Consider the following 57,671-nt stretch of genomic DNA (forward strand, 5'->3'; position numbering starts at 1 on the left):
GACGCCCTACCGCAACGCCGCGCTGCTCGGCGCGCTGCTGGAGACGCTGGCACCGGCCACCCGGCTCGCGGTCGCCTGCGCGCTGACGCTGCCGCAAGGCTGGGTGCGCAGCGCCACGGTGGAGCGCTGGTGCCGCGAACGCCCGGCGCTGCCGGCGGACCTGCCCGCGGTCTTCATGCTGCTGGCCTGACGCGGCCCGGCTTCACGAGCCGCCCAGCAGCGACGCGACCTTCTTCTTCGTCTTGATGTACTTCGAGCGCAGCGAGCCGGTCGCGCTCGGCGTCGCCGCGGCCTTCTCCCAGGCCGGCTCCGCATCGCTCTGCGCTTCGTACGGCTGGCTGAAGAAGGGATCGGCCGGCGGCGCCGGCGCGCGGCGGGCGAAGGAGGGCCGCTCCTCGCGCGCCGCGGTCTCGCGCGGCGCAGCATCGCGTTCCTCGCGGCGCGGCGCAAAGCGGCGCGGCCGCTCGTCCTCGACCTCGAAGGGCTCGATGTCGAGCTTCTTCTTGATGAGCTTTTCGATCTCGGCGGTCAGCCGCGCGTCGTCGCGCGCCACCAGCGTGATCGCCAGGCCCGACGCGCCCGCCCGGCCGGTGCGGCCGATGCGGTGCACGTAGTCCTCGGCGTTGAAGGGCACGTCGAAATTGAAGACGGCCGGCAGGTCGGCGATGTCGAGCCCGCGCGCGGCGACGTCGGTCGCGACCAGAAGGTCGACCTCGCCGGCCTTGAACGCGGCCAGCGCCTTCAGGCGCTCGTCCTGGCTCTTGTCGCCGTGCAGCGCCTGCGTCTTCAGGCCATCGCGCTCGAAGGCGCGCGCGAGCCGCGCGGCGCCGAGCTTGCTGTTGACGAAGACGATGCTCTGCGTGATCGCGCGGTCGCGCAGCAGCTGGCGCACGGCGGCGCGCTTGTCGTCTTCCTCGACGCGGTAGAAGCGCTGCTCGACGGTCGAGGCCGTCGCGTTCGGCCGTGCGGTCTCGACCAGGATCGGATCCTGCAGATAGCTCTGCGCCAGCTTCTTGATCTCGGGCGAGAAGGTCGCGGAGAACAGGAGCGTCTGCCGCTGCTTCGGCAGGTAGCTGAGGATGCGCTGCAGGTCCGGCAGGAAGCCGATGTCGAGCATGCGATCGGCCTCGTCGAGCACCACGTACTCGACCTGCCCCAGCGAGCAGTTCTTCGCCTCGATGTGATCCAGCAGCCGGCCGGGCGTCGCGATCAGCACCTCGACGCCCTTCTTCAACTCGAGCGTCTGCGGCTTCATGTCGATGCCGCCGAAGACCACCGTCGCGCGCAGCATCGTGTGCTTCGAGTAGGCCTTGACGCTGTTCGCGACCTGGTCGGCCAGCTCGCGCGTGGGTGCCAGCACCAGCGCGCGCACCGGGTGGCGCGCCGGCGAAACGCTGGTGGTCTCGTGGCGCAGCATCTTCTGCAGCAGCGGCAGCGAGAACGCGGCGGTCTTGCCGGTGCCGGTCTGGGCGGCGCCCATCACGTCGCGGCCGGCCAGCACCAGCGGGATCGCCTTGGCCTGGATCGGCGTCATCGTCTGGTAGCCGGAATCGGCGACCGCGCGCAGCAGCTTGGGGTCGAGGGCCAGCGTGTCGAAGCGCGCGGGTTCGGGGTTCGTCGGCGCGCTCGCCGCGATGTCGGCCGCCGCAGCGGAGTCGGTGTGAAGCATCGCGGGATTATCCGCGTCGCTTCTCCCTGGCCCCGAACCGCCTTGCACAGCGCCGGGGTCGGACAAGTCCGGCCCCTAGAATCCGCCGCTTCCCGAACCGACCCGCGTCACCGTGGCCACATGCGAAGGCTCAGCCGTCGCGATGTGTCGAAGCCGGCGGACCGCCCCCACCTCGCCGATGAGTTCGATCACCTTTTTCGCCCGCGCCTGGGCCGCGCCGCTGGTCATCGCTTTCGCGACGGCCGGTTTCGGCGCCGGCGCCTGGGCGCAGCGCAGCTCGCAGGACACCGACCCAGACGCCGAGTCCGACCTCTACGGCCCGGTCCAGCTGCGTCAGCAGCCCGAGCCGAACCAGCGCAACGAGCGCCCCGGCGACCGCGGCAGCATCGACCTCAATGCGCCGACCGACCGCAACGACCGCAGCGACCGCCAGCAGCGCGAGCGTCGCGACCCCCGCACCGGCCAGCTGCTGCCGCCCGACGGCCTCGACGACGCCCGCCGCGACGGCACGCGCCGCACGATGCAGCCGCCGGCGCCGCGCGGCGAGTTCGAGCTGTTCGTGCAGCGGCTGGTCGGGCCGCGGCCGATCATCCGGCGCTTCGGCGCCGAGCTGGTCACCCAGACCGAGGAACGCGACGTCGCCGAGTTCAGCCCGCTGGTGCCGGCCGACTACGTCGTCAAGCCGGGCGACGAGATCCTGCTGACGCTGTGGGGCTCGGTCAACGGCGACCTGAAGCTGAAGGTCGATCGCACCGGGCGCGTGAGCATCCCGCGTGTCGGCTCGGTGCAGGCCGGCGGTGTGAAGTTCGGCGACCTGCCCGAGGTGATCGAGCGGCGCGTCGCGCAGGTGTTCAAGAACTTCCAGCTCAACCTGAGCCTGGGCCAGCTGCGCGGCGTGCGCGTCTACCTGACCGGCTTCGTCAACAAGCCGGGCGCCTACAGCGTCAGCAGCCTGTCGACGCTGACGCAGGCACTGCTGGCCGCCGGCGGTCCGGCGCCTTCGGGGAGCTTTCGCGACATCGAATTGCGCCGCGGCGGCAAGCTGGAATCGCGCTTCGACCTCTACGACTTCCTGCTGCGCGGCAACCGCGAGAGCGACCGCGTGGTGCAGCCCGACGACGTGATCCACGTCGGCCCGGTCGGCCCGCAGGTCGCTCTGATCGGCAGCGTCAACCGGCCGGCGGTGTTCGAGCTGAAGCCCGGCGAAACGGTGAGCGACGTGCTGGCGATGGCGGGCGGCCTGAACACCGTCGGCGATCCGCGGCGCCTGACGATCGAACGGCTCGAAGACCGCGGCGAGCGCCGCATCGTCGAGCTCAACCTGCCGGCGCAGGCGGGCGCGAAGCTGCTGGGCGGCGATGTGCTGCGCGCCTTCAGCGCGGTCGACGCGACGCTGTCGGTGCAGCGCCAGAACAAGCGGGTGCGCATCGAGGGCGAGGTCGCGCGGCCCGGCGACTACGTGCTGCCGCCCAACAGTTCGGTCAACGACGCGATCCAGGCGGCCGGCGGCCTGACGCCCGGCGCCTACGTCTTCGGCACCGAGTTCAAGCGCGAAAGCGTGCGCATCACGCAGCAGGAGAACTACGACCGCGCGCTGCGCGAACTGGAGGTCGCCTACACCAAGGCCGCGACCTCCCAGCGCATCGACTCGGCGGACCAAGCCGCGGCGCTCACCGCGCGCAGTACCGGCACCTCCGACCTCGTCGACAAGCTGCGCAAGCTCAAGCCGAACGGCCGCGTCGTGCTGCAGCTCCAGCCGAGCGCCACCGAGCTGCCGAACCTCGCGCTCGAAGACGCCGACAGCATCTACATCCCGCCGGTGTCGACCACCGTCGGCGTGTTCGGCAGCGTGTACAACGCGGGCAGCTTCCTGTGGTCCGACGGCCGTACCGCGAGCGACTTCCTGCAGCTGGCGGGCGGGCCGACCGACACCGCCGACGCCCGCGGCGTCTTCGTGATCCGCGCGAACGGCAGCGTCGTCAGCAGCCGGCAGCGCCGCACCTGGTTCGGCGGCGGCAGCATCGAAGGCGTACAGGCGCAGGCGGGCGACACGATCTTCGTGCCCGACGAGGTCAACCGCACGACCTGGGTCCAGGACCTGAAGGACCTGTCGCAGATCTTCTACCAGCTGGGCCTCGGCGCCGCCGCTGTGACGGCGATCCAGCGATGAGCGCCGTCACGCCCCGGGACACCGATCCCTACGAGGAAGACGAAGGCATCGGCCTGCTCGACCTGGCGGTGCCGCTGGCCGAACGGCGCTGGCTGCTGCTGGTCGCGCCGCTGCTCGTCGCGGCCGCGGCCTTCGGCCTCAGTCACCTGCTTCCGAAGACCTACACCGCGCGCGCGTCGATGCTGCCGCCGCAGCAGCAGCAGAGTTCGGCCGCGGCGGCGCTCGGCCAGCTGGGTGCGCTCGCCGGCCTGGCCGGCGGCCTCGGTGGCGGCAGCGCGCTGAAGAGCCCGGCCGACCAGTACGTCGCACTGATGCAGAGCACGCGGGTGGCCGACCGGCTGATCGACCGCTACGACCTGATGAAGGTCTACGACAACGAGTACCGCTTCCAGACGCGCAAGGAGCTCGGCTCGAACACGCGCATCACCGCGGGCAAGAAAGACGGCCTGATCACGATCGAGGTCGACGACGAAGACCCGCAACGCGCCGCGAAGATCGCCAACGACTACATCGAGGAATTGCGCGGCCTGAACAACCAGCTCGCGCTGAGCGAGGCGCAGCAGCGCCGGGTGTTCTTCGAGAGCGAGCTGAAGAGCACGCGCGACAAGCTCACCAACGCCCAGCAGGCGCTCGAGGCCAGCGGCTTCGCGCAAGGCGCGATCAAGGCCGAGCCGAAGGCCGCCGCGGAGGTCTACGCGCGCCTGCGCGCCGAGCTGACGGCGGCCGAGGTGAAGCTTCAGACCATGCGCCGCAACCTTGCCGACGCCACGCCCGAGGTCCAGCAGCAATCGACGCTGGTCGGCGCCTTGCGCGGCCAGGTCGCCGCGCTCGAGCGCAACAGCGAGACCGGCGGCGGCTCCGAATACATCAGCAAGTACCGCGAGTTCAAGTACCAGGAGACGCTGTTCGAACTGATCGCGCGGCAGTACGAGCTGGCGCGCGTGGACGAGAGCCGCGAGGGCGCGCTGATCCAGGTCGTCGATACCGCGGCGCCGCCCGAATACAAGAGCAAGCCCAAGCGCGCGCTGATCGCCGCCGGCGGCTATGCGGTGGCGCTGCTGGCGCTGATCGCCTGGGTGCTGACGCGGCACTTCTGGCGCCAGTCGGCCGGCGATCCGGAAACCGCTGCCAAGCTGGCCGACCTGCGCCGGGCGTTGGGCCGCCGCTAGCGGCGGCGTCGGCGCCATCCGTGAATTCGGGCGCTCCCGCAAACCGGGTGTCGCGCGAGCCGCGCGGCCGTCGCGGACGACACTTGCCACCAGCATCCAACCGCAAGGACAAGACGTGACCCTTCTCGTGACCGGCGGCGCCGGCTTCATCGGCAGCAACTTCGTGCTCGACTGGCTGGCCGATCCGGCGACGGCGAACGAGACCGTCGTCAACCTCGATGCGCTCACCTACGCGGGCAACCTGCGCAACCTGGCGAGCCTGCAGGGCCATCCCAAGCATGTCTTCGTGCACGGCGACATCACCGAGCGCGCGCTGGTCGACCGCCTGCTGGCCGAGCACCGGCCGCGCGCCGTCGTCCACTTCGCCGCCGAAAGCCACGTCGATCGATCGATCCACGGCCCCGGCGCGTTCATGAAGACCAACATCGACGGCACCTTCACGCTGCTCGAAGCGGCGCGCGGCTTCTGGAGCACGCTCGACGGCGACGCGAAGGCGGCGTTCCGCTTCCATCACGTCAGCACCGACGAGGTCTACGGCTCGCTGCAGCCCGGCGCGCCGGCGTTCACCGAGACGCATCCCTACGAGCCGAACAGCCCCTACTCGGCCAGCAAGGCGGCGAGCGACCATCTCGTGCGTGCCTGGCACCACACCTACGGGCTGCCGGTCGTCACGACCAACTGCTCGAACAACTACGGGCCCTGGCATTTCCCCGAGAAACTGATCCCGCTGATGATCGTCAACGCCCTCGCGGGCAAGCCGCTGCCGGTGTACGGCGACGGTCAGCAGATCCGGGACTGGCTCTATGTGAAGGACCACACGAGCGCGATCCGCGCGGTGCTCGCCAGGGGCCGGCTCGGCGAGACCTACAACATCGGCGGCTGGAACGAGCAGGCCAATATCGACATCGTCCGGCGCATCTGCGCGCTGCTCGACGAGCTGAAGCCCGATGCGGCCGGCAGCTACGCGCGGCTCATCACTTTCGTCGCCGACCGGCCGGGCCACGACCGCCGCTACGCGATCGACGCCCGCAAGATCGAGCGCGAACTCGGCTGGCGGCCTGCCGAGACCTTCGAGACCGGCATCCGCAAGACCGTCGAGTGGTACCTCGCGAACGGCGACTGGGTGCGCGAAGTGCAAAGCGGCGGCTACCGCGACTGGCTCGCGACCAACTACGCGGCGCGCGCCGCGAGTGCCGCATGAGGCTGCTGCTGCTCGGCAAGGGCGGCCAGGTCGGCTGGGAACTGCAGCGTGCGCTGGCGCCGCTCGGCGAGGTGGTCGCACTGGACTTCGACAGTCCCGCGCCGCTTGCCGCCGACTTCACGCAGCCGGAAACGCTTGCTGCGACCGTGCGGGCCGTGCGGCCCGACGTGATCGTCAATGCCGCCGCGCACACCGCGGTCGACAAGGCCGAGAGCGAGCCGGAGCTTGCCCGCACGATCAATGCGACGGCGCCCGGCGTGCTGGCGCGCGAAGCGGCGGCGCTCGGCGCGACGCTGGTGCACTACAGCACCGACTACGTCTTCGACGGCTCCGGCAGCGAGCCGCGCGACGAGAACGCGCCGACCGCGCCGCTGTCCGCCTATGGCCGCACCAAGCTCGAAGGCGAAGATGCGATCCGCGCGAGCGGCTGCACCCACCTGATCCTGCGCACCAGCTGGGTCTATGCGGCGCGCGGCGGCAACTTCGCGCGCACGATGCTCAAGCTGGCGGCCGAGCGCGACAAGCTCACCGTGATCGACGACCAGCACGGCGCGCCGACCGGCGCCGAGCTGCTGGCCGACGTCACCGCCTTGTGCCTGCAGAAGCTGCGCCTGCAGCCGGTGCTCGGCGGCACTTACCACGCGGTGGCGGCGGGCGAAACGACGTGGCACGGCTATGCGACGCACGTCATCGCATGGGCGCGCGAGCGGGGCCACCCGATCAAGGTGGCGGCCGACGCGATTGCTGCCGTGCCGACGTCGGCCTTCCCGACACCCGCACGGCGCCCGCTCAATTCCCGTCTCGACACCCGCAAGCTGCGCCAGACGTTCGGCCTGCACCTGCCCGACTGGCGCGTCGGCGTCGACCGGATGCTCGACGAAGTGCACAAGACCCCGGCTTAGCCCGACGCGGTCGATCGCGAACTGAAGAACTACCCCGGCCCCGTCCGCTACCTCGGAGCTTGACGATCCCATGCAACGCAAAGGCATCATCCTCGCCGGCGGCTCCGGCACGCGGCTCCACCCGGCGACGCTGGCCGTCAGCAAGCAGCTGCTGCCGGTCTATGACAAGCCGATGGTCTATTACCCGCTGGCCGCGCTGATGCTGGCCGGCATCCGCGACATCCTCGTCATCAGCACGCCGCAGGACACGCCGCGCTTCGAGGCGCTGCTCGGCAGCGGCGCGCAGTGGGGGCTGAACCTGAGCTACTGCGTGCAGCCTTCGCCCGACGGTCTGGCGCAGGCCTTCGTGCTCGGCCGCGATTTCGTCGGCAACGCGCCGAGCGCGCTGGTGCTCGGCGACAACATCTTCTACGGTCACGACTTCGCGACGCTGCTCGGCCGCGCGGCCGAGCGCGACGACGGCGCGACCGTCTTCGCCTACCACGTGCACGACCCGGAGCGCTACGGCGTCGTCGAGTTCGACGCGCGGCAGCAGGCGGTGAGCATCGAAGAGAAGCCCGCCAAGCCCAAGAGCAGCTACGCGGTCACCGGCCTGTACTTCTACGACCGGCAGGTCTGCGACATCGCCGCGGACATCAAGCCCTCCGCGCGCGGCGAGCTGGAAATCACCGAGGTCAACGCGCGCTACTTGAAGGCCGGCCAGCTCGGCGTCGAGATCATGGGCCGCGGCTACGCGTGGCTCGACACCGGCACGCACGACAGCCTGCTCGAGGCCGGTCAGTTCATCGCCACCCTCGAGAAGCGCCAGGGCCTGAAGGTGGCGTGCCCCGAGGAGATCGCCTTCCGCGCCGGCTGGATCGACGCGGCGCAGGTGCAGAAGCTGGCCGACCCCCTGAAGAAAAACGGCTACGGCCAGTACCTGCTCAAGCTGCTGAACGACCGGGTGTTCTAACGATGAAGCTCACACCGACCGAGATCCGCGACGTCGTCCTTATCGAACCGGGCGTCTTCGGCGACGACCGCGGCTGGTTCATGGAGAGCTTCAACGAGCCGCGCTTCCATGCCGAACTCGCGAAGCTGGGTCTGCCCGCACCACGCGCCTTCGTGCAGGACAACCATTCGTGCTCGAAGCGCGGCGTGCTGCGCGGCCTGCATTACCAGCTGCCGCCGCACGCGCAAGGCAAGCTGGTGCGCGTCGTGCGCGGCTCGGCCTGGGACGTGGCGGTCGACATCCGGCGTGCTTCGCCGACGTTCGGGCGCTGGGTCGGCGTCGAGCTGAGCGAGGCGAACCGCAAGCAGCTCTGGATTCCCGAGGGCTTCGCGCACGGCTTCATCGCGCTCGAGGACGACACCCATTTCCTCTACAAGACAACCGACGTGTACGCGAAAGACTGCGAGCGCAGCATCCGCTTCGACGATGCGACGCTCGGGATCGGCTGGCCGGCGCTCGGCGCCGAGCCGATCGTCGCTGCAAAAGACGCTGCCGCGCCGGGGTTCGATGCTGCGGACCTGCCCTGACCCGCGGGCCCGCTTTCAGGCGGGCCCATACGGGTGAGCGACTAAACTGCGCGCCGGCCGAACGGCACACCGTCGGCTCCGGCCGCGCCGGCCCGGGCCTTGGCCTGATGGTTGGGCGACACGACTTTCCGGCGACCGCGGTCCCGGACCTCCCAGGGACGATCTGCACCGCTCCATGAACACGCCGCTCTCCGTTCAACCCGTCGTCATGGCCGGCGGCAGCGGCACCCGACTGTGGCCGCTCTCGCGCGCGGGCTTCCCGAAGCAGTTCCTCGCCCTGACCGGCAAGCACACCCTCTTCCAGCAGGCGGTCCAGCGGCTGGCGGCGGTAGCGGCACCCGAGTTCAGCGTGGGCGCGCCGCTCGTGATCGGCAACGAGGACCATCGCTTCCTCGTGATGGAGCAGTTGCGCGAAGTGAAGCTCGATGCCGGCGCAAGCCTGGTACTCGAGCCGTCCGGCCGCAACACCGCACCTGCGCTCACTCTCGCCGCGCTGCAGGCAACCGACGACGGTGCCGATCCGGTGCTCGTGGTGACGCCCTCGGATCAGACCGTCGCCGACGGCGCCGCCTTCACCGCCGCGCTGCGCCAGGCGGTGCGCGTCGCGGCAGACGGCGCCATCTGCATCCTCGGCATCAAGCCGGTGCGGCCCGAGACGGGGTACGGCTACATCCACGCCAATGCCGCCTCGCACGCGGAAGTCAGCAACGTACGCGCCTTCGTCGAAAAGCCCGACGCCGCGACCGCGCAGCGCTACATCACCGACACGAGCGACGGCCACTACTTCTGGAACAGCGGCATGTTCGTGCTGCGCGCGTCCGTCTGGCTGGCGGCGCTGGAGCGCTACCGGCCGGACATCCTCGCCGCCACGCGCGCGGCCTGGGCTGGGCGCAAGAACGACGCGGCTTTCGTGCGCCCGGACGCAGCGGCATTCGCCGCCGTGCCGTCCGAATCGGTCGACTATGCGGTGATGGAGCCCTGCTCCCGAGGCAGCGCCTCCGACGCGACGAAGGTCCGCATGGTCGCCCTCGATGCCGGCTGGAACGACCTCGGCGCCTGGGACGCCGTCTGGCAGGCCACGCCGAAGGACGGCAACGGCAACGCGGTTGTCGGCGACGTGCTGCTGCACGACGCCCGCAACGTGCACGTGCATGCCACCAGCCGGCTCGTCGGCGTCGCGGGCGTCGAGGACGTGGTGGTGGTGGAGACGGCCGACGCCGTGCTCGTCACCCACCGCAACCGCAGCCAGGACGTCAAGCAGATCGTCGCCGCGCTGGGCCACACGGGCCGCGGCGAACAGAACCTGCACCGCAAGGTGCACCGGCCTTGGGGCTGGTACGACAGCGTCGACGCGGGCGCGCGCTTTCAAGTCAAGCGCATCATGGTCAAGCCCGGCGCCTCGTTGAGCCTGCAGATGCACCACCACCGGGCCGAGCACTGGATCGTCGTCAGTGGCACGGCCGAGGTGACGTGCGGGGAGAAAAAGATTCTTCTGAGCGAGAACCAGAGCACCTACATCCCGCTGGGAGAAACCCACCGCCTCGCGAATCCGGGCAAGACGCCGCTGGAGATCATTGAGGTGCAGTCGGGGAGTTATCTGGGGGAGGATGACATCGTGAGGTTTGAGGATACCTACGGCCGGCATTGATCCGATGACTCTGGTCAGTCCTTCTTCGGCTGTCAGACCAGGGCTTCCTTGAGGCGCTCGCCATGGGCACGAATCCATTTGATGCGAACCGGCCTATCGCTCGGGGCAATCGCGGCAATTCAGCTGGCCGCGAGTTTGGTCGGGCAGCTGATCGTCTTGCGCATCGTTGGCGTGGGCTTGAGCTCCGACGCCTACATCGCCGCTCAGTCGGTGCCGATGGTGCTGGGCGCCGTCATGACGGCCTCGTTCCAGAACGTCTGGCTTCCGCGCTTCGCGCGCGTTGCGCACGACACGGCGGACCTGCAGTCGGCCCAGGCAATTGCTCTAGGGCAGACGCTGCAGTTTCTTCTGGCGCTTTCGGTGATCCTCTGGCTGGCTTCGCCATGGTGGTCAAGGATCCTGTTTCCGGGTCTCAGCCCCGTTCAGCACGACCAGATCAGCCGGATGAGCGGGCCGCTGTTTCTTGCCGGCGTCTTCACCGCAATGTCCGGTCTGCTCACGGCCGCAATGCGCGCGACAGGTGCATTCATGAGAGCCGAAGTGGCGACGCTGGGCGGGGCCATAGCGGCCATCGTGCTGCTGCTCGCCGCAGTTCCGTACTACGGCGTCGAGGGTGCAGCTTGGATCACCCTGGCCCGTGCAGTATTCGTGTACGTGGTGCATCTCCGCCAGAGCGGTTCTCCGGGCGTGAACCTTCGCTCGACGCAGACGAGCCGCGAGGTGTGGCGCGAGCTGCGCGTTGTGATGGGTGGTGGCCTCTTGATCAAGACCGGGCCCCTGGTGGACCGTTACTGGAGTTCGAAGGCGGACGGCGGCGGCATGACGCTGTTCAACATCGCGCAAATGGGTATCAATGCGATGACAGTGGTTCTCGAGCGAGCGGTGTTGATTCCAGCGTCTCCCGAATTCACTCGGCAGATCGAGCGGGGCGACTTCGCGGCACTGAGGCGCAGCTACCGGCGGTGTCTGATTCGCGTTGTATTGGGCGTCGCCGCTGCCGGGCTTGCCCTGCTGGCGCTGCGCCCGATCTGGCGCGACCTACTTCTTTGGCTGCTGCGCATCGACCCGATCCCTGCAGACGTGATTTTCACGACCTGCCTGCTTCTCTTGCCTTCGGCGTTTGCCGCGGTGAGCGCATCCTGCGCGACGGCCGTGCTCTATGCGTTTCGGAGAACCCGCGTCGCCACCGGGATCGGAGTCACGGCCTTTTTCGCAAGCCTTGCGCTAAAAGGCGTCCTCTTCAGCCACTACGGCATCCCAGGTCTGGCCGCAGCCACGTCGATCTACGTGCTCGGCGTCTGGGCCTGCTATCACTTTGCCGTTGATCGGTACATCAGGCAGGCAGGCCGATGATCACAATCGGCAGCACGCACAGCTCCGAAATTCATTCCAACTAGAACGATGTTGAACCTTCAACAAGCCGAGTTCGCTTACGAACCGTATCCCATCGGATTGATCCGCCCGGCCTTCGAGGCCAATATCTATGAACGCCTTCGCAGCACGTATCCGGGCAAGGAACTGTTCGAGTTCAAGCCGGCGCTGGGCAACAAGTACTCGCTTTCGGAGGTCAACAACGCGAGTCTGTACGCGGACTTCATCCGGACGCACGCGGCATGGCGGGACTTCTACACACACGTCAAGAGCGACGAGTTCATCGAGCAGATCCTCGAGTTCATGAAGGGGCGTCACATTGACCTTGGCATCCGCCGATACCGGGCGGCATCGCGGAAGCCGATCGGCGCGCGTGCATCGTCGCTCAGCCGCCTCCTGCGCCGCGAGGAATTGAGCGCGCGCTTTGAGTTTTCGATGATGGAGGCCGACGGTGGGCACATCAAGCCCCACACCGATGCAGCGAACAAGCTGATTACGCTCGTGTTTTCAATGACGGCGCCCGGTGAGTGGGAGCCGTCGTGGGGCGGTGGGACCGACATCGTGCTGCCAACAGATCGGACACGCATTTACAACCATGTCAACCGTTCGATTGACTTCAGCGACGTCGAGGTATTGCGATCGCTTCCCTTCGATCCCAACCAATGCGTGATCTTTGTCAAGACCTTCAACTCTTGGCACTCGGTGTCACCGATGCGCGGTACCGGCCGGGCGGCGCTGCGAAAGACCTTGACCGTCAACATTGAAAGCAAGATTTAGCGATGTTTCGCTCTAATGGGTGTCGTTCGGTCACGTTGGCAGAAAGAATCCTTCTCAGGCTCGTTGCGCTCATCCGCAGACTTCTCGTTATAACGGTGCGCCTGGATGACCGTGGGCACAAAGTACTCTATCTTTGCGAAACCGGGATGGATGCGTGGCGACCGATTTCCCTTTGGATCAAGGAAGAGGGAACGATGGCATGGATCGAAGCCGAAGTAGGCACCGAGGATGTCTTCATGGACATCGGTGCGAATATTGGCATCTACACCATCGCGGCAGCGGTGCGGGTGGGCGAGAGGGGAGCGGTCTACGCCTTCGAGCCACACAAGGTGAATGCGCTTACGCTGATGGGCAATGTCCGCGCCAACGGACTCGGCAGCAAGGTGACCGTTTTTTCCTGTGCCCTGTCTGATCGCGAAGGCGTTTTAGCCTTCCATTATGCTTCGCTGGAGTCGGCCTCTACGGCCAGCCAACTCGGGCATCGACGCATTCCAGGATCCGATCGCGAATTTGACCCAGTCGCCTCGGAGATGGTTTTCTCGACCAGTGTCGATGCCCTATTGACGCAGGGCATGATCCGCGCGCCGCATTTGATCAAGATCGACGTGGACGGCAACGAGATCGCGATCCTCAGAGGGATGTCCGGACTGCTACGCGGTGCATCGCGCCCCCGCGCAGTCCAAGTCGAATTGAATGTCGGCGAACAGGATCAGATCACCGACTTCATGCGGCAATGCGGATACGACATCGCCTATCGGCACTTCACCCAGGCCGGAAAGCTTGCTCGATCGAAAGGTGCACCCATCGAAGACATTGCTCACAACGCGGTGTTCCGCCCGTCGGCCGGCTAGGGGTTCCGTCGAGTTGGCGCGTGCCGGGTTCGGGCTGGCGCTTTCATTTCAAGTGGTTTTTTCGAGTAACCAGGTTGAGAAGACATGATTTGGAAAAAGCTGCGCCAGCCAAGAATCTGGCGGCGCCTGTACTTGGAGCGGCTGGGCGAGCCGCTTCTCTACAACGTGGCTTCCTTGTTCGTCGCACTGTTCGGAAGCGTGCGCAAGAAGATCGAGTACGACCTCGTCGTCCGTCAGCCCTACGCTTATTGCGTGCAGCAAGCAGCGGATCTGGCGGTGAAGTACGGCGTGCCGAAGATCGCGATCCTTGAATTCGGCGTCGCCAACGGCGCCGGCCTGATGAACCTGTGCGCGATCGCTAACGAGATATCACGCGAAACCGGCATCCAGTTTGAGATCGTCGGCTTCGACTCCGGCGCCGGAATGCCGCCGCCCCGGGATTACCGCGATCATCCAGAAAAGTACTTCACCGGCGATTTTCCGCTCACCAATCGAGAGCGCCTGCTCGAACGCCTGCCGAAGAACGCGCGCATTCTTTTCGGAGAGCTGCCGGTCTCGATCGCCCGTTTCCGGCAGGAGTCCAGAGTGCCGATCGGCGCGGTTAGCATTGACGTCGACTATTACTGGAGCGCATGCGAAGCGCTCGATGTACTGCTCTTCGACGCGTCAAATTACCTGCCCTATGTGTTCACATATTTCGACGACGTGCACGCGATCGACCACAACGAGTTCTGCGGGGAGTTGCTCGCCATCAAGGAGTTCAACGCCGACGCGTCGCATCCCGCGCGCCGCATCGCGCCTGCAAACTTCCTGACCGAAAGCCGTCTTTTCAAACGACCGATTTGGCACCGGCAGATCTATCTGGCGCACGTTTTTGACCACGAGTTTCGTTCGATCGAATACGTACGGAATCGTCGCAAGTCGGTCGCTGTGCTGTCCAATCCCTACGACTGAGGCCCTGTCGATGTCCAACTCGCGGGCAGGGGCGTCTGCAGGCTCAGCGCCGACCCAGCGACTCGCCGACTGACCACTCGCCGGGCGGCCTGTTGGTGAGGCGCCGCTATGCCAGGCAAAGTCGACCGCACACTGATTGCCCATGAACCCTGCTTTGTCATCACGCCCCCAACTGGACTTCAAGCGACAGCCCTGCCTGCTATGCGGTGGATTCGAGTTCAAGGTCCTGGCCCGGCAGGACCGGCATCTCTTTGGGCTGCAGACCGTGGGGTGTGTTGGCTGCGGCCTGCTCCAGACGAACCCCCGGCCTGACGAGCGCCAGCTCGACGACTTCTACGCCCATCACTACCGGCGCTTCTACCAAGGCGTCGTCGACCCCGATGCCCGTTACGTGGCCAAGCTTCACAAGGACGTGAGGCTGCGCTACACCACGGGCTTCCTGATGCAGGCGCTGCGCCTCGGCTCTGAGACCCGGTTGCTCGACTACGGCTGTGGCGAGGGATCGCTCTTCGTCGCCTTACGCGAGGCGGGGTTCGAAGGCCAGCTCTACGGTGTTGAGCTCAACGAGCAATTCGCGCGGTTCGCGGCGGAGCAAGGTCGCGCAACGGTCGGGCCACGGCTGTCCGACTTCGGCGCGCTCGATGCCGTCGTCATCAACCACGTACTTGAGCATTTGCCGCAACCGGTGAAGCTGCTGGGCGAACTCCGCGCCGCCATGGCGCCCGGCGGCCTGATCTACGTGGATGTGCCGGATGCGCTCGAGTACACGACCGTCGGCGACCTGCACATCGCCCACATCATGCATTTCACCGAAAGCACGCTCGCCAGCCTGCTGCGGCGCGGCGGGTTCGAACCGACTTCGATCGAGCGCCATGCTCCGCCCCACCATCCCCGATCGATCCGGGTCGTGGCGCGTGTGGCGACGCAAGCGCTTGGCGACGCATCGACGACGAACCCGACATCGGAGGCGCCCGCGTGGCACCGGATGGAGATGGTTGCCGGTACCGCGTGGCGCTGGACCGTGCGTCGACGTTTGCAGTCAATTGCGGTTCTGAGACAACCCGTCGTTCGACTCCGCAGCTTGTGGCGTAAGGTCGCCAGCTAGTTGACGTATATGGGGGAACTCGCCAATCAATACGATGCGTCACTGGCGCATTTCGCGTTGCGACGTTCTCCGAAAAGAGGTTCTCGACGACAGATCGGCGAATTTCTCGCAAAGACCATCAGCGTACTCTTCCTTATTACGGCAGCGGAGCTCTTTGTTGGCGGCGGCGGACGCCTGTTGGACACTGGGGCGATAAGCCCCAGGATGATGTTGTTTGCAATCGCACTCGTCGCCTCCGCGGCTTATATCGTATTAGCAGACCGCATTGCGGGTGGGCTTGCTCTTGGTCTGGTGCTCTCTGCGCTTTTTGTCATAGTTCACTTTCCAGCGTTTGTCTTGGCCAGCGTCTCGTCAGTAACCGACGAAGATGTTTTTCTGGATTTATCTCCAATATCATACTGGCTCGCGGCACCGTTCATTGCGATCGCACTGATGAAGCACGATACAGTTGCGAAAGTGGCAACTGTAGTTCGCTGGTCCGCCGTGGCAATGGCGTGCGCATATTTGCTCACGTTGTTTGCAGTGTTTGTTGGGGCACTTAATTACGACACTTTGTATACCTCGCTGAACGAGAGCACAGAGTTTTTCTTTCGCGGCGGCGGCTTCTTGTTCTTCAAGGGATTTCTCTACCTCGGAATAGGCGCAATATTTATCTTGGCCTCTAACTCAAGATTTAAAGGAATCATGCTTGCAATCGTCTTGGCAGCACTAATAATGTCGCTGACACGCGGTCTCGTACTTGCAACGGCGTTATCTGCTGTCATGTTCCTCTTTGCGATGCGGAAATGGAAACTACTTATCATCCTGGGCTCATTCCTGGTCGTAGCGTCCGGTTTCTTGTTTGTTTACGCACCAGACGATGGCGGCGCAGAACTGTTAGAGCAGCGCGAGAGCTCTAACGCAGTCCGGACTGACGACATCAAGTACTTCAACGAGAACCTCGATGTCCAAACGCTTATCACCGGCCGTGGGTTTGGCGCCGCGCTGAACGGACGAACCAATGTTGAAATTAGCTATTTGATGATAGTATGGAAGTACGGATTAGCTGCAATGGTCTTTTGGTTCGCTCCAGTTCTGCTGGGACTCTACTATTACAGCAAAGTAAGGCGCAAAGACAAGAACTTCCCACTCGCAACCGCATTCATGTTTTCCACATTTCTTGTTTACATACAGACGGCGACAAATCCCTACCTAAACAACCCAATTGGACTGTCGTTTGTACTGATCGCAGTTTTCGCTCTGCGGACATTGGCCCTTAATACATTGCCCCCAATTAAGAGATTAAATTGATGCAATGTCAGCAGTTCTTGCCCGGCACCAGACTCGCACACTAGCGCGCATGAAACCTGGAAAAGTCCTGCTGGACAAACATCAGTACAAAAAGGTGCTGATACTCGGCAAAGGTCCTTCGTTGACGCGCGAAGCCTTCGATGCCGCCGTGCAGGGCCGTACCGTCGTCGGCATCAACCAAGTCGCCGCAAGCTTCCCGGTCGACATCGCCTTCTTCATCGACATCGAGCCCATGCTCGAGATCGCAGACAGCCTCATCGCCAGCACATGCAAGGTCGTGCTGCCCTGGCATCCGAACCGCCGGACATGGCGCAAGAGCCGCTCGGAGCCACTCCAGCAGAGCCTGCTGGAGCTGGCCTCGGAAGACGGGCCCCTTTCGGTCTTTGAACGGCAGCAACGGCTGTACTACTTTCATACCCGCGCACCAGCGTTCGGCGGTGAGCTCAATGTATTTCCGCCCAATCTCGTGTCGCTTTCGTCATTGCTCCAGCTGCTTGCCGAGGCCGGAGCCTCCGATATCACGACGCTGGGCGTCGACGGCGGCCGTGGCTACAGCAGCGCCATCGGCACTTCGCCCCTGGGCACCCAGCTGCACAACGGCTACGACAAGCAGTTCCCGATCCTTCGCAAGATCGCTTTAAGCAAAGGCCTCCGGATGGAACGCGCCAACGAAACACCCCTGAACATCTATGTCGGCTGCGAACCGCCCCAGGAACTGCCCGCGCGAGTGCTGGAGCACAGCATCCTGCGTCACACCAGCATGCCGGTGCGGGTCCATCGTCTCAACGAGTTGATCGAGCCGGGGCACGACGCCGGAGGGCGCACGGCGTTCTCGCTGCAACGCTTCATGATCCCCACGCTCAACCGGCATGAGGGCGTGGCGGTGTACCTCGACTCCGACATGCTCGTCTACCACGACGTTGCGGAGTTGCTCGCATTGCGCGATCCGCAGGTCGCAATCACTTCGGCGGAAGCGCCGCCCGCCAGCGGCCGCGCACCCCAGTGCAGCGTCATGGTGATCGACTGCGCGCGAGCGGCATGGGATTTCGATCGGATCGTCGATTTGTCGAAGAGCACCTACGAATCCGCGATGTTCGATCTGAGCTTCGAACCCTCGAAGCGCGCAGGCCTGCCCTACCAATGGAATTCGCTCGAACGGTTCGAGGAAGGCACCCGACTGCTGCACTTCACCGACATGGACCGGCAACCATGGATTTCTGCGGTCAATCCGCTGGCACCGATCTGGTTTGATGCGCTGTTCGCCGCCATGGCCGACCGCCAAATCTCCTTCGACGCGATCGTCCAGGATGTGAAGCGAGGTTGGGTCCGTCCGGGCCTGCTCTGGCAGACGGAGCATGGCGAACGCAATCCGCTCGCACTGCCGCGCGCCGAGCGTCTGAAGGACGAGCTGTACACACCCCCCCACACGGTGGCGAGATTCAGCAAGCACAACACACCGATGGTGCGTGCTTCGTTGGCGGTCGCTAAGCGGGCGCTTCACTGGGTGCGGGGGCAGCGCAATGCGTAGAGCTTTGCTGCTCGGTGGCGGCGGTTTCATCGGATCGAATTACTACGCAGGTCATGGTGAGACCTACGAGCAGGTCACCCTCGTCGACCGCTTCGACGGTCCGTCACACAGCAGCCTGTCGGAGCACGAACGGCTTTGCTCGAAGCTGCGGCATCCGGATCGGATCTTCACCGCCGACGCGGCCGAGATCGGCCGCTGGCCCGAGTTGCTGGCAGGTAGCACCGATGTCTTCATCTTGAACGCAGACACGGGCACCGGCAGTTCGTTCGCACGGCCGAGCTTCACGGTGGCCGAGAACCTTTCGAAACTGGCGGCCATCGTGGAAGCCATCCGAGCGCACGGAGCGCCTGAGCGCACCCGGGTGATCTTCACGTCGTCGCGGGCGGTCTACGGCGAGGGCCGGTGGCACTGCCCCGCCCACGGGACGCAGCCCGCAGATCGCAGCCGAGAGGCCCTTGACGCCGGACGTTTCGCGCCGATGTGCCCGCATTGCTCGGTCCCGCTGCAACTCGCGGGCAGCGTCGAGCACGATGCTCATCGCCCGCTTTCCGTCTACGGCCTGACGAAGTCATGTGGCGAAGATCTGCTGCGCCTGACCCTCTGCGCAGGTGGCTTCGACGTGCGCATCGCACGGTTCCAAAACGTGTACGGCATAGGGCAAGCGATCGACAACCCATACACCGGCGTGCTGAACTGGTTTTCGCAGGCGCTCCTCGAGGGCAGCACCGTCAGGGTCTTCGAGCGGGGCCTGATCGTGCGCGACTTCATCTTCGTGAGCGATGCCGTCGCACTGCTGCATGCGCTAGCCACCACCGAGCGCGCGCCGCAGGACATCGGCGCTCCGATGATCATGAACGGGGGAACCGGCCGTGCTGCGCGATTGATCGACGTGGCGCACATGCTGCGCAATCGTTACGGCTCAAGCTCCGAGATCATCGCGACCAACGACTTTCGGACAGGCGACGTGCTCGGCGCGGTCGCAGACACGTCCCGGGCTCATACGTGCCTTGGTCTGCAGCCTCGGGTGACCCTCGAGGAAGGCATTGCACGCTACGCCGCATGGTTCGCAGAGCGGAGCAAGGGTGCACGATGAGCGAGAAGCCTGTGCGCTTGGCTGTGTGCGTCGTCACGTACCAAGAGCCATTCGCTCATAGCGCAGTCTGCAAGTCGCTGGCCGGGTTGCCGCAGGAGCTACTCGCGCACCTGTCCGTCGTGTCGGTCTGCAATGCGGCGCACGGGACGATTGCCGACGATCCTGTCATCGAAGAACATCAGGCTGGCGCCTTGAGCTACCGGGAGGTGCTGCGCAGCGACAACCGTGGGCTTGCCGGCGGATACAACGCGGGGCTGCAGATCGCGCTGGATGAGGCGCCAGATGCAGCGCTCTTTCTTAATGCCGACGGCTGGGTCGAGGCGTGGTATCTGACCTGGCTGCTCGATGGCTTGAGGCGGCAGCCTGACAGGGAGGCCTTCGTACCGACGTTGATATCGGGGGCACGCTGCGTGTCGCCGTTCCGTAAGCGCGGCATTGCGCTTAACTTCTACATCATTGGCTGGCTTTGCCTGCGCGACGGGCCGTTCCTGCGGCAGTTGCGCTTTCCGGACGAGTTCTGGCTCGACGGGATCGACTACTGGCTTAGCGTGAAGATGGCCGAAGCCGGGCTGCGGATCGAGCGCACCGAACGATGCATCGCGCACAACCTGTCCGTGTCCGATCAGTTCGGTACTTTGCCGGGCTGGCGCTACCGCAATATTCTGGTCAGCGAACGACGCTTCCTGAGATGGCAGAAGCGCCCGTTCCGCGAAATCCTCGTCGTTCACGTACGAGCGCTCGCACGTTGCCTGCGCTACCGCCGATTCGATCTGGCGCAGGTCGTTGCCAAGGAGTTCGCCGTTGCATTGCATGAGTGAGGCAATCGCTGCAGTGTCGCGCGGGCTCGGCCGCACTCGGCCTACCGAGTGCGCTGCTGCATGCGACCGAGATCCAATGACGGTAGAGACCGAACGAAGCACGGAGCCAACACTCGGCGATCGCATCAGCGTCTGCATGGCAACCTACAACGGTGCGCCCTATTTGGCCAAGCAGATCGAAAGCATCATCGAGCAGCTCGAAGCCGGCGATGAACTCCTGGTCGCGGACGACGGTTCCGACGACACGACGCGGGAACTTCTTCGTCGCTATGAGCCCGCGCTGACGATCGTCGCCGTAGATCGCGTGGGCGGCGTTGTCCCGAACTTTTCCCGAGTGCTGTCGCATGCGCGAGGAGACTACGTACTTCTCGCCGACCAGGATGACGTCTGGCTGCCAGGTCGGGCCAGCCGGTTTCGAAACGAACTGAAGCACCACGAGCTCGTGTTCTGCAACGCGTGGGTGGTCGACGAACACCTACAGCCGACCGGCGTGTCGCTGTTTGACCAGATCTGCCCTGGGCCCGGGTTCTGGCGCAACCTCGTGAAGACCAGCTCTTTCGTCGGCTGCTGCATGGGCTTTCGCCGATCGTTGCTGAGAGGCGTGCTGCCCTTGCCGGTACAGACGCCATTGCATGACTGGCTCCTGGGGTTGAAGGCATCGCTGCGCGGGCGGGTGGCTCAAGTGGACACCCCACTCATGCTTTACCGGCGGCACGCCGGCAACGTGTCGAACACCGGCGAGGTCTCTCGCAACGGCCTCAGGCGCAAGATCGGCCTTCGGATAGATGTGTTGGGCGCTCTAGCGGTGTGCCTCTGGCGGTCCTGTGGACCGAATGGTGAACTTGGATGAACCGAAACGAAATTGCCGACCTGATGCTCCAGAGATTGGTCTCGCTGCAGGGGGTCATGACCGATCAGTGGCAGGGCTCGGGCCCTATCAATCACTGCTTCGTTGACGACCTCCTTCCAGTCGAACTGGTGAAGCGCATCCGGGCTGCCTACCCCGCGGGAAGCTCGATGAAAGTGAAGAGGAGCCTGCGTGAGTACAAGTACATCGCAGCGCAGATGGACCGGTATGACCCGATCTTGGAAGAGGCCTTGTTCGCCTTTCAGGATTCGCGCATCGTCGATTTGGTCGGCAAGGTTACCGGGTTGCGCGGCCTCGAACCCGATGCGGAGCTCTACGCGGGCGGCATCTCAATGATGTCCAAGGGCCACTTCCTCAACCCTCACATAGACAACTCGCACGACAAGAGCCAGGACCGGTATCGCGTCCTCAACCTGCTGTACTACGTGTCACCCGACTGGAGCTTGGCCAACGGGGGCAATCTCGAACTCTGGCCGGGTGGGACCGCGAAGCCACAGATCACGATCGAGAGCCGGTTCAATCGGCTTGCGATCATGGTCACGCATACGAAGTCTTGGCACTCCGTTTCCCCGGTTGCTATTCAGGGCCAACGCTGTTGTGTGTCGAACTATTACTTCTCGCGGGAACCTGCTGAGAGCGAGTCCTACTTTCACGTCACCTCGTTCCGAGGCCGCCCAGGGCAGAAGGTCAGAGACCTTGTGCTGCGGGGCGATGTTGCGTTACGCACGTCGATAAGGAAGCTCTTTCCGCAGGGGCTCCTGAAGAACAAGCACTACTACGACAAGAAGTGAGCCTTTCCCTCCGCCCGCCATTCCATGCGTTGGCGCCGACCTTTGTGCAGGGCTTGCCATGACGATGCCAAACGTTCGCGTGCTTCTGGCGACTCATAATGGCGCGAGTTGGCTCAACGAACAATTGCGAAGCATCGTGCAACAACAAGGGGTGCGAGTCTTTGTCGTTGCGAGTGATGACAGCTCGACCGATGGCACACCCCAACTACTCGCGCAATGGGAGAAGCAAAAAAGCCTCTCGATGATGCCGACCGCGGGCACGCGCTTCGGCAACGCACACCGCAACTTTCTTCGCCTGATACGGGATGCCGAACTGAGCGACGCCGAGTACTTTGCGCTCTCTGACCAGGACGACATCTGGTTGCCCGGCAAGCTGGCGCGTGGGATCGAGTGCCTTCGCTCCCACGCTGCCCACGGCTACTCAAGCAACGTCACGGCCTTCTGGCCGGACGGCACGCAGCTCCTGATCGACAAGGCCCAGCCGCAGCGCCGCTTCGACCACCTGTTCGGATCACCCGGCCCGGGATGCACGTTCGTGCTGCCGCGTGGCGTGTTCGAGGATCTTCGGGCATTCGTGACGCAGAACTTCGAGCGGATCCAGTCAATCTGGGTCCACGACTGGCTGATCTACGCTTTCGTGCGTTGTCGGGGCGGACGCTGGCACATCGATGACCGGCCCTGCATGCTGTACCGGCAACACGGCCGCAACGAGATCGGCGTCAATGCGGGGTGGAAAGCAGCGTTAAACCGACTGAACCACGTGCGCTCAGGTGCCTACCGACGCGACATCCTCGCGATTGCGGACTCGGTAGGAGAGTCTGCTGAAGTCGTCGAGGCGGTTCGACGGCTCCGGTTGCGCGATCGTCTTCACCTGACACTTGGCGTACGCCAGTTTCGGCGGCGTTTGTGGGATGGTCTTGTTCTCGCGCTCTTCTTTCTTGTAATGCCCCGTGCCTGACTTTGTGCCTAAGACACTGACTAGGTGTGCGGTCACTGGCGCAAGTGGCTTTGTGGGACGTTCGCTCGTCAGTCAGCTTTGCGCGCAGGGCATCGACGTCAAGCGACTTACGCGCGCGGACTCGCCGGACTCATCGGGGAAAAAGGCGCTTCGGATCTCGACGTATGGTGACGCCCCGGCCCTTGCTGCTGCACTGTCTGGCTGCCACGCCGTAGTGCACCTCGCCGCACGTGCACACCGCCTGCACGATACCGCCGCAGCGGCCGCCGAAGCGGCCTTTCGCGAAGCCAACGTCAATGGCGCAAAAGCCCTGGCACACGCGGCGCGCACGGCCGGGCTGCGCCGCGTGGTGCTCATCAGCTCGATCGGCGTGCACGGTTCGCACACCCGCGGCCGGCCCGTCACCGAAGCCGATCCGCCGAAGCCCGAGGAGCCCTACGCGGTGAGCAAGTTGCAAGGTGAAGAGGCGGTGGCCGAGGTGCTGGCCGGCAGCCCGACCGAACTGGTCGTGCTGCGCCCTCCACTCGTCTACGGCCCAGGCGCACCCGGCAACTTCGGTCAGTTGCTCGCACTCGTTAAGCGGCTTCCATTGGTACCGCTCGGCGGCCTGCACCGCCTGCGCAGCCTGATCCACATCGACAACCTCTGCAATGCGATCGAGCTGGCACTGCATCACCCGCACGCCGCTGGCGGGCGCTTCGTGCTGTGCGATGGCGACGACGTCAGCGTCGCCGACATCGCCCGGGAGCTGGCCATCGGCTTCGGCCGCAATCCTGCTTGCGTGGTGAACGTGCCCGAATCCGCGCTGCGTCTGGCCGCCCGGATGCTCGGCCGCGGCGCGGCGGTTGCGAAGCTGGCCGACGAGCTGCGGGTCGATGCCTCGGCGTTCCGCACGGCGACTGGATGGGTGCCGCCGCGCCGCGCGCGCGAGGCGCTGCGTGAAACTGCGGCCATGTCGCTCGCCGACGTGCGGCGCAAGGGTGTCGCACATGCTTAGCTTCGCGCCGGGGGTCCTGGTCACGCCGTGCGGCTTGACAGCGCTCGCCGGAATCGCCGGACAGTTGGCGGTGGTGCTGGCCGCAAGCTGGGCGCTCACGGCGCTGATGCGACGCCATGCGATCGCCACGCAACTCATCGACCAACCCAACGCGCGCAGCTCGCACGTGCTGCCCACGCCGCGCGGCGGCGGCGTGGCGATCGTCGCGAGCTACTCGACGCTGATCGTGGGTTGGTGGATCGCGGGCTTCGTGGAAGCCAAGCTGGCCTGGGCGCTGTGGGGCAGCAGCCTGCCCGTGGCCCTGATCGGCTACCTCGACGACCGCCGGCCCGTGCCTGCGCGCCTGCGCTTCGCGATCCATATCGGCGGCGCCGTGTTCGTGTTGGCGCTGATGGGCGGCCTGCCGCGCGTGCCCATGCTCGGCTTCCACGTCGACCTCGGCTGGTTCGGCCTCGCCCTTGCCACCGCCTACCTGGTCTGGATGGTCAACCTCGTCAACTTCATGGACGGCATCGACGGCATCGCCAGCGTCGAGGCCATCACCGTGTCGCTCGGCGCCGCCTTGTGTTGGTGGATTGCTGCTCCACAGGGCCCGTGGTTCGTGCCGGTCGGCTTTGCGGCCTGCGTCGCCGGCTTCCTGATATGGAACTGGCCGCCCGCGAAAATCTTCATGGGTGATGCCGGCAGCGGCTTCATCGGCATGGCGCTCGGCACGCTGTCGCTGTGGAGTTCGCTCGACGCGCCGCGGCTCTTCTGGTGCTGGTTCATCCTGATCGGGGTGTTCTTCGTCGATGCGACGACGACGCTGGTGCGCAGGCATCGCCGCGGCGACAAGTTCCACGAGGCGCATCGCAGCCATGCCTATCAGTACGCCTCGCGGGTGCATGGCGGGCATCGGCCCGTAACGCTGGCCTGCGCGGCGCTCAACGTGTTCTGGCTGCTGCCGATCGCACTGCTGGTGGCGAAAGGCTGGCTCGACGGCGTGCTCGGCGTCGCCATCGCCTTCGCGCCTTTGCTCAAGCTGGCCTTCCACTACAAGGCCGGCGACCGAGCAGCGCAGCAAGCAGCCGCCTAAGGCAGGCTCCGAACTCGTGCCGGCCATCGCCGGTCAGCGCGGCGGCCTCGCAACAACCGCGCACAAGTCGCCGTCCGCGCCGCGCTGCGATATGCGGCTGTGCAGCAAGCTCAGCACTAAACTGCCGTCGCCCGGAGATGGAGGCTGGCACACCGGCTCCGAGGCGCTGCATGCGATGCACGGGCACTCTCGGCCCGGGAGAGGACAACCATGATCCCCGCGTTGCGCCATGTCAGTCGGCATCTGGTGCGCTGGTCCCCCTGGGCCAAGCTCTGGCTGACCTTGTCCATCGACTTGGTCGCGCTGCCCCTGTGCGCCTTCGTGGCAGTGGCGCTCGGCCCCGGCGGCATCACGCAGGCCGTTGCGATCCCGTTGTGGATGTACGCGCTCGCCGGCCTGTTCACGCTCGCCCTGCTTGCCCTCGCCGACCTCTACCGCACCGTCGTGCGCTTCATCGACCGCGGCTCGGTCGCCAAGACCTGCATGACGCTGGTGGGCGCTGCAGTGCTGATGTACCTGGCGAGCGACGCCTTCCCCGAGACCGAAGCGCTGTCGTCGGCGCTCGTCATCTACTGGTTCGTCGCGCTCACCTACGTGATCGTCTCGCGCCTGCTCGCGCGCGCGGTGATCGAGGCAACGATCAAGCGCCGCCATGGGCCGCGCCGCAAGACGCTGATCTACGGCGCCGGCGAGGCGGGCGTGCAGCTCGCGCGCACCATGTCGATCAGCTCCGACTACGAGCCCGTCTGCTTCATCGACGACGCCCCCGCGCTGCAAGGCCGCATCGTCGCCGGGCTGCGGGTGCAGCCGCCCAGCAAGCTGCAGCATCTGGTGGACCGGCACCGCGTCGATCAGATCGTCGTCGCGATCCCGTCGGCGTCGGGCGCGCAGCGCCGGCAGCTGATCGAGCCGCTGGAGCGCCTGGGCGTGCCGGTCAAGGCGCTGCCTTCATTGACCGAGCTGGTCGACGGCGAGGTGTCCTTGGCCGACATCCGCGAGATCAACGAGTCCGACCTGCTCGGCCGCGAGCCGGTGCCCTGCGATCCGCAGCTGTTCGCGCGCAACCTGCGCGGGAAGTCCGTGATGGTCACCGGCGCCGGCGGCTCCATCGGCAGCGAGCTGTGCCGCCAGATCCTTTCGCAGCAGCCGGCCAAGCTGGTGCTGTTCGATCACTCGGAATTCGCGCTCTACACCATCGAGCAGGAGCTGCGCCACGCGAGCGACGAGGCTGGCTCCGCGGTCGAGCTGCTCGCCGTGCTCGGCTCGGTGCTCAACGAGGCACTGCTGCGCTCGGTGATGCAGGAGCACGGCGTGCAGACGGTCTACCACGCCGCCGCCTACAAGCACGTGCCGATCGTCGAGGCCAACGTGCGCCAGGGCGTGATGAACAACGTCTTCGGCACGCAGGCGGTGGCGCGCGCGGCGCGCGACAGCCGCGTCGAGACCTGCGTGCTGATCTCCACCGACAAGGCGGTGCGCCCGACCAACGTGATGGGCGCGTCCAAGCGCATCGCGGAGCTGGTGTTCCAGGGCGCCGCCGCCTCGACCGGCGCCGCCGGCGCGCCGTCGTCGACCGTCTATTCGATGGTCCGCTTCGGCAACGTGCTGGGCTCGTCGGGCTCCGTCGTGCCGCTGTTCAAGCGGCAGATCAAGGCCGGCGGGCCGATCACGATCACGCACCCGGACATCATTCGCTACTTCATGCTGATCCCGGAGGCCGCGCAGCTCGTCATCCAGGCCGGTGCGATGGCGCAGGGCGGCGAGGTCTTCGTGCTCGACATGGGCGAGCCGGTGCGCATCGCCGACCTGGCCCGCACGATGCTGCATCTGATGGGGCTGACCGAGTGCCACGAAGGGCAGCCCGACGGCGACATCGCGATCCGCTACGTGGGCCTGCGCCCCGGCGAGAAGCTGTTCGAGGAGCTGCTGATCGGCGACAACGTCCAGCCCAGCGACCACCCGCGGATCATGCGGGCGCGCGAACGCCACATCGAGCCGCTGCTCCTGGAGAAGATGCTGGGCTCGCTGCGCGCCGCCTGCGAGAAGCAGGACCACGACCAAGGCGACGATGCGGTGATGCGCCAGGTGCGCAACCTCGTGCCCGAGTACACCAGGCCCGAGCACGCGCCGGTCGTCTCGCGGCCGATGCCGCTGGCGGTGCTGCGCGAGCCCTCGGGCGGCTGATCCGCAAGCTCGACCGATCGCGACGATCGGTGCGCCGCTGCGCCGGCCGTCAAGCCGCCGCGGCGCCCTCCACCACCCGCAGCTCGTCCGCCCCCGGCACCGCGAGCACGACCAGCCCGGTGCGTTTGGCCAGCGCCATCGCGCGCTCGCGGGCTGCGCGGTCGGCGTCGGCCAGGGCGACGATCACGTGCGTCGCGCCGTCGATGGCTTCGGGACGTTCGATCCCCGCGATCGGCCCGGCCACCGGCACGCCGGCGATGCGGATGCCCTGCAGCTCCTCGCGGTCGTCGAACATGGCGATCACGTGCCAGCCGTGCCGTTGATGCAGCCCGGCCAGCACGCGCCGGCCGACTTCGCCGGCACCGAGCACGACCGCGTAGCGATGTTCGCCGCCGGACTCGCCGAGCATCGCGTGCGCGTGCTCCCACAGCAGGCGGAACACCATGCGCGCCATGCCGAGCGCGAGCAGGCTGAACAGCGGGTGCAGCACCAGCACCGCGCGCGGCACCGCCTCCAGCTTCGCGAGCAGGATCGCTGCGGCGCCGATCACGCCGGCGCTCAGGCAGGCCAGCGCGAGCCGCCGGAAGTCGTCGAAGGCGAAGAACTGCCACAGCGAGCGCCGCGCGCCCATCGCCGCGAGCGCGGCGAGGTAGACCAGCACCACGCCGACCGACACCGCGTCGTCGTAACTCGGCCGCGCCGGCTGCCAGCGTTCGAAGCCCATGCGGAACAGATAGGTCAGGTGCCAGCAGCCCAGCACCAGCAGCGCGTCGACCGCGTTGGCGACCAGGCCGCGGCGCGCATGCGCGGCCTCCAGCGCGCCGGCCACGCGCCTCCACAAGCGGGGGTGGTTCATGATGGTGCGGGCCTTTCGGAAGGGAAGCGGCGGCACGAACACCGTCCGCAGCGTGACGCCGACCAGCCGCAGGTCGGACGCGAGCGTCGCGCGGTCGAGGTAGTCGGCCGCGACGCGCAGCTTTTCGGGGGCGATCACTTCGATGTAGTGGCGCTCCGGGTGCTCCGCGCGCGAGAGCCACTCCGCCTCGTCGGCGAAGCGCAGCGAGGCCAGGTCGGTGAGGCCGGGCCGTGCACTCAGCACCCGCTCGCGCAACGCCGCAGGCCAGCGATCGACGTAGTGCGGCACCTCCGGACGCGGGCCCACCAGGCTCATCGTGCCGCGCAGCACGTCGATCAGCTGCGGCAGCTCGTCGAGCTTGTGCCGGCGCAGCACGCGCCCGACGCGGGTGATGCGCAAGTCGCCGGCCACGGTGATCAGCGGCCCGCGCGTCTCGGCGTCGGCGACCATCGTGCGGAACTTGAACATCCGGAAGCGCGCGCCGCCGCGGCCCACGCGCTCCTGCCGGAAGAACACCGGCCCGGGCGAATCGAGCTTCACCGCGAGCGCGATCAGGAACAAGGCCGGCGCCAGCAAGAGCAAGCCCGTGCCCGCGAGCAGCAGGTCCACCGCGCGCTTTCGCATGAAGGCCTTGTGCCGCGCGTCGAGAACGCCGGGTGCCGCGTCGCCCGTCGATGCGATCAGGCGCCGAACGCCGACCGCACCGCCTCGACGACCCGCTCGATGTCGGCCTCGCCCATCTTCGGGTAGACGGGCAGGCTCACCATCCGCTCGTAGGCGCGCTGGCTCTGCGGGAACTGCTCGGGCCGCAGCCGGTAGCGCTCGCGCCAGTAGGGCTGCAGGTGCAGCGGGATGTAGTGGACGCTGACGCCGATGCCGCGCTGGAAGAGATGCTCGACGAAGGCGTCGCGCTCGAGCTTCGCGTCGTCGGCCAGGCGCGCCACGTAGAGATGCCAGGCATGCACGTCGCCGGCCGGCGCGTCGGCCGGCAGCACGAGCGGCAGGTCGGCGAAGGCGGCGTGGTAGCGCGCGGCGATCGCCGCACGGCGCTGCTGGAAGGCGTCGGCGCGCTTGAGCTGGTGCAGGCCGATCGCCGCGGCGATGTCGGTCAGGTTGTACTTGTAGCCCGGGGCGACGACCTCGTAGTACCAGCTCGGCGTCTTCGCGGTGAAGCGGTCGAAGGCGTCGCGGCTGATGCCGTGCAGACGCATCACCTTCGCGCGGTGCGCCAGCTCGGCGTCGCGCGTCACGAGCATGCCGCCTTCGCCGGTCGTGATGTTCTTGTTGGCGTAGAAACTGAAGACCGCGGCGTCGCTCGCCAGCGTGCCGATCGCCCGGCCGCCGAAGGAGGTGGGCAGCGCGTGGGCCGCGTCCTCGATCACGTGCAGCTTGCGGCGCGCGGCGATGTCGAGCAGCCGCCCCATCGGCGCGGCCAGCCCGCCGAAGTGCACCGGCACGATCGCCTTGGTGCGGGCCGTGATCGCGGCCTCGACGGCGTCGGGGTCGAGCGTCATCGTCGCCGGGTCGATGTCGACCAGCACCACGTCCGCGCCGAGGTAGCGCACGACCTCGGCGGTCGCGGTGAAGGTGTGCGTCGTCGTGATGACCTCGTCGCCCGCGCCGACGCCAACCGCCTCGAGCGCGAGGTGCAGGCCGGCCGTCGCCGAGTTCACCGCGATGGCCTCGAGCGGCGCGGCGCCCGCGCCCGCCGGCTCCAGGTAGGCCGCGAAGTCCTGCTCGAAGCGCTTGGCCTTCATGCCGGTGGTGATCCAGCCCGAGCGCAGCGTGTCGACGACTTCGGCGATTTCGTCTTCGCCGATGTCGGGCTGCGCGAAGGGCAGGAAGCTGGGGCGGTCGCTGGGGTGCGTCACGATGGGCTCCTCCTGGATGTCACGACCGCGGCTGTGCGGCTCTCACGTTGCACGGCCCATGCCATGCGGATCCGAAGTACCGCGGCCAATGCCGTGATATTCAATCCCTAGCGTCTTCATCAACGCCGGGTCGAACACGTTGCGACCGTCGAACACCAGCGGCTCGCGCAGCCGGGTGCGGATCGCGTCGAAGTCGGGGCTGCGGAATTCCTTCCATTCGGTGACGACGATCAGCGCATCGGCGCCTTCGAGCGCCGCGGTGGCGTTCGTCGCGTATTCAAGCGCCGGATGGTCGGGCCGCTGCCGCTTGGCTTCGTCGATCGCCACCGGGTCGTAGGCGCACACGCGCGCGCCGGCGGCGGTGAGCGTGTCGATCAGCACGAGGCTCGGCGCCTCGCGCATGTCGTCGGTGCCGGGCTTGAAGGCCAGTCCCCAGACGGCGAAGCGCTTGCCCTTCAGGTCGCCGCCGTAGCGCGCGAGGATCTTTTCGCCGAGCAGCTTCTTCTGCCGCTGGTTGACCGCCTCGACGGCCTTCAGGAGCAAGGGCTCCTGCCCCACCTCGCCGGCCGACTTGACCAGCGCTTTCACGTCCTTCGGGAAGCAGGCGCCGCCGTAGCCGATGCCGGCGTAGAGGAATTGCGTGCCGATGCGCGGGTCGCTGCCGATCCCCAGGCGCACCTGCTCGATGTCGGCGCCCAGCGCCTCGGCGACGCGCGCCAGTTCGTTCATGAAGCTGATGCGCGTCGCGAGCATCGCGTTGGCCGCGTACTTCGCGAGCTCCGCGCTCTTGATGTCCATCAGCAGCACGCGGTCGCGGTTGCGCACGTAGGGCGCGTAGAGCGCGCGCATCAGCAGGATCGCGCGCTCGTCGTCGGCCCCGATCACCACGCGGTCGGGCCGCATGAAGTCGTTGACCGCCGCGCCTTCCTTCAGGAATTCCGGGTTGCTGACGACCGCGAAGTCGAGCTTCACGCCGCGCCGGGCGAGCGCCTCGGCCACCACCTTCTCCACCTGCGCCGCGGTGCCGACCGGCACGGTGCTCTTGTCGATCACGACCTTGTAGTCGGTCATGCGCTCGCCGATCGCGCGTGCCGCGGCCAGCACGTACTGCAGGTCCGCCGAGCCGTCCTCGTCGGGGGGCGTGCCGACCGCGATGAACTGCAGCGTGCCGTGCGCCACCGCGCGGTCGACGTCGGTGGTGAAAGCCAGCCGCCCGGCCTTGGCGTTGCGCTCGACGATGTCGTCCAGCCCCGGCTCGTAGATCGGCATGCCGCCGGCGTTGAGCGTCTCGATCTTTTTCGCGTCCACGTCGAGGCAGACGACGTGGTTGCCCATCTCGGCGAGGCAGGCGCCGGTGACGAGGCCGACGTAGCCGGTGCCGATCACGGTGATCTTCATAAGTGCGTTCCTTGGTTCTCGAATGACTTGGTGAGCCACCACAGCCGGTGCGTGTGCAGCGGCGGCAGCAGGCCGGACAACGGAGCGAGCAGCCGGGGCGAAAGACGTGCCAGCCGGCGCGCGACGGGCGGTGCGAGCGTCAGCCGGCGCCCGCGGACGGCGGCGGCCTGCGGGAACAACGCGAGCAACTGCGCGTGCCGCAGCGCCCGTACCGAGGGATTCGCCGGATTGTCCACGGCGAAGTCGTAGACAAGCACGCCGCCGCCGCAGCGCACACCCTGCCAGACGGCCGCGGCGAGCGCGTGACGCGCCGCGTCGTCGAGGACCGAGCTGAACACGGTGAAGGCGAGCACCGCGTCGACGCTTGCGGGCGCGATGCCCTGCCGGCTGGCATCGGCGCATGCGATGTGCACCGCGGCGGGGAGCCGGGCACGCGCGGCGTCGGCGCGCTCGGGCAGCAGTTCGATGCCGGCGACGCGCACCGGCTCGGCGCCGAGCCGCAGCAGGTCGAGCAGGTTGCCGCCGGCGCCGCAGCCCACTTCGAGCAGATCGCGCCCGGCCAGGTCGTGCCAGCCGTGCTGCCGCCACAGGTCCAGCATCGCGCGCTGGCGCTCCTGGTGCGCCTGCAGCGCGGCGGCGTCGAACAGGCTGTAGCGGCGCGCGTCGACGTCCGCGTCGCGCGCGGCGTAACGGGCCGCGATGGCCGCGGCTTCGTCGGGCGCAGCGTCGCCGCTCATGGCCGCTCCCAACAGGCTGCGGCCGGCCCCCCCGACGGGGAACTCGCGCTCCGGCGAGCTTGGCCGCTCACCGGCTGAGCCTCGCATCGGCCGGCGCGCCTCGGCGAGCGCGCAGCAGGCCGGGCACGCCCTGCCACAGGCCGATGCCGTAGCCGAGCTGCATCGTCGCGATCACCGCCGGCAGGTCGCCCGCGACCTCTCCGCGCGGGCGGGGCAGCGTGCGGGCGATCACCGCGGTCGCGGCGATCAGGTACAGCGCGTAGCTGCCCAGCAGCAGGCCGAAGGCGAGCTGCACCCAGGCCGCCGTTTCGAGCGGGAGCCAGGGGCTCGAGGCGGTCGCGAGGCCGAGCACGGCCAGCGCGCCGACCAGCGCCCCCGGCGCGAACGGCCGCCACGATCCGGCCCGGCGGTGCTTGGCCCAGACCGCCGGCTTCCAGGCGCCGTACTGGCGCTGCTGCTCGAACAGCCGGCCGAGGCTCGCGCGCGGGCGGTAGCTCGAGCGCGCCGACGGCGTCTGCCAGACCAGCTCGCCGGCCTTCACGAGGCGCAGGTTGTGTTCGTCGTCCTGGTTGCGCACGAGCGTCTCGTCGAAGCCGCCGTGGCGCGCGAACACGCCGCGCGGCCAGCAGCCCAGGTAGACGGTGTCGACCGGGCCTTCGTAGGCCAGGTCGCGCGAGCGCGCGCCGCCGGCGACCCAGCGGCTCTGGAAGGCCGCGGCGATCGCGCGCTCCATCGCGCCTTCGCCTTCGGCGCGCCACGGCCCGCCGACGTTCGCAGCCCCGCTGGCCTGCAGCGCCGCGAGGCAGGCCGCGAGGTAGTCGTCGGCGTAGGTCGTGTGCACGTCCATCCGGGCGATCACTTCGCCGCGCGCGCGCGCGATGCAGGCATTGAGGCCGGTCGAGACGATGCGCCCGGGGTTGTCGATCACGACGAAGCGCGCATCGGCCGCTGCGCGCGCGTCCAGCTTCGCGCGGGTGCCGTCGTCGCTTTCGCCGTCGGCGATCAGCACCTCGAGCCCGATGCCTGCCGGCAGGCGCTGCGCCGCGACCGCCTCGCAGAAGGCGTCGACGTGCGCCGCCTCGTTGCGGCAAGGCACGATGACGCTGATCCGGGTGACGCGCGCCTCCATCACGCCGCCGGCCTCGCCGCGGGGCGCGGCGCGTGCAGGCGCAGCGATTCGTACAAGGTCGCCATCCGGTCCATCTGCAGGCGCCGCGAGCCGAGGCGCACGACGAGCTCGCGGTTGCGCTTGCCCTGCGCCTTGGCCAACGCATCGTCGTCGTGCAGCCGGATCAGCGCCTGCGCGAGCGCGTGCTCGTCGCCGGCGCGCACCAGCAGCCCGCTGGTCGCGTCGAGCCACTGGCGGTTCGCCGGCAGGTCGCTGGCGACCACCGGCAGGCCGCAAGCCATGCTCTCGAGCAGCGCGACCGAGGTCGCGTCGCTCTCGGGCACGCTGACCGACACCCGCGAGCGCTGCAGCATCGAGATCATCGAAGCGTCGCCCACCGCGCCGAGGAAGCGCGCCGATTCGCCCAGGCCGAGCTGCGCGGCCAGCGCCTTCAGCGCGGCTTCCTGCGAGCCGCCGCCCATCAGGTGCAGCACCGCGCCGGCTTGCGGCCGCTCGCGGCGCAGCGTCGCGAAGGCGCGCAGCACGGTGTCGATGCGGTAGTGCGGCTCCCAGGCGCGCAGGCTGGCGATCTCGAAGCCGGCCACCGGGCTCGCCGGGCCGGCCGGCCGGAAGCGCTCGGTGTCGGCGCCGAAGACGATCTCCTCGAAGCGCGGCACGGCGCCTCGGCGGCGGGCGGCGTCGCCGCCGGCACGCCTGCGGGCTTCGTCCCCGCCCGCACGCCTGCGAGCTTCGTCCAGCAGCACCTGCGCATCGGCCGTCACCAGCGCCGCGCGCGCCAAGCTCCAGTTCACCAGCGCCGACATCGCCGCGCCGCGCCAGCCGGCTTCGCGCGGCGTGACGAGCAGATCCGAGCCCCAGGCCGTCAGCACGATCGGCACCTCGGGCGCGAGCCCGCTGGCCGCGGCCCACAAGCCGTAGCCGGTGACGTAGTGGCCGTGCACCCACTGCGGCGCGAGCCGCTTCGCATGACGCCGCACCTGCGCGAGGCCGGTGAACCAGCCGGCGAGGCCGCCGCCGGGCGCGATCGTGACGACCTCGCTCGCGCCAGGCACGACCGCTTCGCGCCGGGTGAGCACCACGCAGTCGAAGCCGCGCGCGGCCATCTCGCGCACCCAGCGCTGGGTGTGGACGTTGCGCGCGTCGGCGCAGATCAGGATGCGGCCGCGCCGGGCGGCGGCGCCCGTGGTCGCCGCGCCGGCGAGATTGGCGGGGCTGCGCTTCATCGCGGGGCCGCGGCGACCCAGTCGTCGTAGGCGGCCCGCGTCGCGGCATCGATGCCGTTCGCGCGTTCCAGCCAAGCGCGGTCGCGCTCGCGCACGTCGCCGACGACACGCGCCGGCTGCCCCTCGACCACCGCGAAGTCCGGCACCTCGCCGCGCACGAAGCTGTAGGCGCGCACCACCACGCCGCGGCCGATGCGCGTGCCGGGCGCGATCACGCAGTGCGGGCCGACGAAGCTCCATTCGCCGATCGCCACCGGCGCGCTCTGCAGCCCGGCGGGCGCCGCATGGCCCCAGTAGCGCTCGCGTTCCAGGCGCAGCGCGCGGTGGCTCGAATGCGTCAGCACCGAGCAGTGGTTGGTGATCTGGCAGCCGGTGCCGATCGCGAGGCCGCCGGAGGCGTCGATGAAATTGAAGTGGCCGATGTAGACGTGATCGCCGATCGCGAGCTTCTCGGGCGCCTCGAGTTGCGTGTGGCTGCCGATGCGGCTGTGCGCGCGCCAGACGCCGTCGGCGCTGTGCAGGCCGTAGCGCATGCGCGGCGCGAGCGCGCGGGCCCATGTGCGCGCGAGGAAGGACCGGAGGTTCGGCATCGCGGCGGATTCTCACGCGGCGACCAGCGCGCGCCAGCGCAGGCCGGCCGCGCGCAGGAAGCTGCGCAGCCCGACGGCGATCGCGATCGCGTAGCCGATCGACGTCGCCGCCGCCGCGCCGGCGATGCCGAAGCGCGGCACCGCGAACCAGGCGATCCCGAGCGTCAGCGCGAGCGACAAGCCGGCGATCGCGGCGGACCACTGCGGGCGGCCGCGATGGTTGGTGTAGTAGGCCGACAGGCTGGACGCCGCCGCGTAGGCGGCGACGCCGGGAAGCAGCAGCATCAAGGGCAGCAGGGCGCCGGCGTAGTCGGCACCGAGCACCGCCGGCACCGCCCAGCGGGCCGCGCCGTACAGCAGCGGCGCGGCCAGCAGCGTCGCGCCGAGGTTGATGCGCACCGCCGCCAGCGTGGTGCGCGCGGCGGCGGCCTCGCCCTGCGCACCGATGCGGTGGTAGGCCGAGATCGTCACCGCCGACGACAGCAGCCACAGCAGCTCGGCCACCTGCACCGCGATCGAATAGACCCCCGCCGACGCAAGCCCGGCTTCGCGCTCGATGATGAACAGCGTCGCGCGGTAGTTCAGCAAGCTGATGAAGTTGGTGAGCGCGACGGTCGCGACGAAGCGCAGCGCGCTTTCGCCGGCCGGCTGCGGCGCGGCCGCCGCGGGCGGTGCGGCCCGCGCGTCGCGCCAGGCGAAGCCCGCGCTCGCGACGCCGACGACCGACTTCGCCGCGACCCACACGACCAGCACCACCGCGAGCGCCGCGCCCGCGTCGACCAGCAGCAACCCGCCGAGCACCAGCGCCGGCGCGGCGACCTGCGGCAGGTTCAGCGCGAGCATGCGGCCCTGGCCGAGCCAGAGGCCGGAGGCGGTCGGCGCGAGCAGCAGGAAAGGCGCGGCGAGCGCGAGCAGGCCGAGCTGCCGGTAGGGCTCGCCTTCGGCCGACGCGGCCCAGGCCGCCAGCCCGAGCGCCGCGACCACGCCTGCCGCGAGCGCCGCAGCGAGCAGGCGCGCGAGCCACGGCGCCGGCGGCGCGCGCCGATGCGAGACCTCGCGCGCGAGCAGCAGCCCGAGCCCCGAGCACAGCGTCAGCAGCGCCGCCTCGACCGCGACGAACAGCGCGAACGCGCCTTGCACCTGCGGCCCGCGCCGTGCGACCAGCACGACGATCGCGAGCCCCAGCAGCACCGCGAGCACGCGCGCCGCGAGGTTGACCGCCGCGCCGCGCGAGAGCGACCGCAAGCCCGCGGCCGGCGGCTCGGGCGCATCGGCACCAGCGTCGTTCGAAAGGGGCAGGCTCAAGCGGCCGATTGTGTCCAAGCGCCTCGCCGCGGCGCTTGCCCGACGGTCGGCTCCCTAGAATCGCGCCTCCGCGAAACGGCGCCCGGCCGGGTTCGCGTCGCCAGCAGGAAGCCCCGTTCATGACCGCCGTTGCGCCCTCGACACCGATCGACGAGAACCCGCTGATCGCCGAGCGGCGCGAGAAGCTGGCGGCGCTGCGCGCGAAAGCAGCCGGCGGCGTCGCCTTCCCCAACGACTTCCGCCCGCGCGATCACGCGGCTGACCTGCACCGGCTGCACGAGGGCAAGGCGAACGAGGAGCTCGAGCCGCAGGCGGTCGTCGCCTGCGTCGGCGGGCGGATGATGTTGAAGCGCGTGATGGGCAAGGCCTGCTTCGCGACCGTGCAGGACGGCTCGGGCCGCATCCAGCTCTACGTCACGGCCGATGCGGTGGGTGCCGAGACGCTGGCCGACTTCAAGCACTGGGACCTGGGCGACATCGTCGGCGCCGAAGGCACGCTGTTCAAGACGCGCACCGGCGAGCTGTCGATCAAGGTCACCGCGATCCGGCTGCTGACCAAGAGCCTGCGCCCGCTGCCCGACAAGTTCCACGGCATGGCCGACCAGGAGCTGAAGTACCGGCAGCGCTATGTCGATCTGATCGTCGACGACGCTTCGCGCGAACGCTTCCGCGCGCGCAGCAAGGCGGTCAGCTCGATCCGGCAGTTCATGGTCGAGCACGGCTTCCTCGAGGTGGAGACGCCGATGCTCCACCCGATCCCCGGCGGCGCGAACGCGAAGCCCTTCACCACCCACCACAACGCGCTCGACCAGGCGATGTACCTGCGCATCGCGCCCGAGCTGTACCTGAAGCGGCTGGTCGTCGGCGGCTTCGAGCGGGTGTTCGAGATCAACCGCAACTTCCGCAACGAGGGCGTGAGCGTTCGCCACAACCCCGAGTTCACGATGATGGAGTTCTACGCGGCGTGGTGGAGCCATCACGAGGTGATGGACTACACCGAGGCCGTGATCCGCCACGCGGCGCGCAAGGCGGTGGGCACGGCGCAGCTGAGCTACGGCGGCGAGCCGGTCGACCTGGAGGCGCCGTTCGCGCGGCTGTCGGTTCGGCAGTCGCTGGTGGTGCATGCGGGCCTGAGCGAAGCCGAGGCCGGCGATGCCGCGGTGCTGCGCGCGAAGCTCGGCGCGCTGAACGTCGAGGCGCCGGCGCGCTGGAGCCTGGCCGAGCTGCAGTTCGCGCTGTTCGAGGCCGCGGTCGAGGCCAAGCTGTGGCAGCCGACGTTCATCGTCGACTACCCGGTCGAGGTGTCGCCGCTCGCGCGCGCGTCGGACGCCGACCCGTCGATCACCGAGCGCTTCGAGCTCTTCATCACCGGCCGCGAGTTCGGCAACGGCTTCTCGGAGCTGAACGACCCCGAGGACCAGGCCGCGCGCTTCCAGGCCCAGGCGAAGAACAAGGAAGCCGGCGACGAGGAGGCGATGTACTTCGACGCCGACTACGTGCGCGCGCTCGAGTACGGCATGCCGCCCACCGGCGGCTGCGGCATCGGCATCGACCGGCTGATGATGCTGCTGACCGACGCGCCCAACATCCGCGACGTCATCCTCTTTCCGGCGCTGCGGCACGAGGGCTAGCGCCTGGGGCCGGCCTCTCCCGCGTGGCCGGCGCGCAAGGTCATCTTCGGTCGCTGCCGGCGGGCCGCCGAGCCGATCGCCTCGGCATGCCCGAGTCGATCAGCGCTTGGGCAAGATCTTGACGGGCACGGCTTTCTCGTCAGGCATCGTGACGATCAACGCGGGCATCTTGTCGCTTCGCGCCACCGAGCTGACGTCCAGGAACACCTCGCCGCCACCGGCCTTGCGCAGGTCACCCAGCCGCATCGACACCACGACGTACTCCGGCCCTTGCGCGTAGGCGGTCGCGCCGGACTTGCCGTTCGGGCCAGCCATGACGTTGAGCGTGGGTTGCTGCAGATCGGTCGCCCTCATGTCCACGGGGTGGAACCGTGCCCCTCGGTCCGTCAAGACAGCGTGACGCGCCTGCGGTCCAAGCTGGGCAAGCGTGACGGGATCCTTGAGCACCGGGTTGTCCACGACAGCGAGGTGGTTGGCGATGCGCGCGCAGGAGTTGGGATTGCCGCGAATTCGCGAGCCCTTGACCCACTGCTTCTCGGTGGTCCGGTAAAGCAAGGTGTCGTCGGTCAGGCCGAATTGCTGCACCGGGTCATGCACCGCCAGGAACGCAGCACGGTCCTCCGGCGACAAAGCGTTCACGGACGTGAACTTTCGGCCATCGGCGAGTACGTAGGCCGGTGCGGCAGGCGCGGAGTCCGACCGCGTTTGTTGCGCACTCGAGGACGTCGGGCCCGTGCCGATGCGACTGGAAGGCCCAGCGTCCCGCGGGGCGGGCACGCTCTGGTGAGCGGCCGCTTCGAACGCAGGCCACAGGTCCGACGGCATGCGCGTCGCTTGTCGCGGGGCAACCTGAGGTTTTGCCTCGACGGTATCGAACGTGGGCCACACATCCGAAGGCAGGCGCCTGGGCTGCGCCGGGAGTTCGGTCGGCGTCGGATCCCTATCGTCGGCCGCGCCTGCAGGCGAGTCGCGGCGGTCGAGGGCACGCCGCGGCGGCGCCTCCTCGCGCATGAGCACAGGACCGGCTCGCGTCTTCACTGCAGGGCGCCGGTCGTTCGACTCGGTGCCGCGCTCCTCGTCCACCTCCGGAATGCTCGCCAGCGCGCCAGGTTGGAAGACGGGCGGCCGCACGGGTACGCGTTGCGGAAGGACGGGCGCCTCTCGCGATGGGAGGGCCCGTGGGGCGTCGTCGGAGCGAGCGACGACGCCCTGGCGAGGCGTCGGCATCCCGATCAGGTCGTTCGAGCGGTCGCGCGTCCCGACCGGGAGGCCCGACGGGCGGTCGCTTCCGGTCGAGCGTTCTCCGTGGCGCAGGCGCGATCCCCGTGCCGCTGGCGAAACGAACGAACTCTTTAGCGTCATGCCGAGCCTGCCAGGAACTTCCCGAGCCGGCAGTTTCGGCATGCAAGGTCGATGGAAAAGCTGCATGGCGAAGCTGCGCGGCAGATTGCGAAGCCGAAGCCCCGTGCGTCCGCCGGGTCGCGTCGGCCCCCAGCGCAGCCGGCGTCGGCGGGTACTGTCCGACGAAGCGGCGAAACTGCGACGGGGTCGCAAGCCGGCTTCGCACGAGGACGCTCATCCATGCCCAGACTGCGCTTCACCGTCGGCATCCCGACCTTCAACCAGGCGGCCTACATCGGCCGCACCATCGATTCGCTGCTCGCGCAGAGGCGCCCGCCCGACGAGATCGTCGTCTCCGATCACTTCAGCACCGACCACACCCGCGACGTGCTCGCCGGCTACGGCAGCCGCATCCGCGTCACGCAGCCGCCGGCCGGCTGCGACGTGACCACCCAGTACAGCCACACGCTGGCCAGCCAGAGCGGCGACTGGATCACGCTGCTGTCCAGCGACGACATCGCCCTGCCGAACTTCTGCGAGGTGCTCGAGCGCGGCGCGCTCTCGAGCGAACGCGCGGTGGTCGTGCGCGCCGGCTGGCAGGAGATCGACGCCGAGGGCCGGCTGCTGCGCAAGCAGTTCATGCTCGGCGTTCCGCGCGAGGAAGAGGCGCCTGCGACCGTGCTCGCGCAGCGCCACGGCCCGAAGGTCAGCTTCGCGGCCTTCGCGATCCGCAAGTCGGCCTACGACCGCATCGCCCCGATCCATCCGATGGAGTCCTGCGTCGAGCGCGCGCTGTGGCTGCAGCTCGCGCCGCTGGGCAGCTTCGTCTACGAGCCGGAGCTCGTCAGCGGCTACCGGGTCGATCACGAGGGCGACAAGTTCCGCACCCGGCTGGGCCCCTGGGTGCGCGACGAGATGCGCATCTTCTACGAGGTGCTGCCGGAGGCGGCGCGCAAGGTGGGACTCGCCGATCTGGCGTGGATCGACGCGGCGAGCCGCCACAACTTCGTCGTCTACCTGGCCGCCGCCTGCGAGCGCTACGCGGCGGGCGAGCGCGAGTCGCTGCTGCCGCTGCTTGCGGAATGGGCGAGGCGCACCGGTCAGCAGGCGCTGCTCGCGCAGTTCGCCGACGGCGCCACGATCAAGCGGCCCGTCACGCTGGCCGAGCGGACGAAGCGCCTCGTGCGCCCGCTCGCGCAGTCGGTGCACGCGCTGCTGCATCGCTGAGCCGAAAGCGCGCCGCGCCGTGTCCGCCCTCGACCGTTCGATCCGCCGACGGCTGGTGCTGGGCTTCGCGGCCGGCTGGGTGTCGAAGCTCTCGACCGTGCTGATCCAGCTGGTGCAGGTGCCCGTGCTGCTGCACTTCTGGGGCGTGCCGCTGTACGGCGAATGGCTGCTGCTCAACGCGATCCCGATCTACCTGAGCCTCGCGAACGTCGGCTTCGCGACCGTCGCGGTCAACGAGATGACGATGCTCGTCGCCCGCGGCGACCGTGCCGGCGCGCTGCGTTCGTTCCAGAGCTGCTGGTGGCTGATCGCGCTGCTGCTCGGCGGCGTCGGCGCGCTGGTGGCCGCGGCGCTGTGGTGGATCGACGATGCGCGCGCGCTGTTCGGCCTGAGCCTGATCGGCGAGGGCGACACCCGCTGGATCCTGCTGCTGCTCGGCGTCTCGGTGCTGGCCGGCCAGCTGGAGCAGCTCTACCACGCGGCCTACCAGAGCGTCGGGCGCTTCGCCTACGGCCAGGTGGTCAAGACCGCGGCGACGCTGCTCGTCTTCGCGAGCACGATGGCGGCCGTCGCGCTCGGCGCCACGCCGCTCGGCGCCGCGATCGCCTACACCGCGAGCAGCGTGCTCTTCACCGTCGCGCTCGGCGCCTTGCTGCGCCACGACCTGCCCTGGATCGATTTCGGCTGGCAGCACGCGCGCCGTGCCGAGATCCGGCGGCTGGTGCGGCCCGCGCTCGGCTTCGTCGGCTTTCCGATCGGCGTGGCGCTGAACATCCAAGGCACGCTGCTCGTGATCGGCTGGACGCTCGGGCCGACGGCGGTGGCCGTGTTCGGCACCGCGCGCACGCTGTCGCGCGTGGCCTTGCAGCTGGTGCAGATCGTCAACAACGCGGTGGCCGGCGAGCTGTCGATGGCCTTCGGCGCCGACGACTTCGCCCGCATGCGCACGCTGCACCGGCTCAACTGCCAGCTGGCGCTGGTGCTGGCCACGGTGATCGTGGCGGCGGTGCTGCTGCTGAGCCCGTGGTTCCTGCGCCTGTGGACCGGTGGGCGCATCCCGCCGGACCTCGGGCTGCTGGCGCTGCTGATGGTCGGCGGCTTGCTGGGCTCGCTGTGGTCGACCAGCTCGACCACGCTGTACGCGACCAACAACCACCTGCGCCTGTCGGCCTGCTTCCTGTTCGCGACCGTCACCACCGTCGTGCTGTGCGTGCCGGCGGCGCAGCACGGCGGCTTGTGGGGGGTGGCGGCGGCGCTGCTGTTCAGCGACCTGCTGATGACGGCCTACGTGCTGCCGCGCTCGATCGCGCTGTCGCGCGACAGCGGGCGCGATTTCGTGCGCAGCCAGCTCGACTTCGCGCCGCTGCTGGGCGCGCTGCGCACGCTGTTCGAGCGGCTCGGCCGGCGGCGTGCCGCGGCGGCGGTGGCCGACGCGCCCGGCCCGGCCGATCCGCGCTGAGGCGGGCTCAGCCCGGCCGCATGGGCTCCCAGTTCGGCCGCTCGCCGCGCTGCAGCCGGTCTTCGAGCTCGCCGATCGAGGCGGCCAGGCCGTTGGCGCTGTGCTGCACCTCGATGCGCAGCTCGCTCGTGCTCGCGTCGATGCGTTCGTTCAGGCGCGCGCCGAGTTCGGCGATGCGCGCATCGATCTGCCCGCGCAGCTCGGTGAAGCGCGAGGCCTCGGCCTTGTCGGCCAGCTCGCGCTGGCTCTGCAGCTCCTTCGTGTGGCGGCGCGTCTCGAGCAGCACGCGGCCCTGCCACCAGCCGAGGTAGAGCGCGAAGCCGAGCACGACGACGCCGAGCACCACCAGCATCACCAAGCCCAGCGGCGCCTGCACCTGCGCGACCAGCAGCGACAGCGTCGTCGGCGCGGCGAACGCGGCCCAGTTGACCGCGACGAACACCGTGAACAGCAAGGCGGCGAGCAAGGCGATCGCGAGACGGAGGTTCATGGCGTCGTTCAGCGGTGGGTGAAGACGGCCGGCCGCTTCGACAGGAAGGCGTCCATGCCCTCCTTCTGGTCGGCGGTCGCGAACATCGCATGGAACAGGCGCCGCTCGTAGGCGACGCCGTCGGCCAGCGGCCCTTCGAAGGCGCGGTTGACGCACTCCTTCGCTGCGAGGATCGCCGACAGGCCCATCGCGCCGATCGCATCGGCGGCGCCCTGGGCTTCGGCCTGCAGCCGGTCGAGGGCGACGACGCGCGAGACCAGCCCGGCACGCTCGGCCTCGGCGGCGTCCATGAAGCGCGAGGTCAGCACCATGTCCATCGCCTTGGCCTTGCCGACCGCACGCGGCAGCCGCTGCGTGCCGCCGGCGCCGGGGATGATCCCGAGCTTGATTTCGGGCTGGCCGAACTTCGCGTTGTCGGCGGCGATGATGAAGTCGCACATCATCGCGAGCTCGCAGCCGCCGCCGAGCGCGAAGCCCGCGACCGCGGCGATCACCGGCTTGCGCACGCGGCGGATGGTTTCCCAGTTGCGGGTGATGAAGTCGCCCTGGTAGACGTCGACGAAGCCCAGCGGCGCCATCGCCGAGATGTCGGCCCCGGCCGCGAAGGCCTTGTCGCTGCCGGTGACGACGATGCAGCCGATCGAAGGGTCGGCGTCGAAGGCGGTGAGCGCGGCGCCGAGCTGGTCCATCAGCGCGTCGTTCAGCGCGTTCAGCGCCTTGGGCCGGTTCAGCGTGATCCAGCCGGTCTTGAGCGCCGCCTCGCCGCGGGTCGTGCACAGCACGCAGGCTTCGTCCATCCACTGCTCCTTCTCAGCCGAGGCCTTCGGCGCGGTCGACTCTAACGCCCGGTCCTCAACGCCCGGACCCGCCGCCCTGGGCCCGTTCCTCGATCGCTTCCTGGGGCAGCCGGTCCACGAGGAGGTCGATGTGGTCGTCCTTGCCCTGCCGGATCACGATGCGCACCGGCAGCCAGCGCAGGCTGGGCGCGAACCACGCCTCCGCCGCGAGCGCGGCCGCATCGCCTTCGCGCTGCGGCTTCAGGTGCCAGGTGCGGACCGTGCCGAACGGCGTCGCGAGCGGCTCCTCGCCGATCACCTCGTAGACCCAGGGATCGAAGCGCCTGGGCAGCGCGAGCGGCACGACGAAGCGCCGGCCCGCACGCAGGGGCTCGGTCTCGATCGAGAACAGGTAGGTCAGCTGCACGAACTGGCTCGCGGCATCCTGCGCGCCCGCGAGGCTGGGCACGCGCTTGCCGTTCGCGAGCGTGATGGCGTCCGGCTCGAAGCGGATCGTCGCCTCGCGGGCGCTGCCGAAGGCGATCTGCGTGCGCTCGTCGTAGCGCTCGGGTGCGAGGCCGGCGGGGCCGATCGTGCCGTCGCTGGTCATGCGCCTTTGCATCAGCGGCGCGAAGCCCGGGCCGACCGTCACGTCCAGGTGGACCTGGTAGCGCGCGCCCTCGCGCAGCCATTCGACCTGCGCGGTGCCGTGCACCTCGCCGCGGATCGAGCCGGTGAGGACGTAGCTCAGGCGGGTGCCGAGCGGCCAGTCGAAGGCCGGCGCGGCGGGCGGCGAGGCGGCCGCCGCAGCGGTGGAGGCGGCCTCCGACGCGGCGGCCGGCCCCGGAGCGGAGGCCGGCTCGGCCGGCGCCTGCGCGAGCGTCTCGGGCGGTGCCGGCGGCGGCGGTTCGGGTGCCGAGGCCGGTGGTGGCGGCGCCTCGGCCGGCTTCGCGGCCCGCGGCGGCGGCTTCTTTGGCGCCGGTGTCACCGCCGGCGACGCGGGCGCGGGCGGGGCGGCCGGCTGGATCTCGCGCACGAAGGCCGCCTGCATGCGCTGCGGCGCGCGGCTCGCCTGCAAGCCGGCGTCGAGCCAGTCGCGCATGCGCCACAGCGCCGCGAGATGCGCGAGCAGCGTCGCAGCGATCAGCAACCCGAACAGCAGGCCGCCGCGCCGCATCGCGAACCGCTCAGGCGGCGCCGCCGAGCCAGCGGGCGCGCCGCTCCTGCGTCGGCGCGTCGGCCTGCGGCTCGAGCGCGAGCGCGACGCCGCCCGCGGCCTGCGCGGCCGGCAGCGTCAGCTGCAGCACGCGGCCGTCGCGCGCGGCGATCAGCGGCAGCGGGCGCTCGAAGGCGCGCAGCGCCGGCAGGTCGTCGACCCGCTTCAAGCGCCAGCCGTCGAGCGCGAGCAGCTCGTCGCCGGCCGCGAGCCCGGCCGACTCGGCCGCGCCGCCGCGCAGCACCGATTGCAGCTTCAGCACGCCGCCGGCTTCGGCGACCCGCGCGCCGAGCCGCTGGGCGATGGTCGCCGGCTCCTCGGCCCAGCCGATGCCGAAGCGCGCGAACAGCGTCTTCAGCGGCAGCTCGCTGGTGCCGTGCACCCAGGCCGCCAGCTCGCGCGCGAACGAGCGGCCGCCGACCTCGGCCAGCGCCGCGGCGATGCTGGCCTCGCCGATCGGCCCGCCGCCGCCGGCCTCCTCGCCCGAAGCGGCGCCACGGCTCCAGAGCCGGCGCATCACTTCGTCGAGCGAGGCGCCGTGGGCATCGTCGGCACCGGCGCCGGGCGGCTCGCCGCCGGATCGTTCGCTGCGCAGGGCCAGATCGAGCGCCAGCGCCACCAGTGCGCCCTTGCTGTAGTAGCTGACGGTCGCGTTGAGCGTGTTCTCGTCGGGCCGGTAGTACTTGACCCAGGCGTCGAAGCTGGCGGCGGCGACGCTTTGCAGCTTGCGCCCCGGCGTGCCGAGCACCTGGTTGACCGTCTTGGCCAGCAGCTTCAGGTAGCGCGCGTCGTCGATCAGCCCACAGCGCCTGAGCATCAGGTCGTCGTAGTACGAGGTGAAGCCCTCGAAGAACCACAGCAGCTCGGTGTAGTTCTCGCGCGTGTAGTCGAAGCTCGTGAACTCGCGCGGCTTCAGCCGCTTGACGTTCCAGGTGTGGAAGTACTCGTGGCTGATCAGCCCGAGCAGGCCCACGTAGCCCTCCGCGCCGAGCTTGCTGCCCAGCCGCGGCAGGTCGCGCCGGCTCGCGAGCAGCGCGGTGCTCGCCCGATGCTCGAGGCCGCCGTGGCCGTCGTCGCTGCAGTTCAGCAGGAAGAGGTAGCGGCCGAACGGCGGCGTGCCCTTGCCCGCGCGCGCGCCGCCGCGGCCGCGTTCGACGTTGACCAGCGGCTTGCGCCTGCCGTGCCAGAAGGCGATCTGCTGCTCGCAGATCTTCTGGGTGTCGGCGAGCAGGCGTTCGCTGTCGAAGCCGGGCAAGGCACCGGCGACGACGAACTCGTGCGGCACGCCGGCGGCGACGAAGCGGCCGCGCCAGAACGCGCCCAGCTCCACGGGGTGGTCGATCAGCTCGTGGTAGTCGGCGCAGAGCCAGCCGTCCTCGTCCGCAGGTGCGGCGGTCGCCACCTGCCAGCCGCGCGGCAGGCCGCCGATCGAGAAGCGGTGCGGATCGTCCTCGCGCCCGTGCACCCGCAGGAAGACGCTGGTGCCGTTGAAGAAGCCGCGCTGCGCGTCGAGGTAGGCGGCGCGCACGGAGGTGTCGAAGGCGTAAACCTCGTAGCTGACCCGCAAGGCGCCGCGGCCGGTGCACTGGAACTGCCAGCTGGCCTTGTCGAGCTGGCGCCATTCGACCGCCCGCTCGCCCTGGCGGGCCTCGAAGCGCGAGAGGTGCCGGGCGAATTCGCGCACCAGGTAGCTGCCGGGGATCCACACCGGCAGGCTCAGCACCTGTTCGGCGGCCGGCTGCGCAACGGTGATCGTCACGCGGAACAGGTGGGCATGGACGTCGGCGACGTCGAGTCGGTAGCGAATCATCGAAGGCGCACGCTGCTTCTGTAGGCCCGGCCGATTCTCGCCGTCGGTGTCGAAGCGGGCCGGGCCCCGGGAGAACCCGGCTTCGTTGCGGCCAAAGCAATGAGTCTTTGCCGCGAATCGCATTGATGCACTGCGATCCGGCGTCTAGATTCCTTCCATCGCAACAACTACTTCCGAAAGGACTGCCATGAACGCTTTCCTCAAGATCGCCACGCTCTCGGTCGCCGCCTTCGCCTTCGGCGTCTCGGCCCAGGCTGCCGAGCTCGACAACGCCTCGCGGGAAGTCTGGGGCCCGGCGGCGCCGGCGCAGCTCGCGACGCCGACCCGCGCGCAGACCCTGGTCGATACCGGCCGGGCCGCGGTCAAGGCCGAGCAGGCCCGCGCCTGGGCCGCCGGCGAGCTGAACTTCGCCTACCAGGAGGTCTATGCGGTGCCGCTGCAGCGCGGCAGCGCGACGACCGGCGAGCTGCGCATGGCGAACCGCTCGCGCAAGTAAGCCGGCGAGCCGCCCGGCCCGTTCCCGGGCGGGCGAACAAGGGCCCCGCGAGGGGCCCTTCGTCTTGGCTCGACGCGCGGCGCGCGCTCAGGACTTGCCGCCGCTCGCGCCCAGCTGCTTTTCCAGCTGGGTGGCGTTGAGCATCCCCGGGATCCGCGTGCCGTCCTCGAAGACGATGGCCGGCGTGCCGTTGACACGGTGCTTGCGGCTCAGCTCCAGGTTGCGCTCGACCGGCGAGGTCTTGCAGGCACCGATCAGCTTCGGCGGCGCCGTGCCCTCGACCATCCAGGCGCGCCAGGCGGCGGCCGGGTCCTTCGCGCACCAGATCGCCTCCGACTTCTGCGGCGAGTCGCCGCCCAGGATCGGCAGCAGGAAGGTGTAGACCGTCAGGTCCTTGACGTTCGTCAGCTCGCGCTCGAAGCGCTTGCAGTAGCCGCAGTTCGGATCGGCGAACACGGCGATCCTGCGGGCGCCGCTGCCCGTCTTCCAGACCAGCGCGTCCTTCAGCGGCAGCGACGCGAAGTCGATCGCCGACAGCTTGTTGACCCGCTCCTCGGTCAGGTTGCGACGCGACTTCAGGTCGATGATCTCGCCGCGCACGAGGTAGCCGCCCTCGGCGTCGGTGTAGAAGACGTCGCTGCCGATGCGCACCTCGAACAGCCCGGGCAGCGGCGACCGGTTCACCTCGTCGATCTTCGGCATGCCGGCCAGGTGCGCGCCGAGCGCCTTGCGGATCGCGGCCTCCTGCGGCAGCTGGGCGAGCGCGGCGGCGGACGCGGCGATGAGCGTGGCCACGAGGGCGAGGCGTCTTGGGGCGGGCATGGAGGTCCTTCGTGTGGATCGACGGCGCGCGGGCCGCCGTGGTCAGCCCTGCAGCGCGCGCTGCCCGAGCCAGCGCTTCAGCGGCGCGAGGCGATCGACCAGACCCAGGCCGCGGTTGCGCAGTTCCCTGCTCCAGGGATCGGCGCGGCCGAACAGCAGCTGCAGGCCGTCGGTCAGGCCGCCCATCGCGGCCGTCGCGGCGCGGCGGCGGCGCGCGTAGCGCTCGAGCAGGCGCGGGTCGGCGATCGAGCGCCAGGGTTCGTCGCGCGCGCGCTCGGCCAGCACCTCGTCGAGCGCGCGCACGTCGGCGAACCCGAGGTTCAGGCCCTGGCCGGCGAGCGGATGCACGCTGTGCGCGGCGTCGCCGAGCAGCAGCCAGGCCTGGCCGTTCGCCCGGCCGTGCCAGCGCTCGGCGGTCGCGATGCGCAGGGGCCACGAAGCGCGCGCGCTCGCCAGCGTCAGGCGGCCCGCGGCCGCGCCGGTGGCCTCTTCGAGCGCCTGCTCGAACGCGGCCGGCGTCGATGCGAGCAGCGCTTCGGCGCGCGCGCGCGGCAGCGACCACACGAGGCTGTAGCCGCCCGCCGCATCCGCCGGCGCGGCGGTCGGCAGCAGCGCGAGCACGTCGGGCGCGCGGAACCACTGCCACGCGATGCCGGCGTGCGGCCGGTCGCAGCCCAGGCGCGCGGCGATGGCCGTCTGGCCGTAGTCGTGGCCGGGCATCTCGACACCGAGCGCGTCGCGCCGCGTCGAGTCGCGGCCCTCGCACAGCGCGACCAGCGCCGCGGGCGCTTCGTCCTTCACGCGGCTGACCGCCGGCGCGAAGCGCAGCGCGTCGTCGAGCGCCGCTTCGAGCGCTTGGGCATCGACGATCGACGCGAGCTCGCGCACGCGCTGCTGCCAGGCGGAAAAGCGCAGCGTGCCGCCGTCGTCGCCCTGCACGCGCATCTCGGCCACCGGCGTCACCGCGCCGGCGCGCGCCAGCAGCGCCTCCCCCACCTTCAGCGTCCGCAGCAGGCGCATCGACGCGGCATTGAGGGCGAAGCTGCGCGGGTCTTCGGCGGCCGCGTCGCGCTCGCGTTCCACGAGCGCGACGCGCAGTCCCCGATGCGCCAGCACCAGCGCGAGCGTGCGGCCCACCGGCCCGCCGCCGCGCACGCACACATCGAACGAAGGCCGTCGGTTCATCGCGGTCGATTCTAGGAAGCGGGCGCTCCGTGCCGCCTGCGCTTCCCCTGCGCAGCGGTGCGGCATGAGCGGCTCGGCACAATCGCCAGCCCCTCAGCGACCGGGTTCCCACGATGCCCCTCTGGCTGCGCCGCCTGCTGATCGCCCTGGCCGTGCTTGTCGTGCTGTTCGCGGCCGCGGCCACCTACCTGGCGGCGACCTTCGACGCCAACCGCTACAAGGGCACGCTGATCGACTGGGTGCGCGAGCACCGGCAGCGCACGCTGAAGATCGACGGGCCGATCTCGCTGAGCGTCTTCCCGCGCCTGGGCCTGAGCCTCGCGGACGTGAGCCTCTCCGAGCACCGCCGCGCCGACGAATTCGCCTCGCTGCGATCGGCGACGCTGTCGGTGCGGCTTCTGCCGCTGCTGCGCAAGCAGCTGGTGGTCGACCGCGTTGCGGCGCAAGGCGTGCGCGTGGTCTACAGCCGCGACGCCAACGGCGTGCGCAACATCGACGACCTGCTCGCGCCCGGCCCCGCCGCCACGACGGACGCCGCCAGCGCGCCCGCGTCGGGCGCGCCGAGCTTCGACGTGAGCGGCATCCAGCTCGAAGACCTGCAGGCGACGGTGAAGGACGCGATCCTCGGCATCGACGGCCGCTTCGCCGTCGCGCGGCTCGAGACCGGCCGGCTCGCCGACGGCGCGCGCTCGCCGGTCAAGCTGCAGGCGCAGGCCACGCTCGCGCAGCCGAAGCTCGACGCGAGCGTCGATCTCGAAGCCCGGCTGCGGCTGCGGCTGCCCGCCGGCGCGGCGGCCAGCATCGAACTGGCCGACGCGAAGCTTGCGTTGAAGGGCCAGGGCTTCGAGGTGAAGGCCCTCGACGCGCGGCTGGCCGGCACGCTCGGCTACGACGGTGCGAGCGGCGCGTGGTCGGCCGACGGCCTCGCGCTGACGCTTTCCGGCCAGCGCCTCGGCATCGCCTTGAAAGACAGCCGCGTGGCGGTGAAGAGCCTGCGCTTCGACCCGCCGAAGCGCGCCTTGAAGCTCGATGCGCTCGACGTGAAGCTCGCGGGCTCACGCGGCGCCGCCGCACCCTTCGAAGCCACGCTCGCCTGGCCGCAACTCGGCGTCGAAGGCGACCGGCTGCAAGGCGCGGCGCTTGCCGGCTCCGCCGCGCTGCAGGGCGCGCAGGCGGTGAAGCTGACGTTCGCGTCGCAGCCCCCTTCGGGCAGCTTCGAGAGCATCAAGCTGCCGGGGCTCAAGCTCACCGTCGGCGGCAGCAGCGCGGGCCGCGCGGTCGAAGGCCAGCTCGGCGCCGACCTGACGATCGCGCCGACGCCGTTCGCGCTCGCGATCGATGCCCTGGCGGCGCAGCTGCGCTTCACCGATCCGTCGATCCCGCCGGTCGCGCTGGTGGTGCGCGGCCAGGCGCGGGCGAGCGCGAAGGACGCGAGCGCGACGCTCGCCGGCAGCATCAACGAGCAGAAGTTCGACGCGAAGCTGCGCGCCGATCTCGGCCGCCCGCTGCCCTTCGTCGATGCGCAGGCGCGCTTCGACGCGCTCGACCTGACGCGCTTCGTCGCGCCGGCGAAGGCCGGCGGCGAAGCGAAGCCCGCCGCCGCGCCGCAGCCGGCCGCAGCCGCCGATCGGCCGGTCGACCTGTCGGCGCTGAAGGCCGCCGACGCCCGGCTCGCGCTGCGCGCCGGCTCGCTCGTCTACCCGCCCTACCGCATCGCCGACGCCACGCTCGATGCGAGCATCGCGGGCGGCAGGCTCGAGCTGAGCCGGCTCGCCGGCCGCGCCTGGAACGGCAGCTTCACCGCGAGCGCCCGCGCCGAAGCGGCCGCCGCGCCGAAGGACCAGCGGCTCGCCGTCAAGCTCGACGCGAACGGCGTGGACATCGCGCAGCTGCTCGGCGACGTCGCGCAGTTCCGCAAGCTCGAAGGCCGCGGCCGCGTGAGCGCCGACCTCGCGACGCGCGGCGGCTCGGTGCTCGCGCTGAAGCAGGCGCTCGGCGGCCGCGCCGCGATGCAGCTGACCGACGGCGCGGTGCGCGGCGTGAACCTGGCGAAGACCCTGCGTCAATGGCGCGGCGCGGTGTCGCTGAACAAGGACGCGGTGCAGGCGTCGAGCGCCGACGAGAAGACCGACTTCTCCGAGATCGCCGCCAGCTTCGACATCGATCGCGGCATCGCGCGCAGCAAGGACCTGGTCGCGAAGAGCCCCTTCCTGCGCGTCGGAGGCGTGGGCGCGATCGACCTCGTGCAAGGCCGCATCGACTACACCGCGCGCGCCACCGTCACCGGCACGCCCGAAGGCCAGGGCGGCGCCGACCTCGAAGCGTTGAAGGGCGTGACGGTGCCGGTGCAGCTGGTCGGGCCCTTCGAGCAGGTGGACTACAAGGTCCAGTGGTCGGCGGTCGGCGCGCAGGTGCTTGCCGGCGCCGCGCGCGGCGCCTTCGGCGACAAGGTCAAGGGCGCCGTCAACGACAGGCTGGGCGGCCTGCTCGGCACGCCGGACGCGCCGGCCAGCGGTGCGTCGGCGCCGGGCGAGGGCAGGCCGCTCGAAGAGGCCGCGAAGCAGCGCGCGAAGGACGAGCTGAAGAAGCTGTTCGGCCGCTGAGCGCCGCCTCCGCGGTCAGGCCGCGGCCCGCCGCTCCGGCAGCCGCGCCTGCGCCTCCTGCACCCGGTTGCGCCCGCCGCGCTTGGCCTCGTACAGCGCCTCGTCGGCGTGGCGCAGCAGGTCCGACAGGCCCTCGCGCGCATCCGGCCGGGCGCGCCAGCACAGGCCGAGGCTCGCGGTCACGACCAGGTCGGCACCTTCGTGGATGCCGCGGCCGGCCTGCGACTCGATCGCCGCGCGCACCCGCTCGGCGAAGGCCAGCGCGCCGGCGCGGTCGGTGCCTTCGATCAGCGCGCAGAACTCCTCGCCGCCGTAGCGCGCCACCACGTCGACCTGCCGCAGCGCCGAGGAGAACGCGTCGGCCACCCGCTTGAGCACCTGGTCGCCCAGCGCGTGGCCGTACTTGTCGTTGAAGGACTTGAAGTGATCGACGTCGAGCATCAGCACCGCCACCGCACCGCCCTGCTCGGTGCAACGCGCGAGCGCCTGGCCGGCGCGCTCGAAGTAGGCGCGGCGGTTCAGCAGGCCGGTGAGGGCATCGCGCATCGCCATCGTCATCAGCTCCTGGTTCTGCGCTTCGATGCGTTCGCGCGAGCGCTCCAGGTCGGCCAGTGCCAGGCGCAGCTCCTCGTTGGCGCGCTCGGTCGCGCTCAGGTCGTCGATGGTCGTGAGGCAGCCGCGCACGCGGCCCTGCGGGTCGGTGATCGCGCGGCAGTTCATCAGCGCCGGCTTGCGCTGCCCCGGCGGGCCGACCTGCACCCGCACGCCGCGCACCGGCTCGTCGCCCTGCAGCACGCGGCGCCAGGGCGGCACGCCGGCGGCGGCGTCCCAACTGATGCCGGCGGCCTCGGCGAAGCCGCGGCCGTGCATCGTCGCGGCCTGCGCGCCGGCCAGCTCGCGCAGCGAGGCGTTGGCGAGCACGATGCGCTCGCGCTGGTCGAGCAGCGCGACGCCCTCGGTCATGCCGTCGAAGGCGTCGCGCAGCCGCTCCGGCACCACCGTCATCGGGTTCAGGTGCAGCAGCACGCGGCGCAGGTAGAGGTAGACCAGCGCCGTCGCGGCCACCGGCAGCCCGAGCGCCAGCCACAGCATCGGATCGCGCAGCCAGCCGGCCAGCGTGCTCGGCAGCACCGACTCGAACTCGAACTCGGCGCGGCCCCAGGGGCCGTGGTTCGACGGGATCGCGACGACCACCCGGGTCGCGGTCGAGCGCTCGCTCGTGTGCTCGCCCCAGTTCGCCGCGTGCGGGCCGCTGCTCACCACCAGCGTGCCGCCGGCGGCTTCGCGGACCGCGGCCGACAGCAGCCGCGGCTCGCGCGCGCGCATCGCGTCGAAGGCCGCCTGCGCACGGGCCGGCTCCTTCGCGCTCAGCGCCTCGGCGGCCTGCAGCGTCGCCACTTCGGCGAGCCGCGCGTGCAGGCGATCGGCGTCGCGCTGCCGGTCGGGCAGCACGCCGAAGGCCAGGTCGACCAGGATCAACAGCGTCGCGCCCAGCGCCACCAGGCCGGCGGCCAGGCGCAGGGTCGGACTCGGGGCGTGCATCACCATCGCGTGTTCCTCCGGCGCGGCGCATCGCCGCGGGCTTGTTCGAGCAGTTCGCGCGAGGCCTGCTCGTCCTGGTCGGTTTCCTGGCGCTGGGGCGCGGCGGGCTGCGCCGGGGCGGCCGAGCCGGGCGCGTCGGCGTCGTCCTCGTCGGGCGCGGGCAGGATCGGCATCGGATCGAGATGCCGCCACACCGGCACGTGCGCGAGCACCGCGGCCAGCAGCCCGGCCAGCCGCAACGACCACCACACCAGGCCGGCGCCGAGCAGCACCGCCGAGGTCTGGGCGGGCGAGATCTCCACGTGCAGTCGCTCCGTCGCGCCCTCCTCGGCGCTCTGCCGCTGCAGCAGCGCGAGCAGGTCGATCGACGACGCGGCGCTGCGCAACGGGCCGGCCGCGGCGTCGACGCCGAGCGGCGTCGCCGAGGCAGCGAGCGGGACGCCGATCTCCAGGCTGGCCAGCTCGAAGACGATCGGCCCGAAGCCCGGCGCGGCCGCCGCGGCCGCGAAGCCCCGGGCGCCGAAGAAGCCGATGCCCGCCGATGCAGCCGTGCCCGACGGTTCCAGCCGCCGCTCGACCGCCTCGGCCGACGCCATGGCGGCCATCGGCCGCAGGCCGGCATCGGGTACCGACGCGACCCGGTCCGCGCCCTCGGCCTCGCCCGGCGGAACGGCGCCCGCCTCGCCTGCGCCGGCCGGCGCAGGGCCGTCAGCGGCGGGCGCGGGCGCGGGCGCGGGTGCCGGGCCGCCGCCCGACGACGGCGCCGGGCTGCCCGCGACTGGCGCGGGCGCGGGGGGCGCGGCCGGCAAGGGCATCGGCTCGGGTGGCGGCAGCACCGAGGGTGCCGGTGCCGGCGCCGGCGCGGGAGCAGGCGCCGGAGCAGGCGCCGGAGCAGGCGCCGCCGCGAAGCCGAGCGTGTAGACCGCCGGATCGCCGGCCAGCCGCAGCGACAGCGTCGGCGTGGCCGTCGTGCCGTCGGCGACGAAGCTCACCGCGCCGGCTTGCAGCTGCGCCAGGCTGAAGCTCGACACCGGCCGGCCATCGACGACCACCGACCCGCCGGTGGTGCCGCTCACCTGCAGCGCCACGGCCGCGGCCGGCGTGTCGACGTCGCTCGCGGCGAGCTGCGGCGCGCCGAGCCGGACGCCGCCGGTGGCGTCCAGCAGGCCGTTGCCGCCGACCTCGACCCGCGTCGCGTCGTCGACCGCGCGCACGTCGAAGCTGAGCGTCGCGAGGTTCGAGTCGAGCTGGCCGTCGCCGACCGCGAAGCGCAGGCTCGCGAGGCCGCTGCCGTTCGCGTCGGCCGCGGGCGTGTAGACGAGGCGGCCGGCCTGCAGGTCGGCGAGCGCGATGCGCTGGCCGGGCAGGACCGCGGCGCCGTCGAGCGTCAGCGCGCCGGACGCCGGCAGGCGATCGATCGACACCTCGGCCAGCGCAGCGCCGGCGTCCGGGTCGGCGAAGGGCAGCGAGCTCGCGAGGATCGCCAGCGGCGTGTCCTCGTCGAGGCTCAGCGCGCGATCGACGGCGCTCGGCGCTTCGTTGACGTCGAGCACCGTGACCGCGAGCGCGCGCGTGCTGGCCGCGCCCCAGGCGTCGGTGACGCGCACCTGCAGCTCGTAGACGTTGTCGGCGTCGGCGTCCTGCGGCGTCTCGCGGTCGGGCGGCGCGACGAGGCTCAGCACGCCGGTCGCCGCATCGATCGTGAAGCGCGCCGCGTCGGCGCCGCCGACGATCGCGAAACGCGTCGCGTCGCCTTCCGCGTCGGTGGCCGCGACGGTCGCGACCGCCGTCTGGTTCTCGCTCGCGCCGAAGACCGCGGGGCCGCCGAACGCGGCCGCGCTGTTGCCGCGCGCGACGCGGTTGGCGGAGAACTCCGAGGTCGCGCCGAAGCTCGCGGCGCCGAACTGCACGGTCGCGGTCGAGCTGATCACCTCGCCCGCGGCGAAGGCCGAGCCGGCCAGCGTCGCCGCGAAGTCCGCCGAGCCGGAGGCGTCGGTGGTGACCACCGCGCTGCCCAGCCAGCGGGCGCCCTGGCCGTGGCCACTCGGGTGGCCGCTCGGCGAGGCGAAGAACTCGATGCGGTAGCTGGTGTTCGCCGCCGAGTCGAGCCGACCTTCGATGAGCGCCGAGCCGCCGAGCACGATCGCCTGAGTCAGCGTCGGATGGTTCTGCAAGCCGTTCGGTCCGGCGTCGGCGTCGAGCGGGTCGTTGGCGGTCACGCCGTCGAAGGGCCCAAGGTCGATGCCGAGCCCGCCGTTGTCGCGGATGCGGTTGCCGAGCAGTGCGTTGCCGGCGCTCGCCGCATCGGCCACGACGATGCCGTGGCCGTTGTTGGCGATCAGGTTGGCCGCCGCGGCGCTCGTGCCGCCGACGAGGTTGCCGTTGGCGCCCAGGTGCAGGTAGACGCCGGCCGTGCCGTTGGCGAAGTTGCGGGTGCCGGTCGCGTCGGTGCCGATCCAGTTGCCCTGCACCAGGCTGGCGCTGGCGCCGGCGTTCAGCTCGACCCCCGCGAAGGTGCTGCCGCCGATCACGTTGCCGGCGCCGGCCGCCGTGCCGCCGACGGTGTTGCCGGCCGCGCCGCCGCCGACCCACACGCCCTGCGCGCCGTTGCCGAGCGTCGCGGTACCGGCCGCGGTGATGCCGATCCAGTTGCCCTGCACGAGGTTGCCGGTGGTGCCGCTGCCCGTGACGTAGATCCCGTTGTCGTTGTTGCCGGCCACGAGATTGCGCGCCGCCGCGCCGGTGCCGCCGATGCGGTTGCCGCTGGCGCCGCCGGCGATCACGACGCCCTGGAACAGGTTGCCGCGGTCGAGGCTGCCGCCGGCGTCGGTGCCGATGTAGTTGCCCTCGACCACGTTGCCGGTCGCGCCGCTGCCGGTCAGCACGATGCCGTTGGCGTTGCCGGCGAACACGTTGCGCGCGCCGGGCGCGGTGCCTCCCACCGTGTGGCCGGCGCCTTCGATCTGCGCGCCGGCGCCCCCGTTGCCGAGCACCGTCGCGCCGTCGGCCTGCAGGCCGACGAGGTTGCCCTCCAGCGAGGCGCCGGTGACGCCCGGGCCGGCGAGCAGCACGCCGTGCCCGTCGTTGCCCGAGATCAGGTTGCCGACGATCCGGTTGCCGGCGTTGACGTTGTTGACGAGCACCCCGTGCGCCGCGTTGCCGCGGTCCAGCGTGCCGCTGGCGTCGGTGCCGATGTAGTTGCCCTGGACGACGTTGTCGTCGGACAGGCCGCTGCCGCCGATCTGGATGCCGGAGAGCCGGTTGCCGGAGATCACGTTGCGCGCCGCCGCGGTGGCACCGCCGATGGTGTTGCCCCGGGCGCCGTCGAGCACGCGCACGCCGAAGTTGTTGTCCGCCACGGTCACGCCGTCGGCGGCCAGACCGATGAGGTTGCCCGCCACGACGTTGCCGGTGGCGGCCGGCCCGTACAGGCCGATGCCGTTGCCGCCGTTGCCGCCGACGAGGTTGCGGTCGGCGGGGTCGGTGCCGCCGATGAGGTTGCCGGCGCCCCAGATGTACAGGCCGGCCCCGTTGCGGTAGGCGGCGCCGAGGTTGGCGCCGCTCGCGTCGAAGCTGCCGAGGTAGTTGCCGGCGATGGTGTTGCCGTCGGCGCCCGCCTGGATCTCGATCGCGTCGGCGCCGAAGTTGCGGATCACGAAGCCGCGGATCGTGCTGCCGTCGGCGCTGGCGCCGAGCACCAGGCCGTCGGCGGCGAGGGCGTTGCCGTCGAGCACGATGGCCGGGCGGCCGCCGTTGGCACCGAAGCTGTCGTCGGTGCTCGCGTCCAGGGTCACCGTGCCGGTGATCGTGGGCAGCGCGCTCGCGAGACTGATCGTGTGCACGCCGGTGCCGGCGATGGCGAAGACGATCGCATCCGCGCCCGCCGCCGCGTTGGCGTTCAGGATCGCCTGGCGCAGCGAGCCGGCGCCGGCGTCGTTGGTATTGGTGACAGTCAAGGGCGTGGCGGTGAAGCCGAGCGTGTAGGTGGCCGGGTCGCCGGCGAGCTGCAGGCTCAGCGAGGGCGCGCTCAGCACGCCGTCGGAGACGAAGCGCACCGCGCCCGCCTGCAGCTGCGCGGCGGTGAAGCTCGTCACCGGCGCGCCGCCGACGACGACGCTGCCGCCGTTGGCGCCGGTCACCTGGAACTGCAGCGCCGCGGGCGGCGTGTCGACGTCGCTGACCACGAGCTGCGGCGCGCCGAGCACGATGCTGCCCACCGCGTCGAGCGCCCGGTCGGCGCCGACGCTGACCTGCGCCGCGTCGTCGACCGCGCTCACGTCGAAGCTGAGCGTCGCCACGTTCGAGTCGAGCTGGCCGTCGCCGACGGCGAAGCGCAGGTTGGCCAGCCCCGCACCGCTCGCTTCGGCAGGCGGCGTGTAGACGAGGTTGCCCGCCTGCAGGTCGGCCAGCGCGATGCGTTGCCCCGCGGTCACGGCGACGCCGCCGAGCGTGAGCGTGCCGGTGGCCGGCAGCTGGTCGATGCGCACCTCGGCCAACGCGGCGCCGGCGTCGGGGTCGCTGAACGGGAAGGCGCCGGGCAGGATCGCGAACGGCGTGTCCTCGACGAGCGCCAGGCTCGCGTCGGTGGTGCTCGGCGCCTCGTTGACGTTCAGCACGGTGACGGCGAGCGCGCGGGTGCTGGCGGCACCGAAGCGGTCGCTCGCCTGGACCTGCACGTCGTAGACGTTGTCGGCGCCGGCATCGAGCGGGTTCTCGCGGTCGGGCGCGACGGTGAAGCTCAGGGCGCCGGTGGCGGCATCGATCGTGAAGCGCGCCGCGTCGGCACCGCCGACGATCGCGTAGGTCACCGCGTCGCCTTGCGCGTCGGTGGCGGCCAGCGTGGCCACCGCGGTCGCGCCCTCCTGCACGTTCAGGCTGGCGGAGCCGCCGAAGGCCGGGGCACTGTTGCTGCGCACAGCCACGCCGGGCGACAACTCCGAGGTCGAGCCGAAGGTGGGTCCGCCCGTCTGCTCGGTCGCCGTCGCGGTGAGCATCTCGCCGACGGCGAAGGCCGCGGCACCCGGGCT

Annotated in this window: 45 protein-coding genes and 2 pseudogenes (1 of these 47 running past the window's edge); 28 read left to right on the forward strand and 19 right to left on the reverse strand. The window is 69.8% G+C overall.

Annotation, left to right across the window (positions count from 1 at the left end):
* A pseudogene (locus tag VFR90_RS16445) lies at positions 1-190 on the forward strand (SAM-dependent methyltransferase); the annotation flags it as partial.
* A gap of 12 nt (positions 191-202) precedes the next feature.
* Here the strand turns inward: VFR90_RS16445 and VFR90_RS16450 are convergent.
* Complete coding sequence (locus tag VFR90_RS16450; protein ID WP_326407245.1) at positions 203-1,669, reverse strand: DEAD/DEAH box helicase; 1,467 nt, start codon at positions 1,667-1,669, stop codon at positions 203-205.
* A gap of 178 nt (positions 1,670-1,847) precedes the next feature.
* Between VFR90_RS16450 and VFR90_RS16455 the strand changes: the two genes are divergently transcribed.
* The 22 genes from VFR90_RS16455 to VFR90_RS16560 all read left to right on the forward strand — a co-directional run bounded on the left by VFR90_RS16455 (position 1,848) and on the right by VFR90_RS16560 (position 26,937).
* Entirely contained in the window at positions 1,848-3,839 is a 1,992-nt protein-coding gene (locus VFR90_RS16455; protein WP_326407246.1) for an SLBB domain-containing protein, read from the forward strand.
* The gene (locus tag VFR90_RS16460; protein ID WP_326407247.1) at positions 3,836-5,008 is read left to right on the forward strand and encodes a Wzz/FepE/Etk N-terminal domain-containing protein; all 1,173 of its coding nucleotides are present in this window, start codon (positions 3,836-3,838) and stop codon (positions 5,006-5,008) included. The genes VFR90_RS16455 and VFR90_RS16460 overlap by 4 nt, the downstream gene beginning before the upstream one ends.
* 115 nt (positions 5,009-5,123) lie before the next feature.
* Complete coding sequence (gene rfbB / locus VFR90_RS16465) at positions 5,124-6,209, forward strand: dTDP-glucose 4,6-dehydratase (RefSeq protein ID WP_414676551.1); 1,086 nt, start codon at positions 5,124-5,126, stop codon at positions 6,207-6,209.
* Positions 6,206-7,111 (forward strand): dTDP-4-dehydrorhamnose reductase, encoded by a 906-nt coding sequence (gene rfbD / locus VFR90_RS16470; RefSeq protein ID WP_326407248.1) that lies wholly within the window; start codon positions 6,206-6,208, stop codon positions 7,109-7,111. The genes rfbB and rfbD overlap by 4 nt, the downstream gene beginning before the upstream one ends.
* 70 nt (positions 7,112-7,181) lie before the next feature.
* Positions 7,182-8,063, forward strand: coding sequence for a glucose-1-phosphate thymidylyltransferase RfbA (rfbA, locus tag VFR90_RS16475; RefSeq protein ID WP_326407249.1), 882 nt, complete (start codon positions 7,182-7,184; stop codon positions 8,061-8,063).
* Positions 8,064-8,065: 2 nt separating this feature from the next.
* Positions 8,066-8,629, forward strand: a complete 564-nt coding sequence (rfbC, locus tag VFR90_RS16480; protein WP_326407250.1) for a dTDP-4-dehydrorhamnose 3,5-epimerase — start codon at positions 8,066-8,068, stop codon at positions 8,627-8,629.
* A 175-nt stretch (positions 8,630-8,804) separates the two neighbouring features.
* Entirely contained in the window at positions 8,805-10,277 is a 1,473-nt protein-coding gene (locus VFR90_RS16485; RefSeq protein WP_326407251.1) for a mannose-1-phosphate guanylyltransferase/mannose-6-phosphate isomerase, read from the forward strand.
* 81 nt (positions 10,278-10,358) lie between these two features.
* Positions 10,359-11,630, forward strand: a complete 1,272-nt coding sequence (locus tag VFR90_RS16490; RefSeq protein WP_326407252.1) for a lipid II flippase MurJ — start codon at positions 10,359-10,361, stop codon at positions 11,628-11,630.
* 48 nt (positions 11,631-11,678) lie between these two features.
* Complete coding sequence (locus tag VFR90_RS16495; RefSeq protein WP_326407253.1) at positions 11,679-12,425, forward strand: 2OG-Fe(II) oxygenase; 747 nt, start codon at positions 11,679-11,681, stop codon at positions 12,423-12,425.
* A gap of 194 nt (positions 12,426-12,619) precedes the next feature.
* Positions 12,620-13,276 (forward strand): FkbM family methyltransferase, encoded by a 657-nt coding sequence (locus VFR90_RS16500; protein ID WP_326407254.1) that lies wholly within the window; start codon positions 12,620-12,622, stop codon positions 13,274-13,276.
* An 84-nt stretch (positions 13,277-13,360) separates the two neighbouring features.
* Complete coding sequence (locus VFR90_RS16505; RefSeq protein ID WP_326407255.1) at positions 13,361-14,230, forward strand: hypothetical protein; 870 nt, start codon at positions 13,361-13,363, stop codon at positions 14,228-14,230.
* Between the two features lie 142 nt (positions 14,231-14,372).
* Entirely contained in the window at positions 14,373-15,335 is a 963-nt protein-coding gene (locus tag VFR90_RS16510; RefSeq protein WP_326407256.1) for a class I SAM-dependent methyltransferase, read from the forward strand.
* Positions 15,336-15,344: 9 nt separating this feature from the next.
* Positions 15,345-16,625, forward strand: a complete 1,281-nt coding sequence (locus VFR90_RS16515) for an O-antigen ligase family protein (protein WP_326407257.1) — start codon at positions 15,345-15,347, stop codon at positions 16,623-16,625.
* A 49-nt stretch (positions 16,626-16,674) separates the two neighbouring features.
* Positions 16,675-18,153: a hypothetical protein gene (locus VFR90_RS16520; protein WP_326407258.1), complete on the forward strand. Its 1,479-nt coding sequence runs from the start codon at positions 16,675-16,677 to the stop codon at positions 18,151-18,153.
* A 4-nt stretch (positions 18,154-18,157) separates the two neighbouring features.
* Entirely contained in the window at positions 18,158-19,246 is a 1,089-nt protein-coding gene (locus VFR90_RS16525) for an NAD-dependent epimerase/dehydratase family protein (protein WP_326407259.1), read from the forward strand.
* Positions 19,243-20,064 (forward strand): glycosyltransferase family 2 protein, encoded by an 822-nt coding sequence (locus tag VFR90_RS16530; RefSeq protein ID WP_326407260.1) that lies wholly within the window; start codon positions 19,243-19,245, stop codon positions 20,062-20,064. Before VFR90_RS16525 ends, VFR90_RS16530 begins: the two co-directional genes overlap by 4 nt.
* A 136-nt stretch (positions 20,065-20,200) precedes the next feature.
* A complete protein-coding gene (locus tag VFR90_RS16535) occupies positions 20,201-20,914 on the forward strand; it encodes a glycosyltransferase (protein ID WP_414676552.1) in 714 nt (237 codons plus the stop codon).
* On the forward strand, positions 20,911-21,723 hold the full coding sequence (locus tag VFR90_RS16540) for a 2OG-Fe(II) oxygenase (RefSeq protein WP_326407262.1): 813 nt from the start codon (positions 20,911-20,913) through the stop codon (positions 21,721-21,723). The genes VFR90_RS16535 and VFR90_RS16540 overlap by 4 nt, the downstream gene beginning before the upstream one ends.
* A gap of 58 nt (positions 21,724-21,781) precedes the next feature.
* Positions 21,782-22,681: a glycosyltransferase gene (locus tag VFR90_RS16545; RefSeq protein WP_326407263.1), complete on the forward strand. Its 900-nt coding sequence runs from the start codon at positions 21,782-21,784 to the stop codon at positions 22,679-22,681.
* A 4-nt stretch (positions 22,682-22,685) separates the two neighbouring features.
* Positions 22,686-23,678 carry an NAD-dependent epimerase/dehydratase family protein gene (locus VFR90_RS16550; RefSeq protein WP_326407300.1) on the forward strand — a complete coding sequence of 331 codons (993 nt, stop codon included), beginning with the start codon at positions 22,686-22,688 and terminating at the stop codon, positions 23,676-23,678.
* A gap of 34 nt (positions 23,679-23,712) precedes the next feature.
* A complete protein-coding gene (locus VFR90_RS16555) occupies positions 23,713-24,753 on the forward strand; it encodes an MraY family glycosyltransferase (RefSeq protein ID WP_326407264.1) in 1,041 nt (346 codons plus the stop codon).
* Between the two features lie 210 nt (positions 24,754-24,963).
* The gene (locus tag VFR90_RS16560) at positions 24,964-26,937 is read left to right on the forward strand and encodes a polysaccharide biosynthesis protein (RefSeq protein WP_326407265.1); all 1,974 of its coding nucleotides are present in this window, start codon (positions 24,964-24,966) and stop codon (positions 26,935-26,937) included.
* Positions 26,938-26,986: 49 nt separating this feature from the next.
* Here the strand turns inward: VFR90_RS16560 and VFR90_RS16565 are convergent, their stop codons facing one another.
* The 9 genes and pseudogenes from VFR90_RS16565 to VFR90_RS16605 all read right to left on the reverse strand — a co-directional run bounded on the left by VFR90_RS16565 (position 26,987) and on the right by VFR90_RS16605 (position 36,046).
* A complete protein-coding gene (locus VFR90_RS16565; protein WP_326407301.1) occupies positions 26,987-27,793 on the reverse strand; it encodes a nucleoside-diphosphate sugar epimerase/dehydratase in 807 nt (268 codons plus the stop codon).
* Between the two features lie 39 nt (positions 27,794-27,832).
* Positions 27,833-28,417: pseudogene (locus tag VFR90_RS16570) on the reverse strand (sugar transferase); the annotation flags it as partial.
* Positions 28,418-28,473: 56 nt separating this feature from the next.
* Positions 28,474-29,664 carry a DegT/DnrJ/EryC1/StrS family aminotransferase gene (locus tag VFR90_RS16575; protein WP_326407266.1) on the reverse strand — a complete coding sequence of 397 codons (1,191 nt, stop codon included), beginning with the start codon at positions 29,662-29,664 and terminating at the stop codon, positions 28,474-28,476.
* Between the two features lie 42 nt (positions 29,665-29,706).
* Positions 29,707-31,062, reverse strand: a complete 1,356-nt coding sequence (locus tag VFR90_RS16580) for a UDP-glucose dehydrogenase family protein (protein WP_326407267.1) — start codon at positions 31,060-31,062, stop codon at positions 29,707-29,709.
* On the reverse strand, positions 31,059-31,799 hold the full coding sequence (locus VFR90_RS16585) for a methyltransferase domain-containing protein (protein ID WP_326407268.1): 741 nt from the start codon (positions 31,797-31,799) through the stop codon (positions 31,059-31,061). Before VFR90_RS16585 ends, VFR90_RS16580 begins: the two co-directional genes overlap by 4 nt.
* Before the next feature lie 67 nt (positions 31,800-31,866).
* Positions 31,867-32,928 (reverse strand): glycosyltransferase family 2 protein, encoded by a 1,062-nt coding sequence (locus VFR90_RS16590; protein ID WP_326407269.1) that lies wholly within the window; start codon positions 32,926-32,928, stop codon positions 31,867-31,869.
* Positions 32,928-34,151 (reverse strand): glycosyltransferase, encoded by a 1,224-nt coding sequence (locus VFR90_RS16595; RefSeq protein WP_326407270.1) that lies wholly within the window; start codon positions 34,149-34,151, stop codon positions 32,928-32,930. Before VFR90_RS16595 ends, VFR90_RS16590 begins: the two co-directional genes overlap by 1 nt.
* Entirely contained in the window at positions 34,148-34,741 is a 594-nt protein-coding gene (locus VFR90_RS16600) for an acyltransferase (protein ID WP_326407271.1), read from the reverse strand. The genes VFR90_RS16595 and VFR90_RS16600 overlap by 4 nt, the downstream gene beginning before the upstream one ends.
* A gap of 12 nt (positions 34,742-34,753) precedes the next feature.
* The gene (locus tag VFR90_RS16605; RefSeq protein WP_326407272.1) at positions 34,754-36,046 is read right to left on the reverse strand and encodes a lipopolysaccharide biosynthesis protein; all 1,293 of its coding nucleotides are present in this window, start codon (positions 36,044-36,046) and stop codon (positions 34,754-34,756) included.
* Positions 36,047-36,165: 119 nt separating this feature from the next.
* Between VFR90_RS16605 and lysS the strand changes: the two genes are divergently transcribed.
* Positions 36,166-37,677, forward strand: coding sequence for a lysine--tRNA ligase (gene lysS, locus VFR90_RS16610; protein WP_326407273.1), 1,512 nt, complete (start codon positions 36,166-36,168; stop codon positions 37,675-37,677).
* A gap of 99 nt (positions 37,678-37,776) precedes the next feature.
* Here the strand turns inward: lysS and VFR90_RS16615 are convergent, their stop codons facing one another.
* Positions 37,777-39,105 (reverse strand): AvrPphF family type III effector, encoded by a 1,329-nt coding sequence (locus VFR90_RS16615; RefSeq protein ID WP_326407274.1) that lies wholly within the window; start codon positions 39,103-39,105, stop codon positions 37,777-37,779.
* Positions 39,106-39,258: 153 nt separating this feature from the next.
* Here VFR90_RS16615 and VFR90_RS16620 point away from each other — a divergent pair, with 153 nt between their 5' ends.
* Positions 39,259-40,245, forward strand: coding sequence for a glycosyltransferase family 2 protein (locus tag VFR90_RS16620; RefSeq protein ID WP_326407275.1), 987 nt, complete (start codon positions 39,259-39,261; stop codon positions 40,243-40,245).
* 19 nt (positions 40,246-40,264) lie between these two features.
* On the forward strand, positions 40,265-41,704 hold the full coding sequence (locus VFR90_RS16625) for a lipopolysaccharide biosynthesis protein (RefSeq protein ID WP_326407276.1): 1,440 nt from the start codon (positions 40,265-40,267) through the stop codon (positions 41,702-41,704).
* 7 nt (positions 41,705-41,711) lie between these two features.
* Here VFR90_RS16625 and VFR90_RS16630 read toward each other — a convergent pair whose 3' ends face one another.
* From VFR90_RS16630 to VFR90_RS16645, 4 genes are read right to left on the reverse strand one after another with little or no spacing between them, the layout of a single operon-like run.
* Positions 41,712-42,194, reverse strand: a complete 483-nt coding sequence (locus VFR90_RS16630; protein WP_326407277.1) for a LapA family protein — start codon at positions 42,192-42,194, stop codon at positions 41,712-41,714.
* A gap of 8 nt (positions 42,195-42,202) precedes the next feature.
* Positions 42,203-42,991: an enoyl-CoA hydratase gene (locus VFR90_RS16635; protein WP_326407278.1), complete on the reverse strand. Its 789-nt coding sequence runs from the start codon at positions 42,989-42,991 to the stop codon at positions 42,203-42,205.
* A 55-nt stretch (positions 42,992-43,046) separates the two neighbouring features.
* Entirely contained in the window at positions 43,047-44,147 is a 1,101-nt protein-coding gene (locus tag VFR90_RS16640; RefSeq protein ID WP_326407279.1) for a DUF3108 domain-containing protein, read from the reverse strand.
* A 10-nt stretch (positions 44,148-44,157) separates the two neighbouring features.
* Positions 44,158-45,996, reverse strand: a complete 1,839-nt coding sequence (locus tag VFR90_RS16645; RefSeq protein WP_326407280.1) for a M61 family metallopeptidase — start codon at positions 45,994-45,996, stop codon at positions 44,158-44,160.
* 187 nt (positions 45,997-46,183) lie between these two features.
* On the opposite strand from VFR90_RS16645, the gene VFR90_RS16650 reads away from it, so the two are divergent.
* Positions 46,184-46,492 (forward strand): hypothetical protein, encoded by a 309-nt coding sequence (locus VFR90_RS16650; protein ID WP_326407281.1) that lies wholly within the window; start codon positions 46,184-46,186, stop codon positions 46,490-46,492.
* Positions 46,493-46,579: 87 nt separating this feature from the next.
* Here the strand turns inward: VFR90_RS16650 and VFR90_RS16655 are convergent, their stop codons facing one another.
* Together VFR90_RS16655 and VFR90_RS16660 are read right to left on the reverse strand one after the other, a co-directional pair.
* Positions 46,580-47,314, reverse strand: a complete 735-nt coding sequence (locus tag VFR90_RS16655; protein WP_326407282.1) for a DsbC family protein — start codon at positions 47,312-47,314, stop codon at positions 46,580-46,582.
* A 42-nt stretch (positions 47,315-47,356) separates the two neighbouring features.
* Entirely contained in the window at positions 47,357-48,499 is a 1,143-nt protein-coding gene (locus VFR90_RS16660; protein ID WP_326407283.1) for an FAD-dependent monooxygenase, read from the reverse strand.
* A 113-nt stretch (positions 48,500-48,612) separates the two neighbouring features.
* Between VFR90_RS16660 and VFR90_RS16665 the strand changes: the two genes are divergently transcribed.
* Positions 48,613-51,102 carry an AsmA family protein gene (locus tag VFR90_RS16665; RefSeq protein WP_326407284.1) on the forward strand — a complete coding sequence of 830 codons (2,490 nt, stop codon included), beginning with the start codon at positions 48,613-48,615 and terminating at the stop codon, positions 51,100-51,102.
* Between the two features lie 15 nt (positions 51,103-51,117).
* Here the strand turns inward: VFR90_RS16665 and VFR90_RS16670 are convergent, their stop codons facing one another.
* The gene (locus VFR90_RS16670) at positions 51,118-52,650 is read right to left on the reverse strand and encodes a GGDEF domain-containing protein (RefSeq protein WP_326407285.1); all 1,533 of its coding nucleotides are present in this window, start codon (positions 52,648-52,650) and stop codon (positions 51,118-51,120) included.
* Positions 52,644-57,671, reverse strand: partial view of a DUF4347 domain-containing protein gene (locus VFR90_RS16675; RefSeq protein WP_326407286.1) — the 3' portion only. The gene runs 2,310 nt beyond the window's last position; the window shows 5,028 of its 7,338 coding nt (coding positions 2,311-7,338); its start codon lies off the right edge, out of view; its stop codon occupies positions 52,644-52,646. The genes VFR90_RS16670 and VFR90_RS16675 overlap by 7 nt, the downstream gene beginning before the upstream one ends.

Origin of the sequence: Methylibium sp., assembly GCF_035762065.1 — a bacterium.
Classification (GTDB): Bacteria; Pseudomonadota; Gammaproteobacteria; order Burkholderiales; family Burkholderiaceae_C; genus Methylibium.

Excerpts from the sequence above, each read along its gene's own strand:
- VFR90_RS16560 (WP_326407265.1), top strand. The coding sequence starts at position 24,964 with ATGATCCCCGCGTTGCGCCATGTCAGTCGGCATCTGGTGCGCTGGTCC.
- VFR90_RS16455 (WP_326407246.1), top strand. The coding sequence starts at position 1,848 with ATGAGTTCGATCACCTTTTTCGCCCGCGCCTGGGCCGCGCCGCTGGTC.
- rfbA (WP_326407249.1), top strand. The coding sequence starts at position 7,182 with ATGCAACGCAAAGGCATCATCCTCGCCGGCGGCTCCGGCACGCGGCTC.
- VFR90_RS16515 (WP_326407257.1), top strand. The coding sequence starts at position 15,345 with ATGGGGGAACTCGCCAATCAATACGATGCGTCACTGGCGCATTTCGCG.
- VFR90_RS16615 (WP_326407274.1), bottom strand. The coding sequence starts at position 39,105 with ATGCAGCTTTTCCATCGACCTTGCATGCCGAAACTGCCGGCTCGGGAA.
- VFR90_RS16590 (WP_326407269.1), bottom strand. The coding sequence starts at position 32,928 with ATGGAGGCGCGCGTCACCCGGATCAGCGTCATCGTGCCTTGCCGCAAC.
- VFR90_RS16650 (WP_326407281.1), top strand. The coding sequence starts at position 46,184 with ATGAACGCTTTCCTCAAGATCGCCACGCTCTCGGTCGCCGCCTTCGCC.
- VFR90_RS16460 (WP_326407247.1), top strand. The coding sequence starts at position 3,836 with ATGAGCGCCGTCACGCCCCGGGACACCGATCCCTACGAGGAAGACGAA.
- VFR90_RS16670 (WP_326407285.1), bottom strand. The coding sequence starts at position 52,650 with ATGGTGATGCACGCCCCGAGTCCGACCCTGCGCCTGGCCGCCGGCCTG.
- lysS (WP_326407273.1), top strand. The coding sequence starts at position 36,166 with ATGACCGCCGTTGCGCCCTCGACACCGATCGACGAGAACCCGCTGATC.
- VFR90_RS16565 (WP_326407301.1), bottom strand. The coding sequence starts at position 27,793 with ATGAACCACCCCCGCTTGTGGAGGCGCGTGGCCGGCGCGCTGGAGGCC.
- VFR90_RS16630 (WP_326407277.1), bottom strand. The coding sequence starts at position 42,194 with ATGAACCTCCGTCTCGCGATCGCCTTGCTCGCCGCCTTGCTGTTCACG.
- VFR90_RS16540 (WP_326407262.1), top strand. The coding sequence starts at position 20,911 with ATGAACCGAAACGAAATTGCCGACCTGATGCTCCAGAGATTGGTCTCG.
- VFR90_RS16600 (WP_326407271.1), bottom strand. The coding sequence starts at position 34,741 with ATGCCGAACCTCCGGTCCTTCCTCGCGCGCACATGGGCCCGCGCGCTC.
- VFR90_RS16530 (WP_326407260.1), top strand. The coding sequence starts at position 19,243 with ATGAGCGAGAAGCCTGTGCGCTTGGCTGTGTGCGTCGTCACGTACCAA.
- VFR90_RS16640 (WP_326407279.1), bottom strand. The coding sequence starts at position 44,147 with ATGCGGCGCGGCGGCCTGCTGTTCGGGTTGCTGATCGCTGCGACGCTG.
- VFR90_RS16545 (WP_326407263.1), top strand. The coding sequence starts at position 21,782 with ATGACGATGCCAAACGTTCGCGTGCTTCTGGCGACTCATAATGGCGCG.
- VFR90_RS16510 (WP_326407256.1), top strand. The coding sequence starts at position 14,373 with ATGAACCCTGCTTTGTCATCACGCCCCCAACTGGACTTCAAGCGACAG.
- VFR90_RS16505 (WP_326407255.1), top strand. The coding sequence starts at position 13,361 with ATGATTTGGAAAAAGCTGCGCCAGCCAAGAATCTGGCGGCGCCTGTAC.
- VFR90_RS16535 (WP_414676552.1), top strand. The coding sequence starts at position 20,201 with ATGGCAACCTACAACGGTGCGCCCTATTTGGCCAAGCAGATCGAAAGC.
- VFR90_RS16500 (WP_326407254.1), top strand. The coding sequence starts at position 12,620 with ATGGCATGGATCGAAGCCGAAGTAGGCACCGAGGATGTCTTCATGGAC.
- VFR90_RS16580 (WP_326407267.1), bottom strand. The coding sequence starts at position 31,062 with ATGAAGATCACCGTGATCGGCACCGGCTACGTCGGCCTCGTCACCGGC.
- VFR90_RS16665 (WP_326407284.1), top strand. The coding sequence starts at position 48,613 with ATGCCCCTCTGGCTGCGCCGCCTGCTGATCGCCCTGGCCGTGCTTGTC.
- VFR90_RS16495 (WP_326407253.1), top strand. The coding sequence starts at position 11,679 with ATGTTGAACCTTCAACAAGCCGAGTTCGCTTACGAACCGTATCCCATC.
- VFR90_RS16660 (WP_326407283.1), bottom strand. The coding sequence starts at position 48,499 with ATGAACCGACGGCCTTCGTTCGATGTGTGCGTGCGCGGCGGCGGGCCG.
- VFR90_RS16620 (WP_326407275.1), top strand. The coding sequence starts at position 39,259 with ATGCCCAGACTGCGCTTCACCGTCGGCATCCCGACCTTCAACCAGGCG.
- VFR90_RS16655 (WP_326407282.1), bottom strand. The coding sequence starts at position 47,314 with ATGCCCGCCCCAAGACGCCTCGCCCTCGTGGCCACGCTCATCGCCGCG.
- VFR90_RS16645 (WP_326407280.1), bottom strand. The coding sequence starts at position 45,996 with ATGATTCGCTACCGACTCGACGTCGCCGACGTCCATGCCCACCTGTTC.
- VFR90_RS16585 (WP_326407268.1), bottom strand. The coding sequence starts at position 31,799 with ATGAGCGGCGACGCTGCGCCCGACGAAGCCGCGGCCATCGCGGCCCGT.
- VFR90_RS16490 (WP_326407252.1), top strand. The coding sequence starts at position 10,359 with ATGCGAACCGGCCTATCGCTCGGGGCAATCGCGGCAATTCAGCTGGCC.
- VFR90_RS16635 (WP_326407278.1), bottom strand. The coding sequence starts at position 42,991 with ATGGACGAAGCCTGCGTGCTGTGCACGACCCGCGGCGAGGCGGCGCTC.
- VFR90_RS16485 (WP_326407251.1), top strand. The coding sequence starts at position 8,805 with ATGAACACGCCGCTCTCCGTTCAACCCGTCGTCATGGCCGGCGGCAGC.
- VFR90_RS16520 (WP_326407258.1), top strand. The coding sequence starts at position 16,675 with ATGAAACCTGGAAAAGTCCTGCTGGACAAACATCAGTACAAAAAGGTG.
- VFR90_RS16450 (WP_326407245.1), bottom strand. The coding sequence starts at position 1,669 with ATGCTTCACACCGACTCCGCTGCGGCGGCCGACATCGCGGCGAGCGCG.
- rfbD (WP_326407248.1), top strand. The coding sequence starts at position 6,206 with ATGAGGCTGCTGCTGCTCGGCAAGGGCGGCCAGGTCGGCTGGGAACTG.
- VFR90_RS16595 (WP_326407270.1), bottom strand. The coding sequence starts at position 34,151 with ATGAAGCGCAGCCCCGCCAATCTCGCCGGCGCGGCGACCACGGGCGCC.
- rfbC (WP_326407250.1), top strand. The coding sequence starts at position 8,066 with ATGAAGCTCACACCGACCGAGATCCGCGACGTCGTCCTTATCGAACCG.